We start from the raw sequence: 55,254 nt of genomic DNA on the forward strand, positions 1-55,254 counted from the left end.
TACAGCAACGGTAGCGGTGAAGATGAAGTCCTTTCCCTCTCCAATCTGCTCAACGCCGATTTCTGGACGGGAAACGATGTCTAAGCCGGATTCCTTGGCAGCTGCAGGATAATGAGTATCCAAAATGTTGTTAATCGCTGCATCGTAGAAAACCTGTGGGCCATAATGCTGCTCAATCATCTTCTTTGTAGCTTTTCCTTTACGGAAGCCGGGAATGTTGTAACGTGTCTTAGTCTTCTGGTAAGCCTGTTCTACAGCCTGAGCAAAGTCCTCTGCGGATACATCTACTGTAATCTTTGCCATATTCTTTTCTAGATTTTCTACCTTTACGCTCATTGCGCATACCTCCAAAACTTTTCTCTTATAATTTAAAAACCGCCTTTGCTGGGCTTTCGAGGGTAAAGTATAGCATTGAACGGACATTTCTGCAATAAAAAGAAGAAAAAGCCTGCTTTAATCCTTTAATTTAAGATTGGAAAGCTCCTTTGCAAAACTGAGTTCTGCATTGGAATATCCTCTTTCCCCGGTAAGTTCCTCGGAAAACCAGTCTAAGGGCTGAAAAGAAAGAGCCTCCTCCTCGGAAGAAAACTCCACTTCCGCATAACAAAGTCCCTCCAGCTCTCCCTGAAATATATCCAATTCTACGGTATAAGCTCCATGGGGTATGGTATACCTGAACTTTCGTATCACCCTTCCCTCTGTCTTTCCAATCAAGGTCTCATAGGCTTCCTTTGTTAAGGGCAGGTTATACTCCTCTCTGGAAAGTCTCCCCCTTCCTTTATAGCAAAAGATGTACTCCTCCTGCTTCTGCCCTTCGGAAATACCGGCTTTCTCATTCTTGTCAGAAATGCTGCTTCCCTCTTTTTCGCCGGAAATACTGTCCACCTCTTCTCCACCGAAAATGCTGCTTTCCTTCCGAATACGAAGGGTAGGATTTTGGCATAGATAGGCTTGTTCCAGAAGTTTACAAGGAAAATGCTTATAGTCCTTTGGAAGTTTTCGAACCCTCCATTTTCTTTCGATTTCCTGTCCCATATTACTCCTCATCCTGTATTCATCGTCATATAGCCGCTTGTTCCATACTGTATGGATTCCACATAAAGCATAGCTTTCCACCAAAAAAGCCGGGCCTAAAGCCCGGCTTTAAAGTCTTATTCTTCAGATGCTGCCTCAACGTCTACGTCAGCTACATCTCCTTCCTCTTCAGGAAGAAGAGCCTTGATAGAAAGAGAAATCTTATGGTTGTCTACGTCTAAATCAACCACTCTTGCTTCGATTTCCTGTCCGGGCTCAAGAACATCGGATGGCTTGTTCACATGATCCTTAGAAATCTGAGAAACATGTAATAAAGCATCGATTCCCTTGTCTAACTCGATAAATGCACCGAAGTCAGTCATTCTTGCAACTCTACCGGTAACGATTTCGCCTACGGCATACTTGCTCTCTGCATCCTTCCATGGGTTCTCGTTCGGGAACTTTCTGGTTAATGCAATTCTCTCTCCGCTGATTTCCTTAACCAGAACTTCTACTTCCTGTCCCGGCTTAAAGAGCTTCTTCGGATTCTCGATTCTTCCCCAGCTCATCTCGGAGATGTGAAGAAGTCCGTCTGCACCGCCAAGGTCGATGAATGCACCGAAGTCGGTAAGATTCTTAACCACACCGGTACGGATATCTCCTTCCTTTAACTCAGAGAAGAGCTTGTCATGCTGCTCTTTCTTCATAGCAGACATAATCTGCTTTCTGTCTCCAATAATTCTTCTCTTGGCTGGATTGAACTCGGTAATAACAAACTGAATGTCCTGTCCCTGATACTTGTTTAAATCTCTCTCAAAGCTATCGGATACTAAGGAAGCGGGAACGAAAATTCTTGCTCCGTCCACTTCTACATTCAATCCGCCCTTAACAACCTGTACTACCTTACCGGTAAGAATAGCATTCTCTTCAAATGCCTTTCTTAACTCCTCGGAAGCCTTAGACTGAAGAGCATCTCTGTGGGAAAGAACGACCTGACCTTCACCGTCATTGACCTTCTTAACCTTACACTCAATCTCGTCTCCTACAGATACTACTGTAGTTAAGTCTAATTGGTTGTCTGCACTGTAATCACTTCTGGTCATAATTCCATCGGACTTGTATCCGATGTTCAGTGCGATCTCATCCGGCTTCACACTGATAACAGTTCCTGTAACGATTTCCCCCGCATGAACCGACTTTAATGATTCCTCAAGCATTTGTTCAAAACTCATTTCTGACATAAGTTAGAACCTCCTCTATTATTTCTTTTGGGGTGCTTGCCCCTGCTGTGATACCTACGTTGCGAATCGCTTCATCCGAGTTGAATTTAAGATCTTTCACCGTTTGTATCAGCTGGGTATTAGGGCATATCGCCCGGCATATCTCAAATAACTTCTTTGTGTTAGATGAACTGCTTCCACCAATCACCACCATGGCGTCGGATCGTCCAGCTAATTCCTTTGCTTCTGACTGCCTTTCGAAAGTTGCGTTGCAAATCGTATTGATAACAGAAACATGATACCCCTTTTTTTTAAAAAGTGCAAGAACTAGTTTGAATTTATCAATATGAAAAGTAGTTTGGGCCACTACAAAGATTTCCTGCCCCTCTCCATCCGGCAGTGCCTCCACCTCTTCTATGCCTTTTAGAGCCGTCACGTCTCCCTTTCCCCAGCCTAGGATTCCCTGCACTTCGGGATGCTCCGGATCACCCATTACAATGACTCTTTCTCCCTTTTCACTGTGCTCCCGTACAAGACGCTGAATCTTTCGTACATAGGGACAGGAGCTGTCCACAATTTCGATATCTTTACCCTGAAGCAGTTTGTAAATCTCTTCCCCTACCCCATGGGCGCGAATCACCAAAATTCCTTTTTCCAAACGGGACAGCTCTTCCTTTGTCTTTAAAAGCTTAACCCCTCTGTCCTCCAGGGCTTTTACCACCTGCTCGTTATGCACTATGGCTCCATAGGTATAAATCGGTCTTCTCTCCGACTCATCCTTCTTCTCTTCCTCGGAAAGAACGCGATAGACCGCATCCACAGCCCGTTCCACCCCAAAGCAAAAGCCTGCACTTTTCGCCAGGACCGCCTCCATTTTATTCCTCACTTCCCACACAATAGCTTAACATCTTATCCACAACTTCAGAAATAGACAAAGTACTGCTATCGATTTCAATGGCATCCTCCGCCTTTTTCAAGGGGGCAATGGCCCTGGTGCTGTCTCTGTGATCTCTTTCCTTTACTTCCATAAGCACCTGTTCAAGGCTGATTTTTTCTCCCTTTTCCAAAAGCTCCTTCCAGCGTCTTTCTGCCCGAATTTCGGGAGAAGCGGTTAAATAGAACTTTTTATTTGCCTTCGGCAAAACCACCGTACCGATATCTCTTCCATCCATTACACAGGAATGCTCTTTGGCTACATTTCTCTGTAAATCCAGCAGTTTTTCCCGAACACAGCCGTATTGAGAAATCATAGAGGCTCCCTGTCCCAGCTCCGGAGTACGAATGTAGTCCGTACAATCCTCTTTGTTACAAAAAACCTTCTGCTTTTCCCCTTCGTATGCCAAGTCCACCTGTAGGGCAGGAAGCGCTTCTTCTATACTTTTTTCCGCCGTAAAAGGAATTCCTTTTTCGGCAATTCCATAAGCAAGGCCACGATACAGCGCTCCGGTATCTACATAATAAAAGCCCAGGCTTTTCGATAGTAATTTTGCAATGGTGGATTTGCCCGCCCCTGCAGGTCCGTCTATGGCTATTGTATATGGCATGTGTTCTTCCTTTCTTTTTTCTGAAAAGCTTTGTCTTACAAACGCTTATCAAAGGTCTCTTCTCTACAGCTTCATCTTACCGCTCTACTTATAGCTCTACTTATAGCTTTTCTTATTATTTTTTTATTGCATTTTTACTGCTCTTCTTTTAGGGATCTTCCTGCGGATTGTCCTGCTAAAACACCGGTGGAGATGGCGATTTGCATATTAAAGCCTCCGGTATAGGCATCCAGATCCACTACCTCCCCCGCAAAGTAAAGTCCCGGAACCTTCTTGGCCTCAAGACTTTTCTTGGAAAGCTCCGTGGTTTCCACGCCCCCCTTGGTGACTATGGCTTCCGGAAAGCCTCCCAGCCCCTGCACTGTAAAAGGGAAGCTGTGAAAGAGATTTAAAATCTTCCTTCGTTCCTCTTTCTTCAGCTCCGAGCTTTTTTTCTCTAAAGACACGTCCTGCTTTTCCAAGCGTTTCAAGAAAATGGGATAAAGCTGAGCAGGAAGATAGGATTTTAAAAGCTGATAGAGCTTTTCCTTTCCCTTGCTTTCACAGTCTCTTAGGAAAAAGCTGTCAAACTGCTCCTGTCCCATTTCCGCCTTAAGGTCAATAGCGATTTGATAGCTTCCCATAGGAGCTTCTGAAATTTCCGGACTTAGGGCTGCACTGGCGGATAAAACCACCGGTCCTAATAGGCTGTTCTTTTGAAAATATAATTCTCCGGTCTTTTCGTAGAGGCATTTCCCCTTTTCATTTAAGATTTTCAGACCGATATGCTTTAGCTTCAGACCGGAAAGCGGGTACACATCCTCCTCCAAAACCTCCATTTTCACCAAAGAGGGGTAGGTTTTCGTCACCTCTATGGAAAAGGCCTTGGCAAAGTCGTAGCCGTCTCCCGTGGAGCCCGTAGAGGGATAGCTTAGTCCTCCGGTGGCGATAATAACTTTCTTTACTTCCACCTCCGGAAAATTTCCCTTAATCAGAAAGACATCTCCCTTTTTCCTGATAGAGTCCACCTTTTTATTCAGGCAGACCTTTACCCCTTCCCTTTGTAGAGCCTTCTTCATCCCGTCTGTTAGAGAAAAGGCCTTATTGCTCTCCGGGAAAATGCGGCCTCCCCGCTCTTCCTTCAGCGCACAGCCATTTTTTTCCATAAAGGCAATAGCATCCTGATTGTTAAAGTTCCGAAAGGTCCCCATAAAAAACCGGGGATTTCGAAGGATTTTCTCCATAAAAATGCTCTCCTCACAGGAATTGGTCCAGTTTCCCCTTCCTTTCCCTGTGATAAAAAGCTTCTTCCCCAGCTTTTCATTTTTTTCGAAAAGAACGACCTCTCGATTTCCGGCCTCCTTTTTCCCATAGATGGCCGCCATCATCCCCGCCGGTCCTCCGCCTATGACAAGAATGTCCATAGCCCTCACTTTCTCTTCCTACATCTTGGAAAGGAAGTCATTTTCTCCCTTTCCAAGACAATCCTTCCTATTTCAAGAAGGCTTTTCTGCTGCAAAATATTTATACCGATAAAACAAACATATTGTAAATCGCCTTAATCGCCGCATTGAAGTCTTCGTTTTTCACACCGATAATGATGTTGTACTCGGAAGATCCCTGGTCAATCATCTTGATATTGATGTACTCATGAGCAAGAGCAGAGAAAATACGACCTGCCACACCTCTAGAGGACTTCATGCCTCTTCCTACAACGGCAATCAAAGATAAATCCGCTTCCAATTCAATCAGATCCGGATTCACTGCTCTTTGAATCCCCTGTAACACCTTCTGTTCATGGGATTCCAGCTCCTCCTGATGAATGAACAATGTTAAGGTATCGATACCGGATGGGGTATGCTCTACGGAAATACCGTTCTCCTCGATTACGGAAAGCACCTTACGGATAAATCCGATTTCAGCATTCATCATGGCTTTTTCAATGTTGATGGAGCAGAAATTCTTCTTTCCGGCAATTCCGGTGATGATAAATCTGGGCTTTTTCAGGGTATTGGCCACAATCATGGTGCCGTGATCCTGAGGTGCATTGGTATTTTTGATCTGGATGGGAATTCCCTCTTTTCGTACCGGGAAAATGGCATCCTCGTGGAGAACACCGGCTCCCATATAGCTAAGCTCTCGTAATTCTCTATAGGTGATATAATCAATAACTTCCGGATTTTTCACAATGCGAGGATCCGCCACCAAAAAGCCGGATACATCGGTCCAGTTTTCATAAAGATCCGCATGAACCGCCGCAGCAATCAAAGAGCCGGTAACATCGGAGCCTCCTCTGGAGAAGGTAATGGTTGCTCCCTCCCCATTGGCTCCGTAGAAGCCGGGGATTACCGCATAGTCCAAGTCCTTTAAGACTTCTCTGGACATCATCTCCGTTTTTTCAAAATCGCAGCTTCCGTCCTCTAAAAAGAAAATCATATCTTTGGCATCCACAAAGGGAAAGCCCAAGAAATCCGCCATACACTTGGCGTTCAAATATTCTCCCCGGGATGCGGCATAGTCTCTGCTCTCTCCTGCCAGAAGCTTCTCGTAAATCTCCTGAAAGTCAGCCTCCAGAGAAATGGACAAATCCAAATCAGAAATAATATCCCGAAAACGATTTTTAATCTTCTCTAAAATTTCCTCTGCGCCGGACTTATTCTGTACCGCATCATATAAAGACAGCAACAAATCCGTCACCTTCGTATCCTTATCATTTCGTTTTCCCGGTGCGGAAACCACAATATAGTGTCTGTCCCGATCCTCCATAACGATTTCTTTTACCTTACGAAACTGTTCTCCGCTGGCGCAGGAGCTTCCTCCGAATTTTGCAATTTTCAGCATCCCTTTTTCCTTCTCTCTTTTATACTTTCCTTCGTTTCAAATTTTTTTATATTTCTAGCTTACCTCTCTCTAAACTTATATGCCCATCTTCCCGCCTTCCACGGAAAATCCCTGATAAGAATAGAAAAAGAATGGGGAAATTGTATCATTTCCCCATTCATAAAACAAGGTATAGAGGGCTCAGTTTTCACTCTCCTGCCTTTTCTAAGACAATTCTATATTCCTCTATCCTATTTCCTTACTCATTTCGGATAGCTGCAAGAGGACTTAGCTTCATGGCTCTTACAGAGGGGAAATAACCGGATAACATACCCACCAGCATGGCAAAGCCGATAGCAAAAAGAGCAAGCCAAGCCGGAATCAGGGAAAGCTGTCCTTCTCCGCCATTGGTAAAGCCGCTCAGCACATCGCTTCCTCCGCCGCCGGTTAAGCTGTTAATAATCGCGGAAATTCCGTAGCTTAAGGCAATGCCGATTAAGCCTCCGAAAAATCCGATAAGAGCGGATTCTGTCAGGAACATATTTCGAATATCTCCCATATCACAGCCCAAAACCTTCATTACACCGATTTCCTTGGTTCTTTCGAAAATGGACATCATCATGGTGTTCATGATTCCGATGGCTGCAACCAGTAAGGAAACTGCACCGATTCCTCCCAAAACCATTTGAACCATGTTGATGGAGTCCTGGCTTTGCTTTAACCATTCCAGGTTAGAGTATGCGGAGTACCCCATATCCGTAATCGTCTTCTGAACCTCGGATACATTTTTCATATCATCTACGAAAACATAGGCTTCATCGTAGACATAGTAACGAAGAGGCTTTCCGTTCTTTCCCGTCTTAGGATCCGGAACCAGGTCCTTCTTATAAATCTTTTTTAAAAACGCCTTCAGGGTGTCAATATCCGCATAGGCGTACATGGATTCCTCGCTGTAATCCTCTGCAGTTCCTTCCATGATACCGGCTGTCTTAAGAATGTATTTTTTCTGAGGCTTATTGTTTGCTGTCTCCGGCTGGTCTTTGCTGACTCCGTTAGGATTGGATACCTGCTTTTCCGGGAAAATGTAGAAAATAGTATCCTTCATAGGGTTGGCCACATAACTGTCTTGCCAGTTCTTCACCTTATGAAAGGAGCTTCCTACCGTATTGCCGTAAACCAATGTCAGTTCAGAATCTCCGGCAGGAGGTGTAGTTCCCTCCTTTAATTTCATCTGGGAAAAATACGCCTGAGAAACCCCCCGAATACTATAATTGGCCTCATAGGCTCCGAATTTTGCGGTAATCGGCACCTCCAGGGACGGGGAAACACCGGTTACATGGGGGATAGTCTCCAATTGCTTCAGGCTGTCATCCGTCAGCTGTACCGCCGCTTTTTTACCGGTATTATCCGCCATTCCTCCGTAATTACTGATGTTGATTTTTGTTAGTGACCCGGAGTTTTTAAAGGACTGCAAAAGAGATTCACTCATCCCCAGTCCCAGACTCACCATGACTACAATGGAGGAAGTACCGATGACTACACCCAAAACCGTAAGTACCGTTCGAAACTTTCTTCGTTTTAAGTTGTTAATGGCCAAGAGAAATAAATCTACTACCTTCATTTAGCTCTTCTTTCTTTTCTTACGGATAAAATAGGCGGCTCCTCCCACAACAGCAACTACTGCTCCTCCTATGCCAATACCCTTAATCGGTAGGGATGAAGTCGGTTTTGTTTCTGTAAGATCTCTGCTGGCTCCGCCCGCATCATCCATGGATTCGGCCTCCGCAGCTTCCGTTACCGTCAAAGTAATTTCGGTTTTTTCCGTGGCCTTATTTCCGTTTACATCCTCATAAGAAATCTCTACAGGAATGGTAGTCTCCCCATCCGTTGCCTTAACGGCGGAAAGCATAACATCCACGGATCCTGTTTCTCCCGGCTTAATGTTTCCTACATAAGCCGTGGTCTTTTTGATGTAGTCATTTTCAAAATTGGCGGTAACATTGTAGAGCATTACACGTCCGGTATTGTTGATACTGAACATGGCGTTGGCTTCATTGCCCACAGGCACACTGGAGGGATTAACATCAAAGTTGGAAAATCCCATTCTTGCCACCTGATTAACCGGAATATCAATATCCACCTTCTCCTCCGCATTCTTAAAGTCGGGAGAATCGTATTTTTCATTAATAGTCAAAATATAAGATTTGGGATCCACTCCCGCATTGGCCTTTACATTCAGTCTAAGCTCCGTGCTGGCTCCCGCCGCAAGGGAATTCACCACGTAGGAGTTAGATCCTTCGGAAATAGCAAACACGGTCTGTTCCTGAGCCTTTTCCGAGGTCAGGGTAAAGAGAATATTGCTTGCTGCAATGGAGCTGGATGCATTTTTCATGTTTAAAATCAAGGTGAACTCGTCTCCGGCATAAACCTTTTCCGGCTCCGTTCTGTAGGAATCCACAATGATTCTGGCCTTACTACGGTCGTTGGCATTAAAGTCTCTCAGCTTTTCCTTCTCCACATCCACCATATTGGGGTTCTTTACATTAACAAAGAAGGAGTAGGTATCCGTAACAGACACCGTACTTCCCGGCGCCAGCTTATAGCTTACCGTATAGGACAGGGGATAAAATCCGGTGGCGGCGTTTTGCTTAATGGCCATGGAATAAGCGGGAGAAATCACCTCTCCCTTCTCCACCTTGGCATAGTCTCTGTCGTAGTTGGATTCGTTAATGGAGAAGGGGAAATCCTTCACCGCCTCCGCCTTTGCCGCAGCGGTAAGCTGTACGGCTTCCTTTTCTGCCAAAGACATATTCATCTTAATCTTTACATCATACAGGGTCTTTCCGCTTTGGTTTCGGAAATTCACGTTGTAATTCATCGCATTGGGATAGGTTCCCACAGGGGTACTTTGATTCTCTCCCACCACAAAGGCTTGAGCCACTGTCTTAGTTCCGGAATCCTTCACCTCTCCGCTTTCCGTGATGAAAACGTTAACAAACTCGGTTTTATTCTGGGTTTGGCTAGCTCCCGGAACATCATACCAAATGGTAAAGGGTACGCCGAAGTAACCGTCACTGGTATTTCCGCTGCTGTCCTTCATCTTCAATGCATCGGAACGGACATTCACCTTAAAGGATAACTCCTTATACTCTCCTTTCTTGAGGCTTCCCAATTTCTGCTCCTGGGTGAAAAGAGAAGCATTCACTTCGAAGGGGTAGACTCCTCCATCCACCGGATAAACATAGTTCAAACCGTTGTTATAGGCATTGTTTTTTCCGGCCTTGTAGCCCTCTTCCCAGGCATCCTTCTGTGCCTCGCCCTGCTCATCTTCATCGGAAGAATCCTTGTAGGGATTGTTCTTTTGTGTCTTTTGGGGACTGTTCTGGGTCGTCAGATAGCTTTGGTCGTTGGATAAACGCACTCTTACATTATTAATCACATCGGAATTGGGATTACTTAAACCGTTTAAGCCGTTGTAACCGATACGAACCTTCACTTCCATTTCCTGCCCCGGATAGCCTGTGGGCACATCCTGCACATCATGAATAAAGGTATTTAGATTAGTATTCACATAGCCGGCATAGCTTCTTTGACTAAAAAACGGAAGCATAAGGCTAAGACACAAAAAGAGTGAAAACAGGGTTTTCCCCATGTTTTTCTTTCTATCGACTGTCTTGGCGGAAACCTTAGACATCTTCTTACTACTGTTTCTTATCTCTTTCATCTTGCTTCTCCTTCTTACTGCTTCGTCGCTTTATCCTTTATCTTTGGAGCGTTTTGATTCTCCTGCCCTGCTTCCTCCGGCTTCTCCACTACAGTATAGGGCGGAGCACCATTTTCCCGTAAAATCTCTTCTTCGATTTTGCTTTCTTTCCGAATAACGGTTTCTACAATCCTTCCGTCCACCACTCTTAACTGTCGGTCAGCCCAGGATGCAATATGGGGATCATGGGTAACCATAATCAGAGTTTTTCTTTGCTTTTCTACAATGTTTCGCATCAAGGCCAAAACCTCTTCGGTGGTATGGGAATCCAGGTTTCCGGTAGGCTCGTCCGCAAAAATAATTTCCGGATCAATCACTAAGGCCCTGGCTATACCCACTCTTTGCTGCTGTCCTCCGGACATCTGGTTGGGAGAACGGTTGGCTTCCTTTCCGATGTTCATAAGCTCCAGATATTCCAAAGCCTTTTTGTTTCTTTCCTCTTTGGAAACCCCTCGAAACATCAGTGGCATAGCAACATTTTCCATAGCATTCAGAAAGGGAATCAGGTTGTAGCTTTGGAAAATGAAGCCTACATGCATCCTTCGAAAAGCCACCAGCTGTTTCTCATTCATTTTTTCAATGGACTCTCCGGTAATGGTGATGCTGCCCTTACTGGGCTTTTCCAGACCTGCCAGCATATTCAGGCAGGTTGACTTTCCGGAACCTGAGGTACCCACAATGGCAATGAATTCGCCCTGATAGATGTCAAAGTTCAATCCGTTTAAGGCATATACCTCCGTATCACCTATCTTGAATATTTTATATAAATCCCTCACGGAAATAATGGGTTCCATTTTTTTCCTTTCTATGCGAAAAGCCTACTTTCCCTAATACTAAGCTAGTATAGAGGATAGCCCCTTACTACGCAATGAGAATGTTTTCACAACGATAAAACCGCTTCTTCTGATAGGACAAAAGAAGCGGCATCACCGTTACAATATTTGTAAAAAACTTTATTTTAATGCATTTTTTTCTTTTTCTACGGAATTGAACTTGGGAACCAAAACTTCCTTGCCACCCATATATGGCTGTAAAGCCTTAGGAATGGTTACCGTTCCGTCTTCCTGTAAATGGTTCTCCAGGAAAGCAATCAGCATTCTGGGGGGTGCCACGCAGGTATTGTTTAAGGTAAAGGCTAAATGATTCTTTCCATCTGCGCCCTTAACACGTATCTTTAAACGTCTTGCCTGTGCATCTCCCAAGTTGGAGCAGGAACCTACCTCAAAATACTTCTTCTGTCTGGGAGACCAAGCCTCCACGTCACAGGACTTAACCTTCAAATCTGCCAAATCTCCGGAACAACATTCCAGTGTTCTTACAGGGATATCCAGACTTCTGAAAAAGTCTACAGTGTTCTGCCAAAGCTTGTTATACCAGTCCATAGCCTCTTCCGGCTCACAAACTACAATCATTTCCTGCTTTTCAAACTGATGGATACGATAAACACCTCTCTCCTCTATACCGTGAGATCCCTTTTCCTTTCTGAAGCAGGGAGAGTATGAGGTTAAGGTCAAAGGAAGGGATTCTACCGGTAAAATCTGATCGATAAAGCGTCCAATCATGGAGTGCTCGGAGGTACCGATTAAGTAAAGGTCTTCTCCCTCAATCTTATACATCATGGCATCCATTTCCGCAAAAGACATTACGCCGTCCACAACCTTGGAACGAATCATATAGGGAGGAATCACATAGGTGAAGCCCCTGTCAATCATAAAGTCTCTGGCATAAGAAAGCACTGCGGAATGAAGTCTTGCCACATCTCCTACCAGATAATAGAAGCCGTTACCGGCTACTCTTCCCGCTGCATCTAAGTCCAAGCCGGAAAAGCTGTCCATAATATCCGCATGGTAAGGTATGGGGTAGGATGGAACCACAGGCTCCCCGAAACGCTCATTCTCCACGTTGCAGGAATCGTCCTTTCCGATAGGTACGGAGAGGTCAATGATGTTCGGAATAACCATCATTCTTTTTAAAATTTCTTCCTGTAAAGCCGGCTCCTTTTCCTCTAATTCTGCCAGTCTCTGGGAGAATGTAGCTACCTCTTCTTTAGCCTTTTCCGCTGCTTCCTTCTCTCCCTTCGCCATCAAAGCTCCGATTTGCTTGGAAACCTGATTCTTTTTACTACGAAGCTCATCCGCTTCCATCTGCACCTTTCTGGCTTCCACATCCAGAGAAATAACCTCATCCACAAGATTCAGCTTCTCATCTTGGAACTTCTTTCTTATATTCTCTTTAACAATTTCAGGATTTTCTCTCACAAATTTAATATCCAGCATTCTCTGACCCTCCTTTATTTTATTACCTTACTATAAACTGTCCCCTAGGCATTTTCAAGAACCTTATTAAAACTCTTTACCCGTTCTCCAATTTCGTCTTTCTTTCCGAATACGGAGGAGCCTGCCACAATAAAGTTGGCTCCTGCTTCCAGAATCGGAGAAATATTGTCCAATTTTACTCCCCCGTCTACACCGATTTCCAAAGGAAGATTTCTCTCTTCCGCCATTTTCCGCAGTCTTTTAATCTTATCAAGGGTATAGGAGATGAAACTTTGTCCCCCAAAACCGGGATTTACGGACATAATCAAAATATAGGGACAAATAGGAAGGATTTCTTCTATCGTGGATAAGGATGTGGCAGGATTTAGAGCCACTCCCCCTTCCATCCCAAGCTCTCTGATAGCCTGTAAAGAACGGTCCAAATGCTTTACCGCCTCCACATGGACGGAAACTCTGTCTGCTCCCGCCTTTTTGTAGTCGGCAAAGAAATAGTCCGGCTCTTCCACCATGAGATGCACATCAAAAAAGGCCTTGGACTTATTCCGTAAGGCGGAAACAATTCCAGCTCCATAGGAAATATTGGGCACAAAATGCCCGTCCATAATGTCAAAATGAAAGCTTTTCGCACCTGCAGCCTCAGCTAAAGCCACATCCTCCTGTAAGGCGGAAAAGTCTGCCGCCAATATAGACGGGGATAATCGATTTTTCACGGAAACCTCCTTAATAATTCTTTCTTTCCTGTACAATCTCCTGATATAAGCTTTTGTAACTTTCGTAACGCTCCGGGGCAATCTCTCCCTTTTCCACCGCCTGCTTTACTCCGCAATCCTGCTTCTTCTCTCCCAAATGGTAGCAGGTATTATAGCGGCAGGACTGCCGATACTCTTCAAACTCCGGATAGAAATACCGCAGATTCTCGGGAGAGATATCCGGTGGAAATAAAGAGGTGAAACCGGGAGTATCCAAGACATAGCTGTCTTCTCCCAGAGAGAAAAATTCCGCATGTCTTGTGGTATTCTTTCCTCTTTTGATTTTTTCCGAAAGACTTCCTGTCTCCATCCTCCTGTCTTCCAGTAGTAGATTAATCATACTGGACTTTCCCACACCGGAGGGTCCGGAAAAAACAGTGGTTTTTCCCTTTAAAAGCTTGAGGATCTCCTCCCGGTCTTCTTTCGTATTACTTTGGAAAAAATAAACGGGAATGCCTGCTTTTTCATAGATACTCTGCATTTTCTCCCGATAATCCGCTTCACATTCCGATAGCAAATCTCTCTTATTAAAGAAAAGCATACAGGGAATTTCTCTTGCCTCCAGGTGCAAAAGAAAACGGTCAATTAAGGGGAAGGAGGGCTCCGGTTCCTTCACCGCAAAAACCAGTGCCGCCTGGTCAATATTACTCACTAAGGGGCGAATCAATTCATTTTTCCGAGGGAGAATCCTTAGAATCTGCCCCACCATTTCTTTTTCCGTGTCAGGAACCTCTTCCACTTCCACCATGTCTCCTACCAGGGGCTTTTCTTTCTTATTTCGAAAAAGCCCCTTGGCATGACATTCAAAGACTCCCGACTTGGTATCCACATAATAAAATCCGCCGATGCCTTTAATTATCTTACCTGTCATCCTAAGCCTCCGGAGCGAAATCCAGATCATAGGCGGCCAGAACCCTATCCTTCTCCGCATCCACTACTTCCACGGTACCCTTAGAAAGTCCGGCAATTCCCTTGATTCGACCAATGCTTAACTGCATTTCGCTTCCGATTACATAGGATCTTGCAGCTTGCAGAGTGGTGTACCGGCTTTCTCCGTTTACGTCTTGTCGAAGATAAACTACCACTAAGACGGTGCCTTCAACACCGGGACCGCCACTTCCCAAAACAACGGTTTGATTTATGCTGGATACCCAAGCCTTGCTGTTGTCATCGGAGGGAGCAAGCTTTGTACTGCTTTCTCCATCCGGACCGGAGCTTACGCTGAAGGGAATTGCCTGTCCTCTTTCCACATAGCTGTCCTTTGCTACGGACTGCTTCAGCACCACACCCTTTGCTACGCTTGTGCTGGGAATATAGGAAATCACTCCGGCTTCCAAACCGGCATCCTCCAAGGCGGAAATGGCTTCTTTCTCGGAAAGATTAGTAAGATCCGGAACTACGGCCCAGTTATCCGGAATTCCGGTACTGACTACAAGCTCCAGCTCTCCCGGCTCTGATGTATCCGCCTTGTTGGTACTGATCAGATACCCCTTTTCCACTGTATCCGACATTTGCTCAAGCACCTTGTAGGGAATCTCTCTATCCTTTAACTCCTTCTCTACCGTGCTGAGCTCCATCTGCTGAAGCTTCGTTAAGTCCTCAGGATGCTCCTTATCATAAAATACCAGTACCTTACTTCCCTTGGAAACCGTAACGTACAATCGGCTTCTGACCCCATATTTCCCACTGGGGTAGGAAATAATCTGTCCTTCCTCGTATTTCTCGGAAAATTCCTCCTTTTCCGGATAAATCTTAATGTCATAAGAGGAGAGATATTTCTCCGCCTCGGGGATGGTCTTTCCCACAATATCCGGCAGTAAGCTGTCTAAGGCGGAAATGGTAATCGCCACCTGGGTGCTTTCCTCCGTTTCCTTCTCCGTTGCGCTTTCCGTCTTGGGAGAAAGATCCTTTACGGATCGAAGCATACCCACTAATTTAAAGCCTAGGAAAAGAAATACGCCTAGGATACAAACTACGGACAAAATGGCCAAGGCTTTATACAGTCGGGAAATGCCTTTATCCATTTCCTGTCTGGCCTGACGGGAAATAGACTCGTCTCCATCGTCCTGTCTGTCGTTTAAAAAACCGGCTTCCGGATCTTCCAAAGCAAGATTTAAGTCATCCCGCAGCTCCTCCACACTTTGATAACGGGCAGAGGGCTTTTTCTGCATAGCCTTCCAAACCACATAATCTAAGGCAGGGGAAACCTCAGGCTCCAAATCCCTTACCCGGGGAATAGGATCTTCCATGTGGGAAAAAACCACCGCCATGGAATTCTCTCCGGCATAGGGAAGCTTTCCGGTAAGCATTTCATAAATGGTGCAACCCAGGGAATAAATATCGGAACGCTGGTCGGAAACCCCTCGTCTTGCCTGCTCCGGTGAAATATAATGTACGGAACCCATCACCGCCGTATTGGCTGTTTCTTGGCTTGCGGCTCTGGCAATTCCGAAATCGGCAATTTTTACCACCCCTTCGGTGCTGACAATCATATTCTGGGGCTTAATGTCTCTGTGCACAATCCCCATCTTATGAGCGGTATCCATACCTTCCACAAGCTGAAGTGCAATGCCGATAGCTTCTCGCTCCGAGCATTTTCCCTTTCTATGGATATAGTTCTTTAAGGTAATTCCCTCCACCAATTCCATGACGATAAAGTGTGTATCCCCTTCATCCACAACATCATAGGCGGAGGCAATATTCAAATGATTCAGCTTTGCGGCAGCCTTGGCTTCGTCCTGGAATTTTCGAACAAATTCCTGATCCTCTGCATAATCCTGCTTTAAGACCTTTATGGCTACGGTTCTTCCTAATTTTTGATCTCTGGCACGGTATACATAGCTCATGCCTCCCTCTCCAATGAGGGCTTCTATACTATATCGATCCTGTAGCAGAGTTCCTTTTTCCCATTTCATTATCCCTGCTCCTTTCCGGGTTTCACCAAAATCAAGGCGATATTGTCTTTTCCCCCATTAATATTGGCTAAGGTAATCAAAGCCTCTCCCTTTTCTTCCAAACTGGAGTCATCCTTTAAAATCTGTACCATGCTTTCCTGATCCACCATATTGCTAAGGCCGTCGGAGCAAAGGAAAAATAAATCTCCTTCCTCCCACTCCTCCTCGAAGAAGTCCACTTCCAGGTACTTTTCCACGCCAACCGCCCGGGTAATCATGTTCTTACTCTTTTGGTATTCCTCAGAGCCTCGAATCATTTTTCCTCTCTGAATCATCTCCTCCACATAGCTGTGGTCTCTGGTAACCTGCCGCAGACGATTTCTTTGAAAAAGATAGGCTCTACTGTCTCCAACGTTGGAAAAAACAATGCTGTTTCCCTCTACAAAGGCGGTAACCAAGGTACTTCCCATCCCCTGTAAATGGATATTGCTTTGGGAAAGACGAAGCAGCTCCAGATTCATCTTCTGTATTGCCTTCTCCAAGCTTCGTACCAAAGGCAGTTCTTCCTCCTGTTTTAAAAGAGTCGTTAGACTTTCCACCAAATAGCGGGAGGCAAAGTCACCGGCTCTGTGTCCTCCCATTCCGTCTGCCAAAAGAAAAAGATTGGGAAATTTCCCCAGGGCATCCCCTGTGGCGAAAAGAAAATCCTGATTCATTTTTCGCATTTTTCCCTGATCCGTTTTTGCAAAAAACTCCATCTTAAGCCCCTTTTGTTCCATCCCTTCGTAATTGTCCGCAAGCTCCGGCAATATCTGCCCCCATCTCTCTTCTTACCGTACAGGTAATACCTCTTTTCTGCAAATACTCCTGAAAAGCATACACCCTCTTCCGGTCCGGCGGTGCAAAAGTCCTTTCTTTAATAGGATTCACCGGAATGAGATTCACATGACAGGGAAAATGTTCTCCCTTCTCTCCTTTTAATAAATCCGCTAAAGCCTTTCTGTCCTCTTCTCCGTCATTTACCCCTAGCACCAAGGCATACTCAAAGCTAACTCTTCTGCCGGTTTTCTTAAAATATTCCTTTACCGCCGGCATAATTTCTGATAAGGAATAGCGATTGGCAATGGGCATGATTTTTCTTCGCTGTTCATCCCTGGGGGCATGCAGGCTTAGAGCCAGTGTAATTCCATAATTTTCCCTAGCCAAATCATAGATTCTCGGTACCAGACCACAGGTGGACAGAGTAATGTTTCTGATGGAGAGATTTTTTCCCTTCTCGTCACTGATGATTCGTAAGAAACGGGTAACCTCCTCGTAGTTATCCAATGGCTCTCCGGAGCCCATCAGCACCACATGAGAAATTCTTTGTCCTGTCAGCTTTTCCATAGCATAAATCTGCCCAAGCATTTCTCCTGTGGTACAGTTTCTGGCAAGTCCATCCAAAGTGGACGCGCAGAAGGCACAGCCCATCCTGCAGCCCACCTGGGTGGAAATGCAGGCGGAGTTTCCATGCTGATACCGCATGAAAACAGATTCTATTTTATGCCCGTCAGATAAACGAAAAAGAAACTTCTCCGTATCATCCATTTTAGAGCAAAGGTGTAAATCCGCCTCAGGTAAGGCCACGGAATAGCCTTCTGCAAGCTTTTCCCGCATAGCCTTAGGAATATTCGTCATTTCCGTATACTCCTCCACAGCTTTTTCATGAAGCCAGGAAAAAAGCTGCTCCGCCCGATAAGCAGGAAATCCCTCTTCCTTACACAGACTTTTCAGCTCTATAAGCTCTAAATCACGAATATTTTTCATGCCTTCCTTCTCTTGCAAGAATTACTCCTCCATCCTTTTCTGAAATTGCGTAAAATTACTTCTCCGAATTCTTCCGGTACAATGTGGGGATCAATCTTCCGTCTTTCTCTGAAACAGAGCCAGATAAAAGCCGTCCGAGGGCTTCCCGGGCATAAACTTCTCTTCCTTTATCAGGGTGAAAGGGAAATTTTGTAGAATATAGTCCCGGTTCTCTTCATTTTCCTTAAAAGAAAGACTGCAGGTAGAGTATAAAAGCTGTCCTCCCTTTTTCACATAGGCTTGAACCGTACTTAGAATCTCCCTTTGCAGGCTTTGCAATTCCTCCAAAGCTTCCTTAGTAAAATGCAGACGAATATCCGGTTTTCTACCGATAACGCCAAGGCCGGAACAGGGTGCATCACAAAGCACCCCATCCAAAATCCCCTCGTCTTCATGTATAAAGCGCTCATCCAAAACTCTGGCATCCCAATGCTCGATCACCATATTTTCTAAACCAAGACGTTTTTGGTTTTCCACAATATAACGAAGCTTATCCTTCTGAGCATCTCTGGCATAAACCTTACCGCTCCCCTTCAGTAAGGAGGCGATATGGCAGGCCTTTCCTCCCGGGGCACTGCAGCAATCCAGTACCAACGCTCCTTCTTTAAGCTTTAGGCTTTTTCCCACTGCTTGAGAAGAAAAGTCCTGTATGGTGACAGCACCGGAACGGAAACGCTCTTCCTCTAATATATTTCCGGATACCCGTTCTCCCTCTCCGGATTCATTTCGGATATAAAAGCCTCCGTCACTTTGTAAGAAGGCCTCTGCCATGGCAATCGTTCTTTCTCTGCCATAGTCTTTTAAAAAGACCTCCAAAATATCCGGAGGAAGGCATAGGGAAACTGCATCCTCCTTGGGAAGAGAAGCCAGCTTCTTTTTAATCTCTTCTTTCTCTCCTACAATCTTTCGTAAAACTGCATTGACAAAGGGAACCAGACCCTGAAGCTTTCTTTTTTTGATGCTTTTTACCGCCTCATCCACAATGGCATGTTCCGGAATTTTGTCCATAAAAAGTAATTGATAAATAGCAATGCGAAGACTTAAAAGAACCACGGGCTTCAGTTTTTTCAGTTTTACACTGCTGTATAAGGAAATCACATAGTCCAGTTGCAGATACCGCTCCAAAATCCCGTGACTGCTTCTGGTTAAAAAAGCCTTCTCTCTGTTTCCCAAGCCGGGATAGTCCGAAAAAAGCTTTCTTAAAGCAAGATGAATAAACTCTCCTTCATAAAAGACCTTTTCCAAAAGCTCCAAAAGTAACTCTCTTTCGCTCTTTTCCACTCTTGGCTTTAAGTTTTTCTTCCTCTTATCCATTTTGCCTCCGGTGGATATTCCTACATGGGCTCCGGTCTTGCTTTTCATTTTTTCAGCCTTAGTCATCTCTTCTGCCTCTTCCTCCATAGAGAATGAGTAAACGAAGAAGCTGCAATACGGAGGATGCCGCTGCCGCTACATAAGTAAGAGCCGCCGCAGTAAGGACTGCCCGAACTCCCTTAATTTCCTGGGGACTTAAAATCCCCTCCTCTTCCAAAATCCGCATGGCTCTTTGAGAAGCATTCCACTCCACAGGAAGAGTAATAATCTGAAAGGAAATTGCCACTGCGAAAACAATGATTCCCAACTGAATAAAGCCGCTTAGGCCAATCAGAAAGCCGATAAAAATAATGGGAATGGCCAGCTGTGAACAAATAGCACAAACCGGATTAATATTCCGGCTGATGACCAGGGGCATATAGCCTACCGCATCCTGAACAGCATGTCCGCACTCGTGGGCGGCAACACCGATGGCCGCAATGGAGGTGGAGTTCTCCGTGGCTTCCGACAGATTTACCGTTTTGTCCTTCGGGCTGTAGAAATCGCTCAGATGACCTCTTACGGAAAGTACCTGCACATAGCCGATACCGTTTTTCTGTAAAATAATCTCCGCCGCCTCTCTTCCGCTGATACCTCTTTGGGAACGAACCCGGTCATATTTGGCAAAGGTGGACTTCACCAAAGAAGAGGCCAGCAGAGAAAGCCCCATACCGATATAGACAAAAATCATTGTGGGATCAAAAAAATAGTATGAATAAGGCATCTTATCCTCCAAATCCTAGTAAGAAAGCAGGGGTATCCAAACGTTTTTTTCCTTCTACCTGAATTTCCAAAATTTCCAAATATCCTTCCCCTGTGGAAAGAAGAAGACGATTGTTCTCCTTATTGCGATACATCTTTCCTATGCCGTCTTTCTTCCGAAAGGCCTCCTTTGCTTCCTCCGAAAGGCTTTCCGGTAAATGAGCAAAGAGCAAATCTTCTTTAATTTCTGAAAAGCTTTGAAAATCCTTTTCTTTTTGCCGGATAACTCTGGCTTTCCAGATTTTAAAGCTTTTTCCGTTGGGAAGAATACTGACTGCAGCAGGCCAGGGATTAAAGGCCCGAACCATGGCCTCGATTTCGACGGCGGGCTTATTCCAATTCACAAAGCCGTCCTGCTTTACAATCATACTGCAATGACTGGCTTTTTCCTCATCCTGGGCCCTTCTGGGGCAATTCCCCTGCTCTAAAAGACTAAGGGTTTCCAAAATACAATCCTGAGAAAGTAAAGAAAGGGCTTCGAAAAGACTTTCTCCTGTTTCTTCCCCCGTTAATGGAAGCTTTTTTTGAAGCAGGATATCTCCGGTATCCAATCCTTCCGCCATCATCATGGTGGAAATACCGGTTTCCTCGTCTCTATGCAAAATAGCCTGCTGAATCGGAGAAGCTCCCCGATAAAGAGGCAGTAAAGAAGCATGGATATTCACACAGCCATAGCGGGGAAGCTCCAAAAGCTCCTTGGGAAGGATCTGTCCGAAGGCAGCCACCACAATGCAATCCGGCTTTAAATCCTTTAAATATGCAAGGAGTTCTTCGTCTTTTCTCAGACGATGTACGGAACGAACAGGAAGCTCCAGTCTTTCTGCTGCCTGTTTTACCGGCGTCTTAAGGAGATTTCCCTTTCTGTCCTTTGCTTTATCCTCCTGACTGATTACCAAGAGAATCTCATGTCCGGCCTGATGGATGGCCTCTAACCCCTTCACCGCAAAGTCCGGGGTTCCCATAAACACGATTCTCAAATCATTTCCTCCTCTTCCAATTCTTCATATTGAACATCTTCCAAATCTCCCTCTACCTTCTCTGTATAGAGAACCCCTTGGAGATGATCATACTCATGGCAGAAGGCTCTGGCCAAAAAGCCGGAAGCATCCAAGCTAAAGGGCTCCATGTTCTGATCCAAGGCCTCCAGATGGATATTCATGGGCCGGGTAACCTTTCCTTCCTTTCCCGGAACGGAAAGACAGCCCTCTTCGCCGCACTGCTCTTCCTCTCCCACAGCTTCGATTTTAGGATTAATGCACACATAGCGAACACCGTCTCCGATATCCACCACAAAAAGCTGCTTTAAAATCCCCACCTGAGGAGCCGCCAGTCCAACACCGTTGGCGTCATACATGGTTTCAAACATATCCTGAATCAAATCTCTGGTTTTATCCGTCATTTCCTTAATTTCTTTACACTTCTTTTCCAAAATGGAGTCTCCGATTTTTCGGATGCTGCGAATTGCCATAAACTATACCCTCTCTATAAAAGATCAAACTGGAGCTGAATCAAAGAGCGTTTATCCTCTTTTCGAAGCTCCTCAACAAATAGATTTCTTAATCGGATGATTATATCATGGGATTCTTGCTTAATATAGATGATTTTCCTAAAATTATCCTTTAGCTTATAAATGGTGGCAGGGAAGGGACCAAATAACTCCGCCTGCTCCTTCTCCAATTTCCCCTGGATTCTTTTGATGGTCTTCTCCAGCATCAGACTTAAAAACTCTTCCTCTTGATAGCTGCATTGGATAGCCAGCATTCTGGCAAAGGGAGGATATTCCAGTCTTTTCCGAAACTTCTTTTCCGAATGATAAAAAGCAAAGTAGTCCTGTTCCAAAGCCAGCTCCAGTACTTCCTCCTCGGGACGATAGCTTTGAATCAAGACTTCTCCGGGAAGCTTTCCCCGACCTGCCCGACCTGCTGCCTGGGTAAGAATCTGGAAAGCATATTCCCTTGCCTGAAAATCCGACTGGAAGAACAGCTGCTCCGCCGCCATAATGCCCACCAGAGTGACCTTCGGAAAATCATGTCCTTTTACAATCATCTGGGTTCCCAAAAGAATATCCGCCTTCTCCTCGGCAAAATCCTGTAAAATTTCTTCGTATTTCCCCTTCTTCCCTGTGGTATCTCCGTCCATACGAAGAATTCTTGCTTTGGGGAAGACTACATGGCAGATTTTTTCCAGCTTTTCCGTACCGGTGCCAAAGGGGGAAATATAACTGCTGCCACAGTTTGGACATTTCTTTTCCAGTTTTCTGCTATAGCCGCAGTAATGGCATTGCAGCATACCGTTTTTGTGAAGCGTCAGACTTACGTCGCAGTGGGGACAGTTTAAGCTCTTTCCGCACTTTCTGCAGCTCACAAAGGGAGAATAGCCCCTTCTGTTCATAAAGAGAATGCTTTGTTCCCCCCTTTCCAAACGCTTTAATACCGCTTCCTCCAGTGCTTTGGAAAAAATGGAACGGTTTCCCTCCTCCAATTCCTTTCGTAAGTCAATCAAAGTCAGCTTTGGCAGAAAACTTCCCTCCACCGCTCTGTTTTTTAAAGTAAACAGTCTGACTTTTCCTTCCTCCGCCTCTCGGAAAATATTGACGGAAGGTGTTGCAGAGCCGAAAAGTACCGGACACTTGGCCAGCTCTCCCCTTTTTCTTGCCACATCCCGACTTTCGTATCGGGGAGCGGTTTCCGACTTGTAGGAACGTTCCTGCTCCTCATCAATAATGATAAGTCCTAAATTGGAAAATGGCGCAAAGAGGGCTGAACGAGGGCCCAGTAAAAGCTTCACCTCTCCGGATCGGCACTTTTCCATGCTCTCCGCCCGTTCTCCCTGGCTCATCCTGGAATGAAGCACCGCCACCTGTCCGGGGAAACGTCCCTCCACCCGCATTCTGCTTTGATGGCTTAGGGAAATTTCCGGAATCAGATAAATCACTTCCTTCCCTTTGGCAAGACAATCTTCAATTAAACGCAAATACAGCTCCGTCTTTCCGGATCCGGTAACGCCGAAAAGAAGAGCTGAGGGAGCTTCCTCCTCCTGAAAATATTCCTGCATTGCAAAAAGAACCTCCTCCTGCTCTGCATTGAGTTTTGGAGCAGGATAGGGGTTTCCATATTGTATCTTTCCCGGCTTTGTTCTGTTCTTCGTCTTCTTCTTTACCGGAAGCACGGTTTTTAAGCATTGATTTAAGGTCGTTCCGTATTCCTCCGCCATCCAAATGGCCAGATCCAAAAGCTGTTTTTCTACGGAGAACTCCTTTTCCAAAGGAGAAAGAATGTCTTTAATTTTCTCTTCAGGGAAGTCTGCCAGCTCTTCTATACCGATTACATAGCCCTTTTTCTTTCCTCTTCCAAAGGGTATCAAAACAGGATCCCCGACGGATAAGGAAATTTCCGTAGGGACCCTATAGGTAAAACATTTATCGATAGATTCATGGGAAATATCTACGATTACTTTGGCAAACAATGCTTACTCCTTATTTCTTGAATCACCTTGGAAAGAGAAAGGGAATTGGAAGCCTTAAATAAAAGCAGGTCTCCCGGCTTAATTTCTTCTTCCAAAGATAAGGACAGCTCTTCAAGATTAAAGCAGGCTTTTCCGGGAAGCAGCTTCTCTCCCATAGCTTTCCGAATCTCTTCTCCCTTCTTTCCTAAAGTAAACAATGCATCAATAGGAAGAGACTTTAAAAGTTCTCCGATTTCCCGATGATAGGCGATTTCATTATCCCCCAGCTCATTCATATCTCCAAGAACGGCAATCTTTCTTTTCGCCCCTTTCTCTGAAGCCAAGACCTTTAAGGAGGCCTTCATGGAATCAGGAGAAGCATTGTAGCTGTCATCAATAATCATAATGCCATCTTCCGTGGAAAGTCTGCCGCCTCTTCCCTTTAAGCCCTGAAATTCCAATAAGCCCTGTAAGAGCTTTTGTTTGTGTAATCCCAGAGAAAGACCTATCGCCATGGCTACGGAAGCATTGTCCTCCATATGTTCTCCGGGAACGGAAAGAGGAATCTCCTCCTTCTTTTCGTAGAAGAAAAGATTTAGCTTCTTCTCTCCCAAGAATCCCATGGCTCTGATTTTCTCTTCCGTAAGCTTTCCCAATATAGCATCCTTTTTCGGCAAATACAGGGAAACTTCCTTTTGATTTCCTTCCAGAATATGCATTTTCTCAAAGCAGGTATTTTCCTTGGTCTTCAGATTCTCCAAATGGGCGGAACCGATATTGGTAAATACTGCAATGTCGCAGGAAGCAATCTCCGCAATTCTGTGCATCTCCCCGGGGATGGAGATGCCTAACTCGATGACACTGATTTCTTTATTTTCCTTAGCCATGGAGAAGAGTGTAATAGGAAGTCCCAGCTGAGAATTGGCATTTCCCTTGGTTTCAAAAACAGACTTCTCCACGGAAAGAGCCTTTGCAATCATAGCTCTGGTGGTGGTTTTCCCTACGGAACCGGTTACGCCGATGACCAAACCGGAATACAGGCTTCTGGCATAGCCTCCCAAGGCCTGTAAAGCGTCAATGGTGCTTTCCACCGAAATAAAACGTACCTCGGGATATTTTTTGGAAAGTTCCGAACAATCCTCCTCGGTAAAAATAAAGGATGCCCCATGCTCTATAGCCATGGGAATGAAGCGGTGTCCATCCTGCTTTTCTCCCTTGATGGGAACAAAGAGTCCCTTACTACAATCCTCCCGAGAATCCAAAACAATCTTGTCTACAGAGGAAAATATCTCCGAAAAAGGAATCTGCATCTTATTTTCCCTCTCTTTCCGCCTCTTCCAAAATCACTTCTCTATCTACAAAACGAGTAAATGTTCCATTTACCTCATTATATTCTTCATGTCCTTTTCCGATAACCGCAATCAAGTCTCCCTCTTCCGCCTGTTCTAAGGCATAACGAATGGCTTCTCTACGGTCCTCAATCTTTACATAGTTCTTTGTCTTCTTGGACAATGTACTTTCAATATCGGAAATAATATCCATAGTTTTCTCATAACGGGAATTATCTGCAGTAAGGATGGTAAAATCCGCCATCTCCCCTGCTACTTCTCCCATACCGTAGCGTCTTTCCTTAGCACGGTTTCCGCCACAACCAAAGACTACGATCAGGCGTTTCGGCTTGTAGGCCTTCAGGGTTTCCAAAAGGTTCTTCATCCCCATGGCATTGTGGGCATAGTCCACCAAAACAGTGTAGCCCCCTCTTTGCAGCACAACCTCCATCCTGCCGTTTACCTGAATCTTTCGTAAGGCGGATTGCACCACTTCTTTTTTGATTCCCAGAAGGGAGGCCAGAGAAATTGCCGCTAAGGCATTGTAAACATTGTATCTTCCCGGCAGATGGTTCCAAATCTCCCAATCCTCTTCTCCATGTCGAAAATGGAATCTACAGCCCAGGAAATCATGCCGATGTAAGTCTTCAATCTCCGTAGCCATAAAATCAGCCTGTTTTTTCAAGGCAAAACTAAAACAGGGACACTCTGCATTTTCCATGAATTCTTCAGAAAAATCCGCATCAAGATTCACCAGTCCCGTCTTAGACTGGGTAAAAATTCTGGACTTGTAATACTTGTACTCCGCAAAGTCTTTATGCTCATTTTCTCCGATATGATCCTCTTCGATATTGGTAAAAATACCATAATCAAAAAGAATACCGTCGGTTCTATGCATCTTAAAGCCCTGGGAGGAAGCCTCCATAACCACGGCATTACAGCCCTTTTCCTTCATTTTTCGGAATGTTTCCTGCAAAGTATAGGATTCCGGGGTGGTATTCCTGCTTTCTTCGTGGATGCCCGCGTAATCGATTCCGGTGGTTCCGATGAGACCGCAATTGTAGCCCGCTTCCGTAAGAATTGCCCGCACCATACTGGCTGTTGTGGTTTTTCCCTTGGTGCCGGTGATACCAATCATCAGCATCTCCTTGGAGGGGTAGGAAAAATAAAAGGCTGACAGCTCCGCTAAAGCCTTTCTGCCATTTTCCACCTGTACAATGCAAAGGTCTTCCCTATCCTGCATTTCTTTCGGTAAATCAGGAAGATTTTTCTCCACCACAAATACTCGAACACCCTTTTCCAAAAGCTCCGGAATTTTGTCATGGGAATCCATGGTACTTCCCTTCATGCAAAGAAATAAATCCCCTGCCTTAGCTCTTCGAGAATCATAGGAGAGGGAGGAAAATTCCTCCCTCTCTCCATCTCCCCGAAGGACCTTCGCTTCGCTTAAACAAGACAACCAGCCCTTCATCTATGCCTCCTTAGAAAATTCCTACAATCTTTTCATTTTCAAAGCCAATCTTTTTTGCTGCCGGCTCCTTTGGCAGACCCGGCATCGTCATAACATCGCCTGCTAAGCATACCACAAATCCTGCTCCAGCGGAGAGGGAAAGTTCACGAATTTCAATCCGGAAATTCTTCGGTCTTCCCAAAAGATTCGGCTTATCGGATAAGCTGTAGGGCGTCTTTGCCATACAAATCGGAAGATTGGAATAGCAGGATTCTTCCAGCTTCTTTATTTCCTCTTTAGCCTTATTCGAATACTCTACCCCGTCGGCACCGTAAATTTCCTTCGCCAGGAGTTCAATCTTCTGAGATATCCTCTGCTCCGGAGTTTGCAAAGTATGGAAATTCACTTCGCCGGCTTCCACAGTTTCCAGCACTGCCTTGGCAAGCTCTTCTCCTCCTTCACTTCCCTTTCCGTAAGCTTCCATAATGGCACAGCGAACGCCTCTCTTAGCACAGAAATCCTTTAAGAAGGAAAGCTCCCCCTCGGTATCTGTAGCAAAACGATTTACTGCCACAACTGCAGGAACACCGAATTTCTTTACATTTTCGATATGCTTTTCCAAGTTCTCTAAGCCTTTTTCCAATGCTTCACGATTCTCCTTGGAAATCTCTTCCTTAGGAAGTCCGCCGTAGTATTTTAAGGTACGAAGGGTAGTTACGATTACGGCACAAGAAGGCGTTAATCCGGCTGCCGCACACTTAATATCAAAGAACTTCTCCGCTCCCAGGTCGGCACCGAAGCCTGCTTCGGTCACCAGAAAATCTGCTAAAGCCAAGCCCATCTTGGTGGCCCTTATGGAGTTACAGCCATGAGCAATGTTAGCAAAGGGTCCACCATGGATAATGGCAAGGTTTCCTTCCAGACTTTGCACAAGATTAGGTTGCATAGCATCCTTTAAAAGAACCGCCATAGCTCCGGTACATTCCAAATCCTTTGCATAGACTCTCTCACCCTTCTTGTTATAGGCTACTACGATTTTGTCTAAACGCTCCTGTAAATCCTTCATATCCTTGGCCAGACAAAGAATCGCCATGATTTCGGAGGCTACCGTAATCTGGAAATGATCCTCTCTCATAGCACCGTCCGCCTGATTTCCCAATCCAACGATAACATTTCTCAAAACTCTGTCATTCATATCCAAACAACGCTTCCAAAGAATCTTTTTGGGGTTGATTTCCAAAGCATTGCCCTGATGAATATGATTATCCAAAACTGCGGCCAGTAGGTTATTGGCAGAAGTGATGGCATGGAAGTCTCCCGTAAAATGAAGGTTAATGTCCTCCATGGGAGCAACCTGAGAATAGCCTCCGCCTGCAGCTCCCCCCTTTACGCCGAAGCATGGTCCAAGGCTGGGCTCTCTTAATGCCACAATGCTCTTCTTTCCTAAACGGTTCAACGCATCATTTAAGCCGATAGAAACTGTGGTCTTTCCCTCTCCTAAGGGCGTGGGATTGGTGGCGGTAACCAGAATCAATTTTCCCTTCTGCTTTCCTTCATGGGCAGCACAAAAATTTTGGGATAATTTTGCCTTATATTTTCCATAAAGCTCTAAATCCTCTTCGGAAATCCCATAATTTTTAGCCACTAAAGCAATTGGTTTCAGTGTTACCTCCTGAGCAATTTCTAAATCTGATTTCATTTACTCCATCCTTTCTGTAGACAGTAACTCCTCAAATTCTTCCATGTTCATTAAAACCTTTCTGGCCTTGGTGCCTTCCTCCTCTCCAACGACATGTTCCGCAGCCAACTGATCCATTATCCTTGCCGCCCGATTAAAACCGATGCGGAATTTTCTTTGTAAAAAGCCGATACTTGCCTTGTCCGTTTCAATCACCAGTGATCCGGCCTCCGCAAAAAGCTCGTCTCTATCGCTCTGACTTCCTCCCGTCTCTTCCGTGGCTTCTTTTTCTAGGCTCTTAGAGATGGAATGGTTATACTCCGCTTCTCCTTGAGACTTTAAAAATTCCGTGACCTTAGCCACCTCTTCATCCGATACAAAGGCTCCCTGTACTCGGATAGGCTTGGGTAAATTCTGAGGGAAGAAAAGCATATCTCCCTTTCCCAGAAGCTTTTCCGCTCCATTCATGTCGATAATGGTACGGGAATCCACTCCGCTACTTACGGAAAAGGCAATACGGGAAGGAACATTTGCCTTAATCAGTCCCGTTATGACATTAACGGAAGGTCTTTGGGTAGCAATAATCAAATGCATTCCGCAGGCTCTTGCCAGCTGAGTCAATCGGACAATAGCATCCTCCACTTCCGACGCCGATACCATCATCAAATCCGCAAGCTCATCAATAATGATTAAGATCTGGGGAAGAACGGAAAGTCCCTCCTTCTCTCTTTCTTCCTCGGTAAGGCCACGTATTTTTTCGTTGTAGCCGGATAAGTCTCTTACACCGTAAGCGGCAAATTTCTTATAGCGACTTGTCATCTCCGCCACAGCCCAGTTCAATGCCGCAGCGGCCTTTTTCGGATCCGTAACCACCGGAATAAGCAAATGAGGAATGCCGTTATATACCTGAAGCTCCACCACCTTAGGATCCACCATGATCATCCTGACCTCTTCCGGACTATAGCGATAGAGTATGGACATAATAAGAGTGTTGATGGAAACGGATTTTCCCGCTCCTGTAGCTCCTGCCACCAGCAGATGGGGCATCTTGGCAATATCCGTTACCACCACCTTGCCTCCAATGTCTTTTCCCACACCAAAAGCCAGTTTCATCCGGTTCTCCTGAAAGGCGGGAGAAGACAGAATATCTCCCAAATACACAACCTGGCTGTTTTTATTGGGAACTTCAATTCCCACCGCAGACTTTCCCGGAATAGGCGCTTCAATACGGATATCCGCCGCCGCCAGTCGCATCTTAATATCATTGCTTAAAGATACAATCTTGGCTAATTTTACCCCCTGCTCCGGTTGCAACTCGTAGCGGGTAACGGATGGTCCTACAGAAACATTACTGATGCTTACGGTAATGCCGAAGCTCTTTAAGGTTTCCTTCAAGGTCTGGGCATTTTTCTCGATTTCACTTCGCTTTTCCTCTTCCTGACTATGGGAACGCTTCAAGAGGGAGAGCGGGGGGAACACATAGGGTTTTGCAGCCTTTTCCGGAACGGAATCCACTGTTAACTCTTCCTCTTTCTTCTCCTGAATACGCTTTTGTAAGTTTTCATTATCGGAAGCAATTCTTCGGCCATCGGAGGTATAGACAACTCTGGAGGAAGGGTCTCCCTGTAAAAGACGCTTCTTCAGTTCCTCTTCGTCCAAGGGCTCTTCTTTCATAGACTGTTTTTTCAAAGACTGTGACTTTGGAACTTCGTCTATCTCAGAAACGTCCTTCGGGAAAAGCTCTTCCACTTTCGAAGAATCTGATAAGCCTTCCACCGTGAAGGAATCCTCTTTCCAGTCTTCCTTCTTACTGTTTATTAAATCCAGTTCTTCCTTAACACTTAGTAAGTCGGAACGGAGCGCTTCCTTCTCCTTATTTTCTTCCGCCTCTAAAAGAGAAACTTCCCTCTCTTCCTTAAAATCTTCCAAATGAAAATCGGTGGTTTGAAAATCCGCCTCTCTCTCTTCCCGTCTAGATCTTCTTTCCTCCAAAGCTTCTCTCGCAGTTTGAGAAATTCTCTGTAAATCGCTTTTTGCCCTTCTTCCCGCCTTTTCCGCTGTCTGCACGGAAAATAAAGCAAAGAGACTCATCAGAGGCTTTTCAGTAATCATCACCAAACATAGTAATATAGCGAAAAACAGCACAATCATGGCTCCAAGACTACCTAAAAATTGCTTTAAAAATAAAAGAAAGATTCCGGGTAATACTCCCCCTTCGGTCAATAAATCCGTTAAATCTTCAGGAATACTCTTTCCTAAAATAAGTACAGGAAGAAAAGCTCCCAGAAAAATATACAAGAAGCAAATAAAAGGAATCTTCCTCATAATCATCGGATTGTTTCGATTTGCCATGGTAAAGGCAACAAGGAAAAATAAGACAAAGGGAAAAAGAACACTGAAGGACCCGAATAAAAATACAAGCCCCTGTGAAAGCCCCTCTCCCACAATTCCGCAAAATCCTAAATTGCTAAGTAGCAAAAGTAAAGAAACAAGGAAGGATAAAATCAAAATGGCTTCTTCTTTGAGTCCTGCGTATGCATTTTGTTCTACATTCCCTTGTATAGCTTTTTTTCTGCTTGTACCTTTACCTGTTTTGTTTTTATTTGTCCTTTTTCTCGCCATAAATCCTCACAACTCCTATTTCTTTCCAGTGCATTATATAACATTTTCAAGACAAAAAAAAGCCAAGGCGCCCCTTGCGATATAGCCCCTGTAGTCCCATCTGAAATAGCCCCTGTAAAAAGATAGCTAATCCTAAAAAATCTAAGGAGTCACTATCAAGGAATGGGTCAGTAATTAAAGACATAATTGACTTTGTCTTAAATGCAAGATAAAATCTTAAAACAAGTTTTTACTGTGGAAGGGAGAACAGCATGATTCATGTAGCGATTGTCAGTCCGGAAAAATCTTTGGAGCCTATAGAAAAGGTCCTGCAAGACCCCTCCTTTGATTGCCAATTTTTCCCCTATATCTATAAGGACTTAAAGGATATTGACAGCATCTATGACGACTGTAAAAAGAAATGTGATGTGATTTTCTTTTCCGGAGAACTGGGTTACCACTATATTCACCAGCGTTTTCCGGATAATCGTATTCCTTGTGCTTTTACCGCCTACGAAACCATTGATGTTCTTTCCATTCTGCTGCAATTTCAAATCGAACATCGGGATCAGCCATTAAACCGGGTATTCTGTGACTTCTTAACTGAAACCAACCATTTTATGGACATCCCCAAATATTTACCGGAAAAATCCTGCCCTATCTTTTACAAGAATCATCATTATGATTACAAGCATATCACCGAATATGCCAAAAACCTATGGAAAAAAGGAAAAATTGACTTGATTCTTTCTCGAAGCATCAATAATCTGGGGCAGCTGGATCAGTTGCAGATTCCTTATATCGCCGTCTTCCCTAATGAAGAAATGATTCGAAGCTCTATTCAACACGCCTTGGACGAACTTCGTTTAGGCAGTATCGCAGAGCAAAATCTCCTCAGTATTTTTCTTCGCCTTCCCTTTACGGAGGAGGTGGAAAAGGAGGAACAGGAATATCGGGAAGCCACTGTTTATAAGTTTTTAACGGAATATCGAAAGGAAAGTCATTTACATTTTGATATCGAAAAAGGCTTTAATCAATTTTCTATCCTTTTGAGCATTTCCATGGAAAAGGATCTGATGCCTATGCTACAGGAATTTCTTTCCGCCTGCAGGAAAAATCTGAACTTTCCTTTCCGTATGGGTATAGGCTTAAGCCATTCTAAGGAACGAAGTCGCTATTATGCGGAGCATGCCCTTTTGGAAAGTAATCGTTACGGAAGAAATGACGCCTTTTTTATGGAAGAGGAAGGAAAGCTGCTTGGCCCTCTTTCCCAGAAATTAAAATTGCTGGCTGATTACAGTAATCCGAAGGCAATAGAATTTGCAAAAGAACAGGGTATTCACGAAAGTAATATCCTGAAGCTTATCAGCCTTTTTGAAAACGATCCTCTGCAAGCACTTAGTGCCCAATATATCGCAGAGCTTCTGGCCATCACCCCCCGCTCCGCCAGCAGAATTCTGGCAAAGCTTCTACAGCTAAGGTTAATTCGTCAGGGACAGCTGGAGGAAGGAGAATCCTTGAAAGAAAAAAAGAAAATGCGACACGGCAGACCCGCATTGCATTTTCATTTCGAAGAAGAGGCTTTCAAACGGACGTTTTTTATGGAATAAAAAAGGATTGTGCGACAAAAAATTGATCGATTTTCCTCAGTATAGGGCTGTAACAGGGGCAATCTGAGCCCGCCGGTACTTGCGAAAAACGAGTGAAATGAAGTTTTTCGCTTAGTACCGATGCGTAGGCGAAGTTAGCGGGAGCGTGCCCCGGGTATAGCCCTATACTGAAGGAAAATATCATAATCTTTCCAATCCTTTTTTATACCGTAATACTAACGTCCTTCTCTTCCAAAGAAAAAGCAAGCCACGGTGCCGGGGCCGGTATGGCAGGCAATGGTGCCGCCAATCACAAAGGTCTCAATCTTCGCCTTCGGATAGCGTTCCAGAATCTTCTCCTTTAAGCTTTCCACATCCTCAGGGCAGGCGGAATGACAGAGAAATACCTTCTCCTCTTCCATAAATCCCTTCTTTTCCATCTTGGACAGCAGGTTATTAAAGGCCTGCTTTTTTCCTCTTGCCTTTTCGATAGGTTTTAGGGTTCCCTCTTCCGTAATCATGATAATGGGACAGATGTTCAATAAACCGCCGATAAAGCCGGCCGCCTTGGAGATTCTTCCTCCCTGGATAAAGAAGCGAAGATCTGAAGTAAAGAAATATCCATGTAAATGATTTCTGTATTCCAGAATCTTCTCAACAAGCTCCTCCATGGAAAGTCCCCGGTCTCTCAAATCTGCTGCCTTATCCACCAAGAGTCCGTAGCCTACAGAGGCGGAAAGAGAGTCTATAATCTCAATCTTTCTATCCGGAAATTCCTCCAGGAGAATGTCCTTGGCAATTTCACAGGAATTTCTGGTGCCGGATATTCCGCTGGATAAGCAGAAATGAACAATATCCTTTCCCGCCTCCAAGCTGGGGCGGAAAAGAGTCATATATTCTTCACTGTTTACCTGGGAAGTCTTACTCTTCTCCCCATTTAACATTCTTTCAAATAATTTCTCCTGAGAAAGGGAGGCATAAAAATCGTCTCTGTACTCCTCTTCATTTAAATAAAAACGAAAGTAGGCTAAAAGAATGTTTCTTTTTTCCGCCCATTCCTTAGAAATATCCACTGTAGAACAACAAGATAAAACGTAGCTTTCCATACCGTCTCCTTATTCCCTTCTGATGCTTTTCTTGGCTTATGCTTTTCTTATACTTTCTGCTTTTCTTTTGCTTTTCTGCTTTGAATATATTTTATTGCTTTAATACTTTACTTATGCCCCTTTGTTTCCTTTAGCTGTTCCTGCTTTCACTATTCCCCTAATACATTTCGAATTGCCACAGGAGTTCTGTAATTCCAACGGTAAATTCGAATTCCGGAACGTCTGGAGGCCGCATTGACCACCTGACCGTTACCAATATAGATTCCTACATGATTTACCACACCTCTCCTGTTGGCATAGAAAATCAAATCTCCGGGACGCATATTTTCACTGCTGACCTTCACACCGGTTCTGGACTGTTCCCTGGAAACTCTGGGTAAAGAAACTCCATATTTACTCATAATTGTCTGAGTAAAGCCGGAGCAGTCGCAACCGTGGGTTAAAGAGGTTCCTCCCCACACATAGGGATTACCGACAAATTGACAAGCAAAGTTTACCAAATCGCTTCGTCTCTTTGCCGCAATATTGGCTCTATCCTGTGCCGGTCTATAGGAAATGGCCTCGATTAAACCGTAGTTTACGGTAACATTGTTATCTCTTGTAGAAACATAGGCTCCCTGATCCCCCTCCTGATCATCTCCGGAGTCTAAGTCCAGCTGTACCCATCCATCCAGCTGATTAACTACAGAATATCTTTGATCTCTTGTAACCTTGGTCCAGGCATTGGATTCCGTACTGGGATTTGCCCTGACGTTTAAGGCATCCGTATTGACTGTTGCCATAACCTGGGCATGGGCAAGAGCCAGCTGCTCCGCTTCCTTTCCTTGCGCCACCAGCTCCGACTTTACATAGCCGGTGATTTCTCCGGAACGGATTTTCAGCCAACCGTTTTCTTCCCCTAAAATATCTCCTCCCGCATAGCCCGGGAATTTTCCGATAATGTTGTCAATGCCCTTGTCGGCAGGGTCGGAACGGATATTGATATAGTCTTGGGCCTTTGATACACCAAGGTGATCATACTGGTTTATAACCTTTTGCTTTAAATTGTAGCTTCGCGCCTCATCCAAGCCATATTCCAAACGCACATTTTCCGCACTGGAAGATATATAAGCCTCTTCCACCCCTTCGATGGTATCCGCAGAAATTTTCAGATAATCCTTTCCGCTTCTTCCCAATACAATATAGCGTTCACCCTTGGCACAGGAACCTAAGGTATTTCCGTCAATCTTCTCCGGAGTAGAACGAATACGAAGCTTTTCCGCCAGGATGGTAACTCTTGGCTCCATATATTCCTTGGCCTTTTCTTTAGCTTTCTCTCCCTCCAGCAAAAACTGCTTGGAAATATAGCCATCCAAACCTCCGGAACGGACCTTCACCCAGTTCTCCGTTCCCGCCGCCGGAGACTCTAAAATCTCCACTCCCGCTCCATTTTTTAAAATTCCGATAATGTTTTGAATATCATTTTCATTAGGCTGGGAACGGAAGTTAATAAAGCTGGAATCACACTGTACCAGTCCCAGATTGGTATATCGGGAAAGAGCAAGCTCCTCTTCCTCCTGCTTTCTTTCCTCCACCTTTTTGGAAAGCTCTGAGGAACTGGCTTTCTCATCCACTACATCCTCCAGGTTGGAAGCGGAAGCCTCTTTCGTTACCGGCTTCTCTTTGCTTTTTCCGCAGGCTGAAATACTGCAAAGGCAAAGCAAAATTAATATGACATATTTTTTCATCGGCAAAATCATATCCTTTCTTTCCCAACGGAAAGCATACTATGAACTCTCATAGCCGGCTTTTTGCTTAAGTACGATCTAATCCTGTAAGCAGATAAAAGCTCCCTGCAGTCCTCTTTTTCCCTGACTGTAACGGTGAGAAAAAAACAGTTCCGGATTCTCCATGGTACAATAACCGCTGATGGAAATATGCTCTTCTTTTATTCCGCAATTCAGCGCTATCCTACGGTTTAAATCCCATAAGTCCAGTTGAAATTTATCCTTTGAAATCCTATGAATTGGAGAAGCTGTATCTTCCCCTAAATCCGGATAATCCTCCAGAAAGGAAAGAGCCAAGTCTTCCGAAACAACGTATTGCTCCTTACAAATACTGGGGCCGATGGCAACAAGAATCTCCGCAGGATTTGAAGAGAAATGCTGTCTCATTTCCTCCACCACGTTTTGAAGAATCTTCCCCTTGGTTCCCCTCCAGCCGCTATGGCAGGCTCCTACCGCTTTATGAATAGGATCATAAAATAGAATCGGAACACAGTCTGCAGAAAAGCAGGAAAGTATAATTCCTTTCTCATCCGTGATTAAAGCATCTATTCCCTCATAATCTCTATCTTTTGTAATGCCCTTTCCCCTGTCCTTCGCGCCTACCTTCAGTACCTTGGTTTCATGGCTTTGCTTGCTAAGAACAAAGTCCTCAGGAGTTTTCTCAAAACGCTCTCCGATTCTCCGGAAATTCTCCAGGACGTTTTCCTTGGCATCCTCCACGGAGAAGCTTAGGTTCAAAGAAGCCAAATGTTCCTTGGATACGCCACCCTTCCTGGTGGAGAAGCCATGCTGTAACCCTGTTTCTCTCTGGAAAAGGGGAGATTCCACCATTGGGAGAATGCCCGTGCTGATTTTATATTCCACCAAAGGAAAAGGGTGTTCCTTAAGCTGATTCATTTGTCCTCCTATAGACTTTATGATTTTTTCTCTTCTTCCAAAATCTCTCGAAGAGCAGATGCCTCGGGAAGGGGTAAAACCGCGCCATCCAAGCCTGCTTTCTTTGCACCCTCAATGTTTTCCGTTAAATCATCTATAAAAAAGCAATCCTTTGCTTCCAAAGAAAAATGCTTTAAAAATCTTTCATAAATAATATCTTGAGGCTTCAAGCAATGAAAGGCCGCAGAATAAAAAATTCCGTCAAAATATTCCGATCCGGGAAGCACTTCCCTCCAAATCGGAACCAGCCGCATGGACGCATTGGACAAAAGATAAAGCTTTCTTCCCTGCTCCTTCTCCTCCTTTAGGATTTCCGCCACTCCCGGGATTTTTTTCATATTGAACTTATCCCAGTTTTTAAAACAGCTCTTGCAAAGCTCTGCTACCTGCGGTGAACTGCAACGTTTCATCCATGCTTTCAAAGCATCCTCCTCAGACATCAGCCCCGCATCCAATCGGATCCACTCTCCGGAATAAAACATCACATCTTTAATTTCTTTAATCCAATCTTCTCTATCTGTATATTCTTGAATCACCCAAACCGGATCATAGGTGACTAAGACATTTCCCATATCCAAAACAAGATTTTTGTGCATTATCTTTCTCCTTTATTTTAAATGCTTCTCTATTGTACCAAATCAGAGAAAAAAGAAAAGAAAGAAAAAACGAAAGAAAAATAGACACAAAAAAACCCGAGCAATGCTCGGGAGTGACGAATCCGGGAATCGAACCCGGGATTCAGCCGTGAGAGGGCTGCGTCTTAACCGCTTGACCAATTCGCCTCAGTCGATTCAAAACCGACTAGCGTATATTAGCAAATATTTTATCCCTCGTCAAGAACTTTTTCAAAATCTTTGAAAAAATTCGGATAAGAAATCTGAATACATTCGGAATCCTCAATTTGCATGGGCTTTTCCGCCCTGCAAAGAAGTCCTAAAACAGAAAAGCTCATTGCAATTCTGTGATCCAAAAAGCTGGGAATCTTCTTTCCTTCCAGAGCGAATACAGAGCCTTTTCCCGGAATAATCATGCCATCTTCCGTTTCCACTGCAGAAATGCCCAGGCACTGTAAGTTCTCCACACAGGCCTTGATTCGATTGGACTCCTTTACCTTAAGCTCCGCCGCATCATAAATTCTGGTGTTTCCCTCTGCAATCGTAGCCAGTACAGCCAGTAGGGGAAGCTCATCAATCAAACGAGGAATCAAGTCTCCTCCGATATCCACTGCCTTTAAAGATCCATAGCTAAGACAAATATCCCCCCGCTCTTCTCCATACACCGTAGAGCAGTTTTCCAGGGAAATCTTCGCTCCCATCTTTTCCAATACGGTTAAAATTCCACACCTGCTGGGATTCAGACCGATATTCTTAAGTCGTAAAGAAGAACCGGGAAGAAAAAATACGGAAGCCATAAAATAGGCCGCAGAGGAAATATCTCCCGGCACAAGATACTCTTCGGAGAGAGCCTTAAGCTCCTGCCCTCCCTCCAAAGAAATCTCCACTCTGCCATCCTCTAAGCTTCTTGTAGAACATTCCACACCCATAGCCCTCAAAAGACGTTCCGTATGGTCTCTTGAAAGACTCGGTTCAATCAGCGAGGTCTTCCCCTTGGCATAAAGCCCTGCCAAAAGAACGGAAGACTTCACCTGGGCGGAAGCAACCGGACTTTCGTAGCAAATCCCATTCAGAGGAGAGCCGCTAATCTCCAAAGGAGCTGTACCCTTTTCTCCTTGCATCTTGATTTTTGCCCCCATCTTTTCCAGGGGAAGGCAAACCCGCTTCATAGGACGTTTTTCCAGACTTTCATCTCCCGTTAAGCAGGAGGAAAAGCTTTGCCCTGCTAAGATTCCTGCCATCAGTCGCATGGTGGTGCCGGAATTCCCGCAGTATAAGGCTTCGCCCGGAGCCTTTAAGCCGTGAAGGCCAAGGCCTTGAATTCGGAGGCTGTCCTGCTCCTGTTCTATGGAAACGCCCATTTTTCGGAAAACGGAAATGGTGGATAAACAGTCTTCCCCCGGCAAAAAGCCTTTTACTTTCGTTTCTCCCTTGGCCAAGGCGGAAAACATCACCGCCCGGTGAGAAATGCTTTTGTCTCCGGGCACCGTTAAGCTTCCCTTTATCACTTTTCCCGCTCCCGCGATGCTTTTCATCATTCGATATAGCCTTTCATTTGCAGATAATTTCTCATCAACAATTCCATCTCATCATAATTGATGCGAGAAGCATTAATCATCAAATCGTAATTGTCCGGTTTCATCCATTCTTCTCCGGTATAATAACGATGATATTCTTTTCTTTCCTTATCAATCTTCTTGATACGCTTCTTAGCCTCTTCCCGATCCACCTTACAATAGTCCATGGTTCTTTCAATACGTTTTTCCATATCTGCATAAACGAAGAAATCCACATGTTCCTTCCCGGCATCTCGAAGAACCACATTGGCACAACGGCCGGCAATAATACAGCATTCCTGCTCTGCCAGCTCCACCACCACCTGACTTTGAAAACGAAATAGATTCTCGGGGCTCACGATATCCTCAGATAAACTGGGCTTTCCCAATCTGGGCTTTAAGGAATCCACGATCTTAAACAGCACATTGCTTCCGGCCTTCTCATCCGCCAGACGAAAATACTGCTCTCCAATGGCAGTTTTCTCTGAGGTGATTTTTAAAATCTCCTCATCATAAAAGGGAATCCCCAGGCTTTCCGCCAAACGCTTTCCCACAATTCTTCCTCCGGAACCGTACTGCCTGCCAATAGTTATTACAAAGTCTTTCTTTAACATAGTCTCTCCTCCCCTTCTTAGGATAAAAGAATACGATCGTTGTCCAATGCCTTTCCGGACTTTGCCATAAAAAGCTCCAGCAGCTTATCTACGGAAAGTCCCTCTCTCTCCTGCCCGCATAAATCCAAAACGATATTTCCCTGATCCATCATCAAAGTTCGATTTCCAAGTTCCAAAGCCTGATGCATATTATGGGTAATCATCAGACAGGTGATTTTTCTCTCTTCCACAATATTCCGGGTCAGTTCCAATACCTTATCCGCGGTTTTCGGATCCAATGCCGCTGTATGCTCGTCCAAAAGCAACAGCTTCGGCGTTACCATGGTGGCCATTAAAAGAGTAAGAGCCTGTCTTTGTCCGCCGGAAAGCAATCCCACAGGATGATTCATCCGTTCCTCCAAGCCCATTTCCAAAAGGCTTAGCTGCTCCCGAAAGAATTCTCTGTCCTTCTTTTTCACTCTGGAAAATAAAGAGCTGTGGGAAGCTCGAAGATAGGAAACAGAGAGATTTTCCTCAATGCTCATGTGGGGCGCGGTACCCATCAGAGGATCCTGAAAAAGTCTTCCGATAAATTTACTCCGCTTATGCTCCTGTAAAAAGGTAATATCTTCTCCCTCTAAAACCACCGAGCCTCTGTCCAATAAAAAGCTCCCGGAAATTGCATTAAAGAGGGTGGATTTTCCTGCTCCGTTACTTCCTACTATAGTCGCAAAATCTCCGGAAGACAAATGCAAATTTAAATCCTGCAAGGCTTTTTTTTCATGAATGGTTCCCGCATTAAAGGTCTTATAAATATGGGATAAACTAAGCATGCTTCTCCCCTTCCTTTTTCTGTCGTTCCATAGCATTTCGTCTTAATCTGCTATATTGTAAAAGTTCCTTCACCTTGGTGGAAGAAATTGCCAGAGCCACAATGCAGGCACTGACCAGCTTGAAGGCTTCCGTCGGTACCTTTAAACGTAAAGCCAGTGCAATAATGCTTCTATAAAGCAGAGAACCGAATACCACACCCAAAAGACGCAAAATCAGCTTTTTCTTTCCGAAAATGCTTTCCCCAATAACTAAAGATGCTAATGCCACCGTTACCATACCGGTACCCAGATTAATATCAGCCGTTTTGTTATACTGTGCGATTAAAGAACCGGAAAGACCGGTTAAAGCATTGGACAGACAAAGTCCTACCGTAATGGTAAAGGTTGGATTAATGGAGGAAGCTCGGACCATAGCAGGACTGTCTCCCGTTGCCCGAATCGATAGACCCAGTCCGGTTTTAAAGAACCATTTTAAGAAAAAGCAAAGAAGAAGAACAATAATACTAAGGAGAATCACCACTCCCCACTCATTTAAAAAGGCATTATCCCCTGCAAAGAGCGTAAAAATCGTGTCTGTACCAAAGATGGACAGGTTGGAAGAAAAACCCATCACCGCTAAATTCACGGTATAAAGGCCTGTATTCACAATGATTCCCGCCAAAATACTTTCAATCCCCAGGGTAGTTTGCAAAAAGGCCGTGACAAAGCCGGAAAGAGAACCGGATAACATAGCCATAAAAATTCCCAAAATCGGATGTCCGGAAATTGTAAAAACCGCAGACACTGCCGTGCCTAAAGTATAAGATCCGTCGGTAGAAAGGTCTGCGATATTTAAAATACTATAAGAAATAAATAGTGCCATGGCAACCAGGGCATAAATAAGCCCCAGTTCCACAGCTGTTTTCATAATTCCTACTGTTAAAAATCCACTCATCTTGTATCCTATGATTTAAATTCCTTTTCCGTCTTAATCTCCACAATCTTGGTGCAGAACGGCTTGAAGGCTTCTTTAATCTTATCTAAGGAATAGCCTAATTTTTCGGCAGTTTCCGTATTGACTGTTGCAATACCGTTATCAAAGGTCTGAACCGGAAGGGTTGCCGTGTCCTTACCCTGGCGAAGTACCTCATCCACCATATCCGCAGTAGCCTTTCCAAGCTGTACGTAATCTACGCCGTAACCGGCAAAGGCTCCATTTAACGCAAAGGAATCCGCTCCGCCGTAGTGAGGAATCTTCGCCTTTATCAGCTTCTCATAGAAGGAAAGCTCTGCCTTCTGAATGGTATTGTCTGTAGGAGTGAAGATCGCATCCACCTTCTCTGCAATCAGTGCATCAACAGCCTGACTCACCTCATCGGTGGTGGTTCCGGTCTTTTCTACTACTTCCACACCCTTGTCAGCCAGATACTTCTTCGCTGCTGCAATAGGCTGCTGAGAGGAGTCTTCACTCTTGGAGTACAGAAGACCGATCTTCTTTGCCTCAGGATTCTGGGCAAAAATCAAATCCATAATGGCATCCGTATTTAAGAAATCGGAGGTTCCGGTAATATTTCCTCCCGGCTTTTCCATGGAATCCACAAGCTTTGCGGAAACCGGATCAGAAGCTGCGGAGAAAACGATGGGGATATTTTTTCCTTCAGTCTGAGACTGTACTACCTGAATCGCCGGGGTAGCAATGGGAACAATCACATCCACATCATCCGCAATCAGCTGCGCAGTCATCTGGTTTAATACGGAGGCATCTCCCTGTCCGTTCAAACGATATTCCTTATACTCATACTTTGCTCCGGAGCTTTCAGACAAGCTATCCAGCTCCTCACAAAGACTGTCCTCAATCTGGTTTAAGGAGGGGTGATCCATAAACTTTAAAATACCTACCTTGTAGGTCTTTCCGTCTCCGGCATCTGCCTTGCTATCCGCTTCCTTGCTTTCCTCTTTCGCTGCAGTAGAGGCTTCTGTACCCTTCTGCTCTGTACCCTTTACACTCTCCGCCTGCTGCTTAGCGCCACAAGCCCCTAAAACCATGGCCATAGACAAGACCAATGCTACTCCAAATCTCTTTTTCATAATGTCCTCCTTAAAAACTGTAAGTCTAAACTCTAGCACAAAAGACCTTCTCTTTCAAGAATTCCCCCATGGGAATGCCCCGGCAGAGCGAAAAGAACCATACTTATTTTTCATATCTCCTATGCTTCGACGCATCTTCTCTTGAAACATAAAGAGTCAGACTTTTACTATACAAAATTCAAGGGTCAGAACTACGCATTTAAAAGACTCAGATAGCGCTCCATAGGAATACCCTTTTCAGAAAGATGATCCTCCTCATAAGCATCGATAAAGGCTCCGATTTTTTCCACCGCCCACATTCCTGCGGCAAAAAAATCATTTTCCTGCATAAAACGTCCCAGAAGAAGAGCGGAGAACAAATCTCCGGTTCCCACAAAATGCTTGTCTCTCATTCTGTAAGGAATCCGGCAAAACTCCCCCTTCTTCTCGTCATAAAGGAAAACACAATTTTGTCCGTCAATCTTCATACTGGTAATACAAACCGATTTCGCTCCCGCCTCTCTTAGAGACTTCACCAAGTCCTTAGCCTCCTCTAAGCTAAAGTCCGACTGCTCCGGATTTTTCCTTGCCAGCAACAATGCTTCGGTACTGTTGGGAACAATATAGTCTGAAAGCCCCATAAGCTTTCTTCTACTTTCCACCGCCTCCGGTGAAATCCCGTAATAGAGCTTTCCATTGTCCGCCATAATAGGATCAAAGAAAATAACGCAGCCCTTCTCTCTTTCTTCCTTACAAAGCTCCGCCAAAAATTCTCCCTGCTTTTCCCCGGTGATAAAGCCGATAGCCATGGCATCAAAGGAAAAGCCAAGTTCTCTCCAGACCGCAACGCTGCCCTTCATATATTCCGTAGTATCTAAAATTTCCGCCTTGCCAAAGTCCAACACATTGGAAACCAAAGCGGTAGGCAAGGAAAACAGCTGATATTTCATTGCCGTTAAGGTAGGAATCATCCCCTGCAAAGCCACCTTCCCATAGCCCGGAAAATCATTACACAAAAAAATATTTTTCCCGCTTTCTCTTTTCACATCAGCCATTGCTTTCTCCTTTTTATACTAGAAATATACTTTATAGTGTGCTAACAATAATTCTCACATAAATTTTTTAGCACTTTATTTTAGCATATTTTTAGAAAAAAATAAGTATTCTACTCCGCTAGAATGAGTATCGGAGTAGAATACTTTTTTTATTTCTCGAAAGATAATATGCACGTTTCCTTTATACCGGTCTGAAAAAGGAATACTTCAGACTCGCCGGTACTTGGCTAGCAAGAGCGTTACCGGAATAAAATCTGTAGGAATCCATTAACCAACGCGACCGATGCAGTATAGGTCTTTCATAGGGGGTAGTCTGAGCCCGTCAGTACTTACTGAAAGCGAACAAAGTGAAGCTTGAAGTTAGTACTGCTAAGTGGCGAAGCTAGCGAGAGCGTGCCCCGAGGAAAGACCTATACTGCATCGGAGCGTAGCTTTTTATTTCTACAGTCCATTATTACTAAAGTCGAGCTTAGTCGAAGAGTATTCCGAATTCAGACCTTGGTATGATGGAAACAAAATTATCTGCCACGCTCAAAATTCTCGCTGACCTTCTCCCAGTCTAAAACCTCGAAGAAATTTTTCAGATAGTCGCCTCTTAGATTCTTATAACGAAGGTAGTAGGCATGCTCCCAAACATCAATTCCCAGGATGGGGGTATGCTGTCCTTCTTCCATAAAAGGATTATTCTGGTTTGCGGCCTTTGTGGCATAAAGCTTTCCTTCTTTATCTACCGATAAGAACGCCCAACCGGAACCAAACTGCCCCAGTGCCAGATTCTGCAAGCTTTCTATCAGCTTCTCCAAGGAGCCAAAGTCCCTGTTGATTGCCTCTGCCAGGGCAGGGCTTGGTTTTGTTCCCTTTTTAGGACTCATTACGGAAAAATATAAATTATGGTTATAGAAACCGCCACCATTATTCTGTAAAGCGTTCCTTAAAGCCTCATCACTCACGGAAGAAAGAGAAGAAAGAATCTCTTCTACAGATTTTCCGCCAAGTCCCGCCTTTTCCACCGCATCATTAAAGTTCTTGGTGTAGGTGGCATGATGCTTTCCATAGTGGGTTTCCATAGTCATCGTGTCGATATGGGGCTCCAGAGCATCAAAGGCATAGTCTAATTTTACTTGTTCAAACATAGTTTTCCTCCTTATTTGTTCTACTGTATTCAGTACTTCCTTCTGATTTTCTCAAATTTTTCTTAAAATTGAGAAGTATTATTATTTTATACTCTTAGTATAAATGACAAAGAAAAAGAAAAGTATAAAAGTTATATTAAACTAACCATCTAATCTGTAATGGGGTTCACTCCGGGCTTATCCATTTTCTCTACTTCCAAAGCCTCAATATAGTAAATTAGCTGGGAAACATCCTTGGAAATGGAATACTTTCCCTGCCGTAAAACGCCCTTTACCCGAATCCAGGACTTTTCCGACTCCAATCCGGAAAGATCAAGGTCAGTTTTAAATTCAAAATTCACATAGCCACCGGTACAATAAGGACAGGAGGGACCGTTTCTTCCCACCAGAGTATAGCCTCCGAAGTTCATATACATCCCTTCAATACTGACCGTCTTTCCCTCATAATCCTGAAAGTTCTTGTACCAGTCATTAATCTGGGTGGCATAGAGTTTATCTCCCACCACAATATCCGGCTTCTCCAAAGAATACTTTCCTCTGTCTTCTTTAGGATTGTAGGGATAATCATCTATAGGATAGGTTCTTCCCTGCTCATCGGTTTCCTTCACGCTTTCTGCGGAATTGGTGCTTCCGGCAATTTTACTTTCTGAGGAGGGATTTGTATTTTCCGCCGCCACCGATGCCGCATCCTTAGACTCTAAGGCATCCAACGCCTCCGCCATAGACATTGCTTCCTCTTCGGATACGGAAGAAGTACTTTCCGTACTCTCCACCTTTCCCGGGGTCTTCCGCACGGTATCCTTTTCCTTACAGGCCACCAAAGTTCCTGCGCAAAGGGCAAGAAGAAGACAAGCCCTTCTCAAAGGGATGATCCCATTTGCTCTTCTGCTTTTTCCGAAAATGCGAAAAGGCCCTAAGGCCTTCTCTTCTTTTGTATTCATTTTTCTGCTTAATTTCATTTTCTTATCCTCTATCCCTTTCTATTCCGCATTGCTTCAATCGCACAAAATAGGAAGAATAACACAATATCTATCACCACAATGGAAGCTCCCGTAGGAATCCTGTAAAGGAAGGATAGAGTCATTCCTACAAAGAATCCAAAGAGAGAAAGTATAGACGCCAGAATAATGGTACCTAAGAAGTTTTTACATACCCGCATTGCCGTAATAGAAGGAAACACGATCAAGCTGGAAATCAATAGGGTTCCCATCATTCGCATGCCCAGCACAATGGTGATAGAGGTCAGTAAGGCCAAAACCATGTTGTAGAAACGGGTATTGGTTCCGCTGGCTTTTGCAAAATTTTCATCAAAGGTCACCGCGAAGATGCGGGGATAGAAGAAAATGTAAAGGAACAGCACCACCACGGATAAAATTACGGAAAGCCGCATGTCCGAGGGACTGATGGCCAGGATGGAGCCGAACATATAGTTACAAACATCTGTATTCATACCGGTGGTCAAAGAAATCGTCATTACTCCCACCGCCAAAGCTCCGCTACAAAGTAAAGCGGTAGCCGCATCTCCCTTGATTTTGGAATTTTCTTCCAGTTGCAAAAGGAAAAATGCCGCAATCACACAGATGGGAATAGACACGGACATGGGGGCTAATTGCAGAGCATAGGCAATTGCCAAGGCTGCAAAGCCCACGTGGGACAAGCCATCCCCAATCATGGAATATCTTTTTAAAACCAAACTGGTTCCCAAAAGTGTAGAACACAGGGAAACCAGAGAACCTACGATAATCGCTCGAATCATAAAATCGTAGGAAAGCATCGACCCTAAAACCTTAAACATTTAGCCCTCCAAATCCTTCACAAAACTTTTTCCAAGCTCCGACTCTCTATACTTTTCCGCCTCTCCGAAAAATAACTGCTTATGGGCCAAATGGAGAATATGCTTTGCTCTTTGTACTATTTCCTTCACATCATGGGAAACCATGATGATGGTAATCTTTAATTCCTTATTCAATCTGTCAATTAAATCATAGAGCTCTGTCTGGGCCTTAGGATCCAAACCTGCCACAGGCTCATCCAAAATCAAGAGCTTGGAGCCGGCGCAAAGGGCTCTTGCCAGAAGAACCCTTTGCTGTTGTCCGCCGGAAAGCTCCCGATAGCAGGACTTTCTCAAATTCTCAATGTTTAAAAAACGAAGAGCATCCTCTACCCGCTTCTTATCTTCCTTACGATAAAAGGGAAATAAGGAAAGCTTGTTTAGGCATCCGGACTCCACCACCTCATAGACGCTGGCGGGGAAATCCTTCTGCGCCTCCGTCTGTTGGGGAAGATATCCGATATCCTGCCTTTTCAGGCCGTCCCCCAGAATGATTTCTCCTTCACCGGGCTTTTTCAACCCTAATATACCCTTTAAAAGGGTACTTTTTCCGGCTCCGTTTTCCCCCACGATACAAAGATAATCTCCCTTTTCCACGGAAAAATGAATGTCCTCTAATACCACCTTCCCTTCATAGGAAAAGCCAATCTTGTTTAGGGAAAAATAACTCATTAATTCAGTGCCTCCTTCAATGCCTCTACATTCGGCTTCATTAAGTCCACATAGGTCTTGCCTGCTTTGAAATCCTCATCGGTCACATTGTGTACCGCATTCAAAAGCATTTTCTTGGCTCCCGTATCCTTACAAATGGCATTTACCATATCCTCGTTGCTCATTTCAATATGGAATACCACCGGAATGCCGTCTTCCTTTACCTTATCCTGTAAGAACGCAATGGTCTGTGCCGCAGGCTGGGTATCGGTAGAACAGCCCGGGAATGCCGCAAAGTAGCTTAAACCGTACTCTTTACAGAAATAAGCAAAGGGGAAACGGTCTGCTACAATGATTTCTTTTCTCTTTCCGGAATCTATCACTTCTCTAAAGCTTTTATCCAGCTCTTCCAATTCCTTCACATAGGCCTCAGTATTCTTCTCAAAAACGTCCTTTTTGGAAGAATCCAAGGAAGAAATCTTCTCATCCAGCTTCTTTACAATCTGAATGGCATTTATAGGAGAGGTCCATACATGCTCATCCATCTCAACTTCCTCTTCCTCGTGGCTGTCACTCTTTGCCTCGGAAGCCTTATCCTCATGGTCGGCAGCTTCTTCCTTATGCTCTCCGGACTCACCTTCATGGTCGTGGTCATGCTCCTCTTCTTCCTGCATTCCCTCAACCGTTTCCTCTTCCATTAAATTTACCGCATCCATCATTTTGAAAACGGAGGAATCATCCTTGTTCATGGACTTTAACATACCGTCTACCCAGGCATCACTGTCTCCGCCTACATAGACGAATAAATCTGCATTTTGAACGGTAATAATATCCTGAGGGCTTGGCTCATAGCTGTGCGTCTCCGCTCCCGGCTTTACCAGCATGGTAACATCCGCCTCTCCCTTGGTAACAGCTCTTGCAAAATCATAAGCAGGGAAATTGGTAGCCACAATCTTCAGCTTCTCTCCGCCTGCCTTGCTCTCCTCCTTGCTGCTTTCTGCTGCTGCCTGTGTGGTGGCTGCTGTAGTCTCAGTCTTTCCTGCATTACTTGCTCCACAGGCAAAAAGATTTGCTGCAAGTAAGGAAAATGTGGTGGCAATCGCCAGTTTTCTTAGTCCCATAGGGGCTCCTTTCTAGGTAAATAACTTTAAGGCCTCTTTTCCTCTTCCCGGGCACAGTTTTCACACAAACCGTAGAAAACCGTCCTTTTCGGATTCCAATGAAAGCCATGATGCACAAGAAGATGCTCCATCATAAAGTCCAGTTCATGACAATGCAGATGAATCAAGGCTCCACAACGGCTACATTTGCAATGGAAAAATAGATGTTCTTTGGAAGCTTCCTTCCTCTCCCCCACATATTCAAAGCAGGCCGGACTATTTTGATCGATCAGGTACTTATTCACCAAACCTTCCTCGCAAAGCCGTTCCAACTGCCTGTAAATAGTGGTGATTCCGATGGGCCTTCCCTCTTCACGGAAATGAATCACTAAGTCCGCTACCGTGAAATGTTCTCCCTCTAAATTGGATAGATATTTCTGCAATTCCTCTTTATGCTGGGTTTTGTACTTCCCTTTTTCCATATCCGCTCCCCTACAAAATCTATCTCAACCCTGCTCTTTGCTCCCCTATTCCTGACCATAGAGAAGCTTTCCTGTTAAGCTTTCCTTTTCAAGCCTCCGAACTCTACAAATCCATTTCCAAAAAATGAATACAAAAAGCATGAAAACGGAAACCATTTTCATATTTTACTAGCTATTTTTCTGCTGTCAATGAAATACAGAAAAATTTCATAAAAGCTGAAGAAATTAATATCAAAAATCAGCCTTCTATACAGTATAGGTCCGGGCTCGGGGCACGCTCTCGCTAACTTCGCCTCGTAACAGTACTAAGTTCAAGCTTCGCTCTGCTTGCTTTCACTAAGTACTGACGGGCTCAGATTGCCCCTATTCCAGACCTATACTGCATGAAGGCTATAAATTAATTTGACTTTCACAGTCCCTTCAAGTTTTATAAAGATATTTTCCTTTTTTATAAAAAATTTTCCCTAAAAATGTTTACCGAAAGCTTCTATCGTCACTCCCTCTTTTTCCAAGGTCTTTCTTAGCTTTTCTACAAAGAGCAGAGCTTTCTCTCCGTCTCCATGGACGCAGATGGAATCTGCCTGGATAGGGATTTCCTTTCCTGTGATGGCTCTGACCTTCTTCTCCAGTACCATGGAAAGCACCCTTTCAATAGCTTCCTCTTCGTCGGTAATCATGGCTCCCGGTTTTCTTCGATTCACCAAGGAACCGTCCTCCTCATAGGCTCTGTCCATAAAGACCTCCGCCTTTACAGGAATTCCCATCTTTTCCGCCAATTGGTAGAGCTTACCGGAGGCCTGTGCCAGAATTACCAAGGAAGAATCATATTCCTTTACCGCATCGCAAATGGCCTTAGCCAGTTCTTCCTCCTTTGCGGCCATGTTATAAAGGGCGCCATGGGGCTTTACATGCTGAAGCTTCAAACCATCCTTGTGCAAAAAGGCTTCCAAGGCTCCCATTTGGTAGAGCAGCATGGTCTTTAATTCCTTAGGCGTACAGTCCATATTTCTTCTGCCAAAGCCCTGCAAGTCCGGAAACCCGGGATGTACCCCTAAGGCAACTCCCGCATTTTTACACAGTTCCACGGTTTTCTCCATCACCAAAGGGTCTCCCGCATGGTAGCCACAGGCAATATTGGCAGAGCTGAGAAGGGGAATCAAATGGTCATCCATTCCCAAGGTATAGCGCCCAAAGCTCTCTCCCACATCCGCATTTAAATCAACCTTCATGCTTATTTTCCTCCTAAGGTAAAACGCTCAATAAAGCCGGTATCCACCTTTCCTTCCACAAATGCCTCAGACTGCATGATTTTATATTGGAAGTCCAGGTTGGTTTCCACCCCCAGCACCAGCATTTCTTCCAAGGCTCCCTTCATTTTCCGTATAGCCTCTTGCCTATCTTTTCCATGCACCAAGACCTTGGCAATCATGGAATCGTATTCCATAGGAATCTTGTAGCCGGTATAAATGGCCGTATCCACTCTTACCCCGTTTCCTCCCGGTAAATGTAAGGCCGTAATGGTTCCGGGACTTGGCATAAAATTCTTCTCCGGAATTTCCGCATTGATTCTACACTCTATGGCATGTCCCCGTAGAAGAACTTCCTCCTGCGTCATGCTAAGAGGCTCTCCCGCACAGACCCGAATCTGCTCTATCACAAGATCCGTATCCGTTACCAGTTCCGTTACCCCGTGTTCCACTTGAATACGGGTATTCATTTCCATAAAATAGAACTTGCCTTCCTGATCCACGATAAATTCTATGGTGCCGGCTCCTACGTAGGACACCGCCTTAGCCGCATTTACCGCAGCCTCCATCATAGCTTTTCGACTTTCCGCCGTCACAATGGGGGAAGGGGATTCCTCCACCAGCTTTTGGTGATTTCTCTGGATGGAACAGTCTCTTTCCCCAAGAGCAATCACGTTTCCGAAGCTGTCTCCCATAATCTGTACTTCCACATGACGGGGCTCCAAAATCAGCTTTTCCAGATACATGGCATCATCGGAAAAGGCATTGGCGGATTCTCTTTGGGCTGTGAGGAATTCATTTTCAAAATCCCCTTCGGAAAAGCACTCCCGCATACCCTTTCCGCCGCCGCCGGAGCTGGCCTTTATCATCACCGGAAAGCCCATGGCTTTGGCTTCTTCTAAGGCCTCCTTCACATCATAAAGAGCATTTAAAGAGCCGGGTACCACCGGCACGCCGGCTTCCCGCATCTTAGCTCTGGCTTGAGACTTGTTTCCCATGCCGTCTATCACTTCCGGGCTTGGTCCAATAAAGCAAATGTCGTTTTCCCTACATTTTTCGGCAAACTGAGCATTTTCCGACAGGAAACCATAGCCGGGATGAATAGCATCACAGCCAGTATTCTTGGCTACAGTAATCAAAGTATCCATATTTAAATAGGAATTTCGGGAAGACCCCTCTCCGATACAGACCCTTTCCTCCGCCAGTCGTCCGTGAAGGCTGTCCTGATCTTCTTTGGAATACACCGCCACGGAGGGGATGCCCATGCCCCGAAGAGCCCGAATTACCCGAACGGCAATCTCTCCCCGGTTGGCTACTAAGACTCGCTTAAACACTTCCGCCTCCTTTACAGCTTACGCACACGGAACAAAGGCTGCCCATACTCCACCTTCTGCTCATTGGAAACCAGCACCGCCTCAATTTCACAGTCAAAATCCGCCGTGATTTCATTCATCATTTTCATAGCTTCCAGAATACAAACCGTATCCCCCGCCTTTACCGTATCTCCCACCGTAACGAAGGCAGGAATATCCGGTCCCGATGCGGAATAAAAAGTTCCCACGATAGGACTGGTGATATGCACCTCATTCTCCTCTTCAGAATTCTCCTGCTTTTCCGTAACCGGACTCTCATAGACAAGCTGAGATGCTCCTCCCTGAGCAAGCACGGGAGGATGATCTAATTTACTCATAACAATCTTAAAATCCCCATCTTTAATGGACATGGTATTTAAGGAGGAATTCTCCAAAATTCTTACCAAACCCTCTACCTTTTCTAAATCCATTCTTTCTCCTCTCCTACTTCTCAAATAACTTGGATAAGCGTTTTGCCGCCAAACGACAATCTAAGACTTCCTTACAGGGCTTATGAATCAGCTTTCGCATTTCCTGTAGCTCCTTTTCCTCTTCCAGGAGCAACTTTTGTGCCTCCTGTACCGTAATCTTTTCAAAATGAATCTTATCGTCCATCCTTCTTTGTACAAGCTTTGGCAAATCTACCGTCGCTACCGTAGCTATTTTTCCATAACCTCCGGTGGTTTGCCGGTCTGCCAGAAGGACAATGGGCTTTCCGTGGGAAGGAACTTGAATAGAGCCTAGGGCAATTCCGTCGGAAATAATGTCGGAGCCCTTCTTACTTTCAATATATGCCCCGTCCAAACGAAGTCCCATACGGTCAAACTCACTTCCCACTGTATATTCACTTTCATAGAAGCTCTTAATTCCTCTTTTGGAAAATACCTCTTCCTCCGGTCCGGGAACAACCCGAATCTTCACCTTACTCTCTTCATACTCCTTTAAGGGGAGGGTTCTGGAAAGAAAGCTGGGAAGATAAATTCTTCGATTAATTCTGGTATCCAGATAATCCCCATCCTCTAATTTTCTTCCCTTAAAGCCGCCAATCTGACTTTTTAAATTGGTAGACCGGGAGCCCATAATCACCGGAACCTTTAAGTAGTTGGAAAAGGCAATATAGCAGGTCCGTCCGGTTCTTGCAGATCCTACTTTCAATACATCCCCCTTAGCCACATAAATGGCAGTATACATGGGAATTGCTTCATCATTTAACTCCGGGCGAAAGTCTCCTCCTGTAATAGAGATAATCATAGGGGCGGTAAACTCTAAGGTAGGACCAATCAGGGTACACTCCAACACTGCCTCATTTTCCGGATTATCCAAAAGCAGGTTTGCGATACGAAAGGCTCTTCGGTCCATGACACCGTTCACATTAAAACCCTGAGACTGATAGCCTGTACGGCCCAAGTCCTGAACCGTAGTAAGAAGGCCTCCCTTAATTACTCGAAATCCCATATCAGCCCTCCTTATGCCACTGTACGCTATAGTTTCCTGATGCTACCGCTTCGGAAATCCTTGCATATTCAGAATCCGTAATCGGATAAAAATGGATATATTCTCCGGCCTGTACCAAGATAGGATCCTGCTTTTCCGGGTCGTACATCTTCACCGGCGTTCTTCCGATCAACTGCCAGCCTCCCGGAGAGTCCACAGGATAAACACCGGTCTGAGAACCTCCGATTCCTACAGAACCTGCCGGAATCTTCACTCTGGGGTTTTCCAGCCTGGGAGTATGAAGCTTTTCCTCCAGACCGCCAAGGTAAGTAAAGCCCGGTAAAAAGCCCAGCATATACACCAGGTAATCCTTCTCACTATGGAGGCGTATCAGTTCCTCTCCACTGATTCCGGCATGCTCCGCCACATAGGAAAAGTCCGGTCCCTGCTCTCCTCCGTATAAGACAGGAATCTCCCAAACCTTCTTCTCCATGCTTTCCACCTTGGTATCCATCTTCACAATAGCGGAAACCCTCTTGTAAATTTCCTCATAGCGAATCACCAAGGGATTATACTGCACCAGCAGGGAGGCGTAGGCGGGAATCATATCCACAATCCCTTCGATTTGTTGCATTTTCAATAACTTTACGGTAGCGCTGATTCTGCGATTTACATCCTCTCCGATTCTTTGCTCAAACTGAATCAGTAAAGCAGAGTCTCCTGCAGTAAGCACTCGTATCTTTTCCATAGTTTTCCTTTCTCCGAAAACAATCTCTGTTTAAAAATCTATATGCTCTAAGCTTTCATGCATAGATTTTATGCGGTAAAGAGAGTGGATAACTTTGTCAAGGAAGTTAATCCCACATAAGCAGATAATACTACCACAATAATCCCCAGGAAAAGCAGAATTTTCGGATGCTTATAATTTTCTCCCATAATCTTCTTATTCTGAGAAGCCACAAGACAAATCCCTAAGCTTACCGGTAAGATTAAACCGTTCAAAGAACCTGCTAAAACCAGAAGCTTTGCCGGACTTCCAAGGCCTGCCATTACCAAGGTGGAAAGGAGGATAAATCCAATGATAAAAAGATTTTCTCTCTTAGCCACTGCAGGAAACAATGTCTTTAAGAAGCTGACAGAGGTGTATGCCGCACCAACGATAGAGGTAATAGCCGCACAACAGAGCACCAAGCCGGAAATTCTCTGTCCTATTACGCCAGCTCCCTGAAGAAAGGCATCTGCTGCCGGGTTTTTCGCATCCAAGCTGGCACCCTTTGCCACAACACCCAATACGGCAAAGAATAAAAGGACACGAACCAATGTGGCAACAAACATTCCCATAACTGCGGAATAATTAATATCCTTCAATTTATCTTCTCCGGTAACGCCGGCATCAATCAAACGGTGCGCCCCTGCAAAGGTAATATATCCTCCAACCGTACCCCCCAAAAGAGTAAGGATGGCAGGAAATAAACTTACGATGCTTGCTTCCGGAAGAATACTGTTTTTAAGGCCGGAAGCAATGGGAGGCTTTACCATAAAGATTACTAGCAGGATAACAAGAATCATGACTGCCCCAAGAATCTTTACCAAGCGATCCATAATTCCCTTTGCATTCTTGGACAAGAAAACCAGAATTGCCAGACCTCCTGCAAGAAAGTAACCAAGCTGTGTAGGAATTCCCAGAACCGTTTGTAAGCCCAAGGCTCCTCCGCCTACATTTCCGATATTAAAAACCAAACCGCCCAAAACTATTAAGAAGGAAACAAAATATCCCAGTCCCGGAAGGATACGGTTTCCCACATCCTGTCCTCGCATCCCGCTGATGCAAAGTACACGCCAGATATTCAGCTGAGCAATCGCTGCCAAAATAACCGAAGCTAAAATAACAAAGGCAAAGCTGGCTTTAAAATCACCGGTAAACTTTGCCGTCTGGGTTAAAAATCCCGGTCCGATGGCTGAAGTTGCCATCAGAAAGGCTGCTCCAAGCAGTGCTCCGCTTTTTTTCTTCGTTCCGCTCATAATAAGTTCCTCCTTCTTTTTATTGGACAGTTGAATTGTTGTACTGTTTATTTAGGACTTATTTATCAGTGTCTTTAAATTAAGTCTTATACACAGTATAGTCATTTTTTGCCCAGCGTCAAGAATTTTTCCGGATTTTCCTGAATAAGAATAGAACGGAAACAGAATAAACATGGAACAAAACAGAACAGAAGCGGAAATCCGCAGTATTTTCTTAAGAATTTTTCCAAGCTTTGATATTTCTAATTTATTTTATAAATAGGCCGATATATAAGCTGGGTCTAAGAGCTACTCTTAGCCATTTGCATGAGAAAGGAGCAAATATGCAAAAGTTTTTTACACAAACTAAGGCATTTTCAAGAAGGATTTTGAAGGCTTTAGAAAATTACGGAAGAAAAAGCTTAGGAGTTCTTACCCTATGTTCTCTTCTGGCAAGCTCTCCGGTTTTTGCCGGAATCCCTTTAAAACAGGGAGATGGTGCAGTGAATGATGCCCAGGTCAATGCGGCTATTGAAGTTTATAACAGAATTCCGACATCCATTCGTTTACAGTATGAATTGAATCATAACAGTATTACTTTTTTTAACAGTAAACAAAGACGAGACAACGTCATCGGCATGTATACCGCTTTAGACGGAATGGAAGCAAACATAATGCTATCCGACCAGGACTTAATGGGAGCCTACGCTCTTGCCCATGAAATCGGACATTATTTCGATGATGTAGTATATAAAGACGAAGAAATTCTTTTACAAGAAAAGCGATATGGAAATCAGGTTTTCCGCTATGTTACCAGAGGAAAACGCTCCCGTTCCGAGGAGGCGGATTTCGTAGCAATCTATCAGCAGGAAGCCAATCAAAACGGTTTGGTAACCCAATATGAGAAATCTGACAGTACAGAGTACTTTGCCGGAAGCTTTAAGGCTTATGTAGATACTCCCGAGCAGCTGCAGGTTGTAGCTCCCGCTACCTATGCTTTTATCGATCAGTTGGTAACGGAATTTAATGCTAGCCACCCGGTACCGGAGGAAGCGGTAACCGCCTAATATTAAAAGGACTGCAAAAAATCAAAAAAATTTTCTAAACAATATAGGTCTGAAACGGGGCACGTTCTCACTAGCTTCGCCACGTAGCGGATACTAAGCGAAAAACTGCGTTTCTCTTGTTTTTCGCAAGTACCGACGGGCT

At 44.6% G+C, this 55,254-nt stretch carries 49 protein-coding genes and 1 tRNA gene; 2 read left to right on the forward strand and 48 right to left on the reverse strand.

Features of this window, described 5'->3' with window-relative positions; all coding sequences use genetic code 11:
* The 25 genes from RDQ32_RS02850 to RDQ32_RS02970 form a co-directional block, all read right to left on the reverse strand.
* Positions 1–336: trigger factor family protein (locus RDQ32_RS02850; RefSeq protein ID WP_308579055.1), on the reverse strand; the 336-nt coding region annotated here is incomplete at its 3' end.
* A gap of 117 nt (positions 337–453) precedes the next feature.
* Positions 454–1,035 carry an adenylate cyclase gene (locus RDQ32_RS02855; RefSeq protein WP_308579056.1) on the reverse strand — a complete coding sequence of 194 codons (582 nt, stop codon included), beginning with the start codon at positions 1,033–1,035 and terminating at the stop codon, positions 454–456.
* Positions 1,036–1,151: 116 nt separating this feature from the next.
* Positions 1,152–2,255: a 30S ribosomal protein S1 gene (gene rpsA, locus RDQ32_RS02860; RefSeq protein ID WP_007155937.1), complete on the reverse strand. Its 1,104-nt coding sequence runs from the start codon at positions 2,253–2,255 to the stop codon at positions 1,152–1,154.
* Positions 2,236–3,108 carry a 4-hydroxy-3-methylbut-2-enyl diphosphate reductase gene (ispH, locus tag RDQ32_RS02865; RefSeq protein ID WP_304069634.1) on the reverse strand — a complete coding sequence of 291 codons (873 nt, stop codon included), beginning with the start codon at positions 3,106–3,108 and terminating at the stop codon, positions 2,236–2,238. The genes rpsA and ispH overlap by 20 nt, the downstream gene beginning before the upstream one ends.
* A gap of 1 nt (position 3,109) precedes the next feature.
* Positions 3,110–3,778 (reverse strand): (d)CMP kinase, encoded by a 669-nt coding sequence (gene cmk / locus RDQ32_RS02870; RefSeq protein WP_007155935.1) that lies wholly within the window; start codon positions 3,776–3,778, stop codon positions 3,110–3,112.
* A gap of 134 nt (positions 3,779–3,912) precedes the next feature.
* Positions 3,913–5,181: an NAD(P)/FAD-dependent oxidoreductase gene (locus RDQ32_RS02875; protein ID WP_308579083.1), complete on the reverse strand. Its 1,269-nt coding sequence runs from the start codon at positions 5,179–5,181 to the stop codon at positions 3,913–3,915.
* 100 nt (positions 5,182–5,281) lie between these two features.
* Positions 5,282–6,598, reverse strand: coding sequence for an aspartate kinase (locus RDQ32_RS02880; RefSeq protein ID WP_007155933.1), 1,317 nt, complete (start codon positions 6,596–6,598; stop codon positions 5,282–5,284).
* Positions 6,599–6,836: 238 nt separating this feature from the next.
* Positions 6,837–8,198 (reverse strand): ABC transporter permease, encoded by a 1,362-nt coding sequence (locus RDQ32_RS02885; RefSeq protein WP_007155932.1) that lies wholly within the window; start codon positions 8,196–8,198, stop codon positions 6,837–6,839.
* Entirely contained in the window at positions 8,199–10,301 is a 2,103-nt protein-coding gene (locus RDQ32_RS02890) for a hypothetical protein (protein WP_308579057.1), read from the reverse strand.
* A 14-nt stretch (positions 10,302–10,315) separates the two neighbouring features.
* Positions 10,316–11,134 (reverse strand): ABC transporter ATP-binding protein, encoded by an 819-nt coding sequence (locus tag RDQ32_RS02895; protein ID WP_308579058.1) that lies wholly within the window; start codon positions 11,132–11,134, stop codon positions 10,316–10,318.
* Positions 11,135–11,293: 159 nt separating this feature from the next.
* Complete coding sequence (gene serS, locus RDQ32_RS02900; protein ID WP_308579059.1) at positions 11,294–12,616, reverse strand: serine--tRNA ligase; 1,323 nt, start codon at positions 12,614–12,616, stop codon at positions 11,294–11,296.
* A 44-nt stretch (positions 12,617–12,660) separates the two neighbouring features.
* A complete protein-coding gene (gene rpe / locus RDQ32_RS02905; RefSeq protein ID WP_040648472.1) occupies positions 12,661–13,326 on the reverse strand; it encodes a ribulose-phosphate 3-epimerase in 666 nt (221 codons plus the stop codon).
* A 10-nt stretch (positions 13,327–13,336) separates the two neighbouring features.
* Positions 13,337–14,236 (reverse strand): ribosome small subunit-dependent GTPase A, encoded by a 900-nt coding sequence (gene rsgA / locus RDQ32_RS02910; protein ID WP_007155927.1) that lies wholly within the window; start codon positions 14,234–14,236, stop codon positions 13,337–13,339.
* A gap of 1 nt (position 14,237) precedes the next feature.
* The gene (locus tag RDQ32_RS02915) at positions 14,238–16,280 is read right to left on the reverse strand and encodes a protein kinase (RefSeq protein WP_308579060.1); all 2,043 of its coding nucleotides are present in this window, start codon (positions 16,278–16,280) and stop codon (positions 14,238–14,240) included.
* Positions 16,280–17,017 (reverse strand): Stp1/IreP family PP2C-type Ser/Thr phosphatase, encoded by a 738-nt coding sequence (locus tag RDQ32_RS02920; RefSeq protein ID WP_308579061.1) that lies wholly within the window; start codon positions 17,015–17,017, stop codon positions 16,280–16,282. Before RDQ32_RS02920 ends, RDQ32_RS02915 begins: the two co-directional genes overlap by 1 nt.
* A 1-nt stretch (position 17,018) precedes the next feature.
* A complete protein-coding gene (gene rlmN, locus RDQ32_RS02925) occupies positions 17,019–18,065 on the reverse strand; it encodes a 23S rRNA (adenine(2503)-C(2))-methyltransferase RlmN (protein ID WP_308579062.1) in 1,047 nt (348 codons plus the stop codon).
* A 90-nt stretch (positions 18,066–18,155) separates the two neighbouring features.
* Entirely contained in the window at positions 18,156–19,484 is a 1,329-nt protein-coding gene (locus RDQ32_RS02930; protein ID WP_308579063.1) for a transcription antitermination factor NusB, read from the reverse strand.
* On the reverse strand, positions 19,477–20,181 hold the full coding sequence (locus RDQ32_RS02935) for a zinc metallopeptidase (protein WP_243155800.1): 705 nt from the start codon (positions 20,179–20,181) through the stop codon (positions 19,477–19,479). Before RDQ32_RS02935 ends, RDQ32_RS02930 begins: the two co-directional genes overlap by 8 nt.
* Position 20,182: 1 nt before the next feature.
* Positions 20,183–21,187: a methionyl-tRNA formyltransferase gene (gene fmt / locus RDQ32_RS02940; RefSeq protein WP_308579084.1), complete on the reverse strand. Its 1,005-nt coding sequence runs from the start codon at positions 21,185–21,187 to the stop codon at positions 20,183–20,185.
* A 5-nt stretch (positions 21,188–21,192) separates the two neighbouring features.
* A complete protein-coding gene (gene def, locus RDQ32_RS02945) occupies positions 21,193–21,687 on the reverse strand; it encodes a peptide deformylase (RefSeq protein WP_007155920.1) in 495 nt (164 codons plus the stop codon).
* A gap of 14 nt (positions 21,688–21,701) precedes the next feature.
* On the reverse strand, positions 21,702–23,684 hold the full coding sequence (priA, locus tag RDQ32_RS02950) for a primosomal protein N' (protein WP_308579064.1): 1,983 nt from the start codon (positions 23,682–23,684) through the stop codon (positions 21,702–21,704).
* Positions 23,669–24,973: a UDP-N-acetylmuramoyl-tripeptide--D-alanyl-D-alanine ligase gene (gene murF, locus RDQ32_RS02955; RefSeq protein ID WP_308579065.1), complete on the reverse strand. Its 1,305-nt coding sequence runs from the start codon at positions 24,971–24,973 to the stop codon at positions 23,669–23,671. The genes priA and murF overlap by 16 nt, the downstream gene beginning before the upstream one ends.
* Before the next feature lies 1 nt (position 24,974).
* Positions 24,975–26,462: a UDP-N-acetylmuramoyl-L-alanyl-D-glutamate--2,6-diaminopimelate ligase gene (locus tag RDQ32_RS02960; RefSeq protein ID WP_007155917.1), complete on the reverse strand. Its 1,488-nt coding sequence runs from the start codon at positions 26,460–26,462 to the stop codon at positions 24,975–24,977.
* 10 nt (positions 26,463–26,472) lie between these two features.
* Entirely contained in the window at positions 26,473–28,140 is a 1,668-nt protein-coding gene (locus RDQ32_RS02965) for a formate--tetrahydrofolate ligase (RefSeq protein ID WP_308579066.1), read from the reverse strand.
* Positions 28,141–30,741 carry a DNA translocase FtsK gene (locus RDQ32_RS02970; protein ID WP_308579067.1) on the reverse strand — a complete coding sequence of 867 codons (2,601 nt, stop codon included), beginning with the start codon at positions 30,739–30,741 and terminating at the stop codon, positions 28,141–28,143. It abuts the gene before it with no gap.
* A 251-nt stretch (positions 30,742–30,992) separates the two neighbouring features.
* Here RDQ32_RS02970 and RDQ32_RS02975 point away from each other — a divergent pair, with 251 nt between their 5' ends.
* Positions 30,993–32,330, forward strand: a complete 1,338-nt coding sequence (locus tag RDQ32_RS02975) for a MarR family transcriptional regulator (protein WP_308579068.1) — start codon at positions 30,993–30,995, stop codon at positions 32,328–32,330.
* Positions 32,331–32,545: 215 nt separating this feature from the next.
* Here RDQ32_RS02975 and RDQ32_RS02980 read toward each other — a convergent pair whose 3' ends face one another.
* The 23 genes from RDQ32_RS02980 to RDQ32_RS03090 form a co-directional block, all read right to left on the reverse strand.
* The gene (locus tag RDQ32_RS02980; protein WP_308579069.1) at positions 32,546–33,415 is read right to left on the reverse strand and encodes a DegV family protein; all 870 of its coding nucleotides are present in this window, start codon (positions 33,413–33,415) and stop codon (positions 32,546–32,548) included.
* 149 nt (positions 33,416–33,564) lie between these two features.
* On the reverse strand, positions 33,565–35,142 hold the full coding sequence (locus RDQ32_RS02985; protein ID WP_308579070.1) for an NlpC/P60 family protein: 1,578 nt from the start codon (positions 35,140–35,142) through the stop codon (positions 33,565–33,567).
* 78 nt (positions 35,143–35,220) lie between these two features.
* A complete protein-coding gene (pgeF, locus tag RDQ32_RS02990; protein ID WP_308579071.1) occupies positions 35,221–36,078 on the reverse strand; it encodes a peptidoglycan editing factor PgeF in 858 nt (285 codons plus the stop codon).
* Between the two features lie 17 nt (positions 36,079–36,095).
* Entirely contained in the window at positions 36,096–36,713 is a 618-nt protein-coding gene (locus tag RDQ32_RS02995) for an HAD family phosphatase (protein WP_308579072.1), read from the reverse strand.
* 114 nt (positions 36,714–36,827) lie between these two features.
* Positions 36,828–36,899 (reverse strand) — tRNA-Glu (locus RDQ32_RS03000).
* A gap of 41 nt (positions 36,900–36,940) precedes the next feature.
* Positions 36,941–38,269 (reverse strand): 3-phosphoshikimate 1-carboxyvinyltransferase, encoded by a 1,329-nt coding sequence (gene aroA / locus RDQ32_RS03005; protein WP_308579073.1) that lies wholly within the window; start codon positions 38,267–38,269, stop codon positions 36,941–36,943.
* Positions 38,266–38,901 (reverse strand): cytidylate kinase-like family protein, encoded by a 636-nt coding sequence (locus RDQ32_RS03010; protein ID WP_007155908.1) that lies wholly within the window; start codon positions 38,899–38,901, stop codon positions 38,266–38,268. Before RDQ32_RS03010 ends, aroA begins: the two co-directional genes overlap by 4 nt.
* Before the next feature lie 17 nt (positions 38,902–38,918).
* Positions 38,919–39,713, reverse strand: coding sequence for an ATP-binding cassette domain-containing protein (locus tag RDQ32_RS03015; protein ID WP_308579074.1), 795 nt, complete (start codon positions 39,711–39,713; stop codon positions 38,919–38,921).
* On the reverse strand, positions 39,706–40,647 hold the full coding sequence (locus RDQ32_RS03020) for an ABC transporter permease (RefSeq protein WP_183681971.1): 942 nt from the start codon (positions 40,645–40,647) through the stop codon (positions 39,706–39,708). Before RDQ32_RS03020 ends, RDQ32_RS03015 begins: the two co-directional genes overlap by 8 nt.
* A gap of 8 nt (positions 40,648–40,655) precedes the next feature.
* The gene (locus RDQ32_RS03025) at positions 40,656–41,744 is read right to left on the reverse strand and encodes an ABC transporter substrate-binding protein (RefSeq protein ID WP_308579086.1); all 1,089 of its coding nucleotides are present in this window, start codon (positions 41,742–41,744) and stop codon (positions 40,656–40,658) included.
* Between the two features lie 227 nt (positions 41,745–41,971).
* Positions 41,972–42,814 carry a bifunctional hydroxymethylpyrimidine kinase/phosphomethylpyrimidine kinase gene (locus RDQ32_RS03030; RefSeq protein WP_007155904.1) on the reverse strand — a complete coding sequence of 281 codons (843 nt, stop codon included), beginning with the start codon at positions 42,812–42,814 and terminating at the stop codon, positions 41,972–41,974.
* Between the two features lie 518 nt (positions 42,815–43,332).
* Positions 43,333–43,947 (reverse strand): superoxide dismutase, encoded by a 615-nt coding sequence (locus RDQ32_RS03035; protein WP_308579075.1) that lies wholly within the window; start codon positions 43,945–43,947, stop codon positions 43,333–43,335.
* Between the two features lie 149 nt (positions 43,948–44,096).
* Positions 44,097–44,906 carry a hypothetical protein gene (locus RDQ32_RS03040; protein ID WP_007155902.1) on the reverse strand — a complete coding sequence of 270 codons (810 nt, stop codon included), beginning with the start codon at positions 44,904–44,906 and terminating at the stop codon, positions 44,097–44,099.
* Positions 44,907–44,917: 11 nt separating this feature from the next.
* Positions 44,918–45,742 carry a metal ABC transporter permease gene (locus RDQ32_RS03045; RefSeq protein WP_007155901.1) on the reverse strand — a complete coding sequence of 275 codons (825 nt, stop codon included), beginning with the start codon at positions 45,740–45,742 and terminating at the stop codon, positions 44,918–44,920.
* Positions 45,743–46,450: a metal ABC transporter ATP-binding protein gene (locus RDQ32_RS03050; protein ID WP_007155900.1), complete on the reverse strand. Its 708-nt coding sequence runs from the start codon at positions 46,448–46,450 to the stop codon at positions 45,743–45,745.
* On the reverse strand, positions 46,450–47,550 hold the full coding sequence (locus RDQ32_RS03055) for a metal ABC transporter substrate-binding protein (RefSeq protein ID WP_007155899.1): 1,101 nt from the start codon (positions 47,548–47,550) through the stop codon (positions 46,450–46,452). The genes RDQ32_RS03050 and RDQ32_RS03055 overlap by 1 nt, the downstream gene beginning before the upstream one ends.
* A gap of 26 nt (positions 47,551–47,576) precedes the next feature.
* Positions 47,577–48,011 (reverse strand): transcriptional repressor, encoded by a 435-nt coding sequence (locus RDQ32_RS03060; protein ID WP_308579076.1) that lies wholly within the window; start codon positions 48,009–48,011, stop codon positions 47,577–47,579.
* Between the two features lie 464 nt (positions 48,012–48,475).
* Positions 48,476–49,240: a LamB/YcsF family protein gene (locus RDQ32_RS03065; protein ID WP_183681948.1), complete on the reverse strand. Its 765-nt coding sequence runs from the start codon at positions 49,238–49,240 to the stop codon at positions 48,476–48,478.
* Positions 49,241–49,242: 2 nt separating this feature from the next.
* Positions 49,243–50,592, reverse strand: a complete 1,350-nt coding sequence (gene accC, locus RDQ32_RS03070) for an acetyl-CoA carboxylase biotin carboxylase subunit (protein WP_308579077.1) — start codon at positions 50,590–50,592, stop codon at positions 49,243–49,245.
* 11 nt (positions 50,593–50,603) lie between these two features.
* On the reverse strand, positions 50,604–51,041 hold the full coding sequence (gene accB, locus RDQ32_RS03075) for an acetyl-CoA carboxylase biotin carboxyl carrier protein (RefSeq protein ID WP_308579078.1): 438 nt from the start codon (positions 51,039–51,041) through the stop codon (positions 50,604–50,606).
* 13 nt (positions 51,042–51,054) lie between these two features.
* Positions 51,055–52,065 carry a biotin-dependent carboxyltransferase family protein gene (locus tag RDQ32_RS03080; RefSeq protein ID WP_308579079.1) on the reverse strand — a complete coding sequence of 337 codons (1,011 nt, stop codon included), beginning with the start codon at positions 52,063–52,065 and terminating at the stop codon, positions 51,055–51,057.
* A gap of 1 nt (position 52,066) precedes the next feature.
* Positions 52,067–52,792 carry a 5-oxoprolinase subunit PxpB gene (gene pxpB / locus RDQ32_RS03085; RefSeq protein WP_308579080.1) on the reverse strand — a complete coding sequence of 242 codons (726 nt, stop codon included), beginning with the start codon at positions 52,790–52,792 and terminating at the stop codon, positions 52,067–52,069.
* Positions 52,793–52,860: 68 nt separating this feature from the next.
* Positions 52,861–54,066, reverse strand: a complete 1,206-nt coding sequence (locus RDQ32_RS03090; RefSeq protein ID WP_308579081.1) for a divalent metal cation transporter — start codon at positions 54,064–54,066, stop codon at positions 52,861–52,863.
* A gap of 323 nt (positions 54,067–54,389) precedes the next feature.
* On the opposite strand from RDQ32_RS03090, the gene RDQ32_RS03095 reads away from it, so the two are divergent.
* Complete coding sequence (locus RDQ32_RS03095; RefSeq protein ID WP_308579082.1) at positions 54,390–55,112, forward strand: hypothetical protein; 723 nt, start codon at positions 54,390–54,392, stop codon at positions 55,110–55,112.
* The last annotated feature ends 142 nt before the right edge of the window (positions 55,113–55,254 follow it).

The sequence above is a fragment of the uncultured Oribacterium sp. genome, assembly GCF_902481605.1.
Taxonomy (GTDB): Bacteria; Bacillota; Clostridia; order Lachnospirales; family Lachnospiraceae; genus Oribacterium; species Oribacterium sinus.

Bases quoted from the DNA above. Each gene is read 5' to 3' on its own strand.
- RDQ32_RS02855 (WP_308579056.1), bottom strand. From the start codon at position 1,035: ATGGGACAGGAAATCGAAAGAAAATGGAGGGTTCGAAAACTTCCAAAG.
- rpsA (WP_007155937.1), bottom strand. From the start codon at position 2,255: ATGTCAGAAATGAGTTTTGAACAAATGCTTGAGGAATCATTAAAGTCG.
- ispH (WP_304069634.1), bottom strand. From the start codon at position 3,108: ATGGAGGCGGTCCTGGCGAAAAGTGCAGGCTTTTGCTTTGGGGTGGAA.
- cmk (WP_007155935.1), bottom strand. From the start codon at position 3,778: ATGCCATATACAATAGCCATAGACGGACCTGCAGGGGCGGGCAAATCC.
- RDQ32_RS02875 (WP_308579083.1), bottom strand. From the start codon at position 5,181: ATGGACATTCTTGTCATAGGCGGAGGACCGGCGGGGATGATGGCGGCC.
- RDQ32_RS02880 (WP_007155933.1), bottom strand. From the start codon at position 6,598: ATGCTGAAAATTGCAAAATTCGGAGGAAGCTCCTGCGCCAGCGGAGAA.
- RDQ32_RS02885 (WP_007155932.1), bottom strand. From the start codon at position 8,198: ATGAAGGTAGTAGATTTATTTCTCTTGGCCATTAACAACTTAAAACGA.
- RDQ32_RS02890 (WP_308579057.1), bottom strand. From the start codon at position 10,301: ATGAAAGAGATAAGAAACAGTAGTAAGAAGATGTCTAAGGTTTCCGCC.
- RDQ32_RS02895 (WP_308579058.1), bottom strand. From the start codon at position 11,134: ATGGAACCCATTATTTCCGTGAGGGATTTATATAAAATATTCAAGATA.
- serS (WP_308579059.1), bottom strand. From the start codon at position 12,616: ATGCTGGATATTAAATTTGTGAGAGAAAATCCTGAAATTGTTAAAGAG.
- rsgA (WP_007155927.1), bottom strand. From the start codon at position 14,236: ATGACAGGTAAGATAATTAAAGGCATCGGCGGATTTTATTATGTGGAT.
- RDQ32_RS02915 (WP_308579060.1), bottom strand. From the start codon at position 16,280: ATGAAATGGGAAAAAGGAACTCTGCTACAGGATCGATATAGTATAGAA.
- RDQ32_RS02920 (WP_308579061.1), bottom strand. From the start codon at position 17,017: ATGGAGTTTTTTGCAAAAACGGATCAGGGAAAAATGCGAAAAATGAAT.
- rlmN (WP_308579062.1), bottom strand. From the start codon at position 18,065: ATGAAAAATATTCGTGATTTAGAGCTTATAGAGCTGAAAAGTCTGTGT.
- RDQ32_RS02930 (WP_308579063.1), bottom strand. From the start codon at position 19,484: ATGACTAAGGCTGAAAAAATGAAAAGCAAGACCGGAGCCCATGTAGGA.
- RDQ32_RS02935 (WP_243155800.1), bottom strand. From the start codon at position 20,181: ATGCCTTATTCATACTATTTTTTTGATCCCACAATGATTTTTGTCTAT.
- def (WP_007155920.1), bottom strand. From the start codon at position 21,687: ATGGCAATTCGCAGCATCCGAAAAATCGGAGACTCCATTTTGGAAAAG.
- murF (WP_308579065.1), bottom strand. From the start codon at position 24,973: ATGCAGATTCCTTTTTCGGAGATATTTTCCTCTGTAGACAAGATTGTT.
- RDQ32_RS02960 (WP_007155917.1), bottom strand. From the start codon at position 26,462: ATGAAGGGCTGGTTGTCTTGTTTAAGCGAAGCGAAGGTCCTTCGGGGA.
- RDQ32_RS02965 (WP_308579066.1), bottom strand. From the start codon at position 28,140: ATGAAATCAGATTTAGAAATTGCTCAGGAGGTAACACTGAAACCAATT.
- RDQ32_RS02970 (WP_308579067.1), bottom strand. From the start codon at position 30,741: ATGGCGAGAAAAAGGACAAATAAAAACAAAACAGGTAAAGGTACAAGC.
- RDQ32_RS02975 (WP_308579068.1), top strand. From the start codon at position 30,993: ATGATTCATGTAGCGATTGTCAGTCCGGAAAAATCTTTGGAGCCTATA.
- RDQ32_RS02980 (WP_308579069.1), bottom strand. From the start codon at position 33,415: ATGGAAAGCTACGTTTTATCTTGTTGTTCTACAGTGGATATTTCTAAG.
- RDQ32_RS02985 (WP_308579070.1), bottom strand. From the start codon at position 35,142: ATGAAAAAATATGTCATATTAATTTTGCTTTGCCTTTGCAGTATTTCA.
- pgeF (WP_308579071.1), bottom strand. From the start codon at position 36,078: ATGAATCAGCTTAAGGAACACCCTTTTCCTTTGGTGGAATATAAAATC.
- RDQ32_RS02995 (WP_308579072.1), bottom strand. From the start codon at position 36,713: ATGCACAAAAATCTTGTTTTGGATATGGGAAATGTCTTAGTCACCTAT.
- aroA (WP_308579073.1), bottom strand. From the start codon at position 38,269: ATGATGAAAAGCATCGCGGGAGCGGGAAAAGTGATAAAGGGAAGCTTA.
- RDQ32_RS03010 (WP_007155908.1), bottom strand. From the start codon at position 38,901: ATGTTAAAGAAAGACTTTGTAATAACTATTGGCAGGCAGTACGGTTCC.
- RDQ32_RS03015 (WP_308579074.1), bottom strand. From the start codon at position 39,713: ATGCTTAGTTTATCCCATATTTATAAGACCTTTAATGCGGGAACCATT.
- RDQ32_RS03020 (WP_183681971.1), bottom strand. From the start codon at position 40,647: ATGAGTGGATTTTTAACAGTAGGAATTATGAAAACAGCTGTGGAACTG.
- RDQ32_RS03025 (WP_308579086.1), bottom strand. From the start codon at position 41,744: ATGGCCATGGTTTTAGGGGCTTGTGGCGCTAAGCAGCAGGCGGAGAGT.
- RDQ32_RS03030 (WP_007155904.1), bottom strand. From the start codon at position 42,814: ATGGCTGATGTGAAAAGAGAAAGCGGGAAAAATATTTTTTTGTGTAAT.
- RDQ32_RS03035 (WP_308579075.1), bottom strand. From the start codon at position 43,947: ATGTTTGAACAAGTAAAATTAGACTATGCCTTTGATGCTCTGGAGCCC.
- RDQ32_RS03040 (WP_007155902.1), bottom strand. From the start codon at position 44,906: ATGAAATTAAGCAGAAAAATGAATACAAAAGAAGAGAAGGCCTTAGGG.
- RDQ32_RS03045 (WP_007155901.1), bottom strand. From the start codon at position 45,742: ATGTTTAAGGTTTTAGGGTCGATGCTTTCCTACGATTTTATGATTCGA.
- RDQ32_RS03050 (WP_007155900.1), bottom strand. From the start codon at position 46,450: ATGAGTTATTTTTCCCTAAACAAGATTGGCTTTTCCTATGAAGGGAAG.
- RDQ32_RS03055 (WP_007155899.1), bottom strand. From the start codon at position 47,550: ATGGGACTAAGAAAACTGGCGATTGCCACCACATTTTCCTTACTTGCA.
- RDQ32_RS03060 (WP_308579076.1), bottom strand. From the start codon at position 48,011: ATGGAAAAAGGGAAGTACAAAACCCAGCATAAAGAGGAATTGCAGAAA.
- RDQ32_RS03065 (WP_183681948.1), bottom strand. From the start codon at position 49,240: ATGAAGGTTGATTTAAATGCGGATGTGGGAGAGAGCTTTGGGCGCTAT.
- accB (WP_308579078.1), bottom strand. From the start codon at position 51,041: ATGGATTTAGAAAAGGTAGAGGGTTTGGTAAGAATTTTGGAGAATTCC.
- RDQ32_RS03080 (WP_308579079.1), bottom strand. From the start codon at position 52,065: ATGGGATTTCGAGTAATTAAGGGAGGCCTTCTTACTACGGTTCAGGAC.
- pxpB (WP_308579080.1), bottom strand. From the start codon at position 52,792: ATGGAAAAGATACGAGTGCTTACTGCAGGAGACTCTGCTTTACTGATT.
- RDQ32_RS03090 (WP_308579081.1), bottom strand. From the start codon at position 54,066: ATGAGCGGAACGAAGAAAAAAAGCGGAGCACTGCTTGGAGCAGCCTTT.
- RDQ32_RS03095 (WP_308579082.1), top strand. From the start codon at position 54,390: ATGCAAAAGTTTTTTACACAAACTAAGGCATTTTCAAGAAGGATTTTG.